This window comes from Vibrio sp. 1751, assembly GCF_033339895.1.
In the GTDB taxonomy this organism is placed as follows: domain Bacteria; phylum Pseudomonadota; class Gammaproteobacteria; order Enterobacterales; family Vibrionaceae; genus Vibrio; species Vibrio alginolyticus.
The window spans coordinates 1-43688 of sequence record NZ_JAWOVM010000034.1; the positions used below are offsets into that span (position 1 = coordinate 1).

At 44.6% G+C, this 43688-nt stretch carries 36 protein-coding genes; 16 read left to right on the top strand and 20 right to left on the bottom strand.

Going from position 1 to position 43688, the window contains the following annotated elements; genetic code table 11:
• The first annotated feature begins 804 nt into the window (after nt 1–804).
• The 4 genes from R7041_RS12520 (at nt 805) to phaC (ending at nt 5000) form a co-directional block, all read left to right on the top strand.
• A complete protein-coding gene (locus R7041_RS12520; protein ID WP_005373555.1) occupies nt 805–1545 on the top strand; it encodes an SDR family oxidoreductase in 741 nt (246 codons plus the stop codon).
• Nucleotides 1546–1557: 12 nt separating this feature from the next.
• Entirely contained in the window at nt 1558–2766 is a 1209-nt protein-coding gene (locus tag R7041_RS12525; protein WP_054574713.1) for an acetyl-CoA C-acetyltransferase, read from the top strand.
• 44 nt (nt 2767–2810) lie between these two features.
• On the top strand, nt 2811–3158 hold the full coding sequence (locus R7041_RS12530; RefSeq protein ID WP_005373550.1) for a phasin family protein: 348 nt from the start codon (nt 2811–2813) through the stop codon (nt 3156–3158).
• Nucleotides 3159–3224: 66 nt separating this feature from the next.
• Nucleotides 3225–5000, top strand: a complete 1776-nt coding sequence (phaC, locus tag R7041_RS12535; protein ID WP_017819891.1) for a class I poly(R)-hydroxyalkanoic acid synthase — start codon at nt 3225–3227, stop codon at nt 4998–5000.
• 170 nt (nt 5001–5170) lie between these two features.
• On the opposite strand, the gene R7041_RS12540 is transcribed toward phaC, so the two are convergent.
• The 6 genes from R7041_RS12540 to napF all read right to left on the bottom strand — a co-directional run bounded on the left by R7041_RS12540 (nt 5171) and on the right by napF (nt 9785).
• A complete protein-coding gene (locus tag R7041_RS12540) occupies nt 5171–5305 on the bottom strand; it encodes a TIGR02808 family protein (protein ID WP_005373546.1) in 135 nt (44 codons plus the stop codon).
• An 11-nt stretch (nt 5306–5316) separates the two neighbouring features.
• Nucleotides 5317–5895, bottom strand: coding sequence for a NapC/NirT family cytochrome c (locus R7041_RS12545; RefSeq protein WP_005373542.1), 579 nt, complete (start codon nt 5893–5895; stop codon nt 5317–5319).
• Nucleotides 5896–5923: 28 nt separating this feature from the next.
• Complete coding sequence (locus R7041_RS12550; RefSeq protein WP_005389061.1) at nt 5924–6379, bottom strand: nitrate reductase cytochrome c-type subunit; 456 nt, start codon at nt 6377–6379, stop codon at nt 5924–5926.
• Nucleotides 6380–6457: 78 nt separating this feature from the next.
• Nucleotides 6458–8947 (bottom strand): periplasmic nitrate reductase subunit alpha, encoded by a 2490-nt coding sequence (gene napA / locus R7041_RS12555; protein ID WP_206949619.1) that lies wholly within the window; start codon nt 8945–8947, stop codon nt 6458–6460.
• Complete coding sequence (locus R7041_RS12560) at nt 8944–9252, bottom strand: chaperone NapD (protein ID WP_005373535.1); 309 nt, start codon at nt 9250–9252, stop codon at nt 8944–8946. The genes napA and R7041_RS12560 overlap by 4 nt, the downstream gene beginning before the upstream one ends.
• Before the next feature lie 47 nt (nt 9253–9299).
• A complete protein-coding gene (gene napF, locus R7041_RS12565) occupies nt 9300–9785 on the bottom strand; it encodes a ferredoxin-type protein NapF (protein ID WP_080276949.1) in 486 nt (161 codons plus the stop codon).
• A 247-nt stretch (nt 9786–10032) separates the two neighbouring features.
• Here napF and narQ point away from each other — a divergent pair, with 247 nt between their 5' ends.
• Both narQ and R7041_RS12575 read left to right on the top strand, forming a co-directional pair.
• Entirely contained in the window at nt 10033–11769 is a 1737-nt protein-coding gene (gene narQ, locus R7041_RS12570) for a nitrate/nitrite two-component system sensor histidine kinase NarQ (protein WP_025767926.1), read from the top strand.
• A gap of 4 nt (nt 11770–11773) precedes the next feature.
• Nucleotides 11774–12388, top strand: a complete 615-nt coding sequence (locus R7041_RS12575; RefSeq protein ID WP_031777156.1) for a response regulator — start codon at nt 11774–11776, stop codon at nt 12386–12388.
• A gap of 90 nt (nt 12389–12478) precedes the next feature.
• Here R7041_RS12575 and R7041_RS12580 read toward each other — a convergent pair whose 3' ends face one another.
• Nucleotides 12479–12652, bottom strand: a complete 174-nt coding sequence (locus R7041_RS12580; protein ID WP_005373524.1) for a hypothetical protein — start codon at nt 12650–12652, stop codon at nt 12479–12481.
• A 261-nt stretch (nt 12653–12913) separates the two neighbouring features.
• Here R7041_RS12580 and R7041_RS12585 point away from each other — a divergent pair, with 261 nt between their 5' ends.
• Entirely contained in the window at nt 12914–13777 is an 864-nt protein-coding gene (locus tag R7041_RS12585; RefSeq protein WP_053349259.1) for a DUF6279 family lipoprotein, read from the top strand.
• 170 nt (nt 13778–13947) lie between these two features.
• The gene (pepT, locus tag R7041_RS12590; RefSeq protein ID WP_053349258.1) at nt 13948–15177 is read left to right on the top strand and encodes a peptidase T; all 1230 of its coding nucleotides are present in this window, start codon (nt 13948–13950) and stop codon (nt 15175–15177) included.
• Between the two features lie 82 nt (nt 15178–15259).
• On the opposite strand, the gene R7041_RS12595 is transcribed toward pepT, so the two are convergent.
• The gene (locus tag R7041_RS12595) at nt 15260–15724 is read right to left on the bottom strand and encodes a dCMP deaminase family protein (RefSeq protein ID WP_005373515.1); all 465 of its coding nucleotides are present in this window, start codon (nt 15722–15724) and stop codon (nt 15260–15262) included.
• Between the two features lie 419 nt (nt 15725–16143).
• Between R7041_RS12595 and vmeY the strand changes: the two genes are divergently transcribed.
• Both vmeY and vmeZ read left to right on the top strand, forming a co-directional pair.
• On the top strand, nt 16144–17271 hold the full coding sequence (gene vmeY / locus R7041_RS12600; RefSeq protein WP_064369359.1) for a multidrug efflux RND transporter periplasmic adaptor subunit VmeY: 1128 nt from the start codon (nt 16144–16146) through the stop codon (nt 17269–17271).
• Between the two features lie 8 nt (nt 17272–17279).
• On the top strand, nt 17280–20432 hold the full coding sequence (gene vmeZ / locus R7041_RS12605; protein ID WP_206949620.1) for a multidrug efflux RND transporter permease subunit VmeZ: 3153 nt from the start codon (nt 17280–17282) through the stop codon (nt 20430–20432).
• Nucleotides 20433–20520: 88 nt separating this feature from the next.
• Here vmeZ and R7041_RS12610 read toward each other — a convergent pair whose 3' ends face one another.
• Both R7041_RS12610 and arfB read right to left on the bottom strand, forming a co-directional pair.
• Nucleotides 20521–22290, bottom strand: coding sequence for a methyl-accepting chemotaxis protein (locus tag R7041_RS12610; protein ID WP_025767924.1), 1770 nt, complete (start codon nt 22288–22290; stop codon nt 20521–20523).
• Nucleotides 22291–22390: 100 nt separating this feature from the next.
• Nucleotides 22391–22804 (bottom strand): alternative ribosome rescue aminoacyl-tRNA hydrolase ArfB, encoded by a 414-nt coding sequence (arfB, locus tag R7041_RS12615; RefSeq protein ID WP_017635196.1) that lies wholly within the window; start codon nt 22802–22804, stop codon nt 22391–22393.
• Between the two features lie 76 nt (nt 22805–22880).
• Here arfB and R7041_RS12620 point away from each other — a divergent pair, with 76 nt between their 5' ends.
• On the top strand, nt 22881–23483 hold the full coding sequence (locus R7041_RS12620; protein WP_206949621.1) for a beta-phosphoglucomutase family hydrolase: 603 nt from the start codon (nt 22881–22883) through the stop codon (nt 23481–23483).
• An 88-nt stretch (nt 23484–23571) separates the two neighbouring features.
• Here R7041_RS12620 and R7041_RS12625 read toward each other — a convergent pair whose 3' ends face one another.
• Nucleotides 23572–24564: an OmpA family protein gene (locus tag R7041_RS12625; protein ID WP_017819897.1), complete on the bottom strand. Its 993-nt coding sequence runs from the start codon at nt 24562–24564 to the stop codon at nt 23572–23574.
• Nucleotides 24565–25023: 459 nt separating this feature from the next.
• On the opposite strand from R7041_RS12625, the gene aroG reads away from it, so the two are divergent.
• From aroG to R7041_RS12640, 3 genes are all read left to right on the top strand, one after another.
• Nucleotides 25024–26076: a 3-deoxy-7-phosphoheptulonate synthase AroG gene (gene aroG / locus R7041_RS12630; RefSeq protein ID WP_017635200.1), complete on the top strand. Its 1053-nt coding sequence runs from the start codon at nt 25024–25026 to the stop codon at nt 26074–26076.
• Nucleotides 26077–26235: 159 nt separating this feature from the next.
• Nucleotides 26236–27408, top strand: coding sequence for an MFS transporter (locus tag R7041_RS12635; protein WP_021035943.1), 1173 nt, complete (start codon nt 26236–26238; stop codon nt 27406–27408).
• A 209-nt stretch (nt 27409–27617) separates the two neighbouring features.
• On the top strand, nt 27618–29180 hold the full coding sequence (locus tag R7041_RS12640) for a methyl-accepting chemotaxis protein (RefSeq protein ID WP_017819900.1): 1563 nt from the start codon (nt 27618–27620) through the stop codon (nt 29178–29180).
• Nucleotides 29181–29321: 141 nt separating this feature from the next.
• Here R7041_RS12640 and tkt read toward each other — a convergent pair whose 3' ends face one another.
• Both tkt and tal read right to left on the bottom strand, forming a co-directional pair.
• A complete protein-coding gene (gene tkt, locus R7041_RS12645; protein WP_042522667.1) occupies nt 29322–31313 on the bottom strand; it encodes a transketolase in 1992 nt (663 codons plus the stop codon).
• A gap of 125 nt (nt 31314–31438) precedes the next feature.
• The gene (gene tal / locus R7041_RS12650) at nt 31439–32389 is read right to left on the bottom strand and encodes a transaldolase (RefSeq protein ID WP_005373488.1); all 951 of its coding nucleotides are present in this window, start codon (nt 32387–32389) and stop codon (nt 31439–31441) included.
• A gap of 466 nt (nt 32390–32855) precedes the next feature.
• Here tal and R7041_RS12655 point away from each other — a divergent pair, with 466 nt between their 5' ends.
• A complete protein-coding gene (locus R7041_RS12655; RefSeq protein WP_005387670.1) occupies nt 32856–33857 on the top strand; it encodes a sugar-binding transcriptional regulator in 1002 nt (333 codons plus the stop codon).
• A gap of 165 nt (nt 33858–34022) precedes the next feature.
• On the opposite strand, the gene R7041_RS12660 is transcribed toward R7041_RS12655, so the two are convergent.
• The 5 genes from R7041_RS12660 to moeA form a co-directional block, all read right to left on the bottom strand.
• Nucleotides 34023–34853 (bottom strand): sulfurtransferase, encoded by an 831-nt coding sequence (locus R7041_RS12660; protein WP_053307244.1) that lies wholly within the window; start codon nt 34851–34853, stop codon nt 34023–34025.
• Between the two features lie 129 nt (nt 34854–34982).
• Nucleotides 34983–35477 (bottom strand): hypothetical protein, encoded by a 495-nt coding sequence (locus R7041_RS12665; protein WP_169697139.1) that lies wholly within the window; start codon nt 35475–35477, stop codon nt 34983–34985.
• 12 nt (nt 35478–35489) lie between these two features.
• The gene (locus R7041_RS12670) at nt 35490–37595 is read right to left on the bottom strand and encodes an LruC domain-containing protein (RefSeq protein ID WP_258512689.1); all 2106 of its coding nucleotides are present in this window, start codon (nt 37593–37595) and stop codon (nt 35490–35492) included.
• 176 nt (nt 37596–37771) lie between these two features.
• Nucleotides 37772–38521 (bottom strand): molybdopterin-synthase adenylyltransferase MoeB, encoded by a 750-nt coding sequence (moeB, locus tag R7041_RS12675; RefSeq protein WP_025767919.1) that lies wholly within the window; start codon nt 38519–38521, stop codon nt 37772–37774.
• Nucleotides 38522–38530: 9 nt separating this feature from the next.
• Entirely contained in the window at nt 38531–39766 is a 1236-nt protein-coding gene (gene moeA, locus R7041_RS12680; protein ID WP_033906385.1) for a molybdopterin molybdotransferase MoeA, read from the bottom strand.
• 287 nt (nt 39767–40053) lie between these two features.
• On the opposite strand from moeA, the gene folE reads away from it, so the two are divergent.
• Nucleotides 40054–40707 (top strand): GTP cyclohydrolase I FolE, encoded by a 654-nt coding sequence (folE, locus tag R7041_RS12685; protein ID WP_005373478.1) that lies wholly within the window; start codon nt 40054–40056, stop codon nt 40705–40707.
• Between the two features lie 45 nt (nt 40708–40752).
• On the opposite strand, the gene R7041_RS12690 is transcribed toward folE, so the two are convergent.
• A complete protein-coding gene (locus R7041_RS12690; RefSeq protein WP_064369354.1) occupies nt 40753–41700 on the bottom strand; it encodes a TDT family transporter in 948 nt (315 codons plus the stop codon).
• Between the two features lie 261 nt (nt 41701–41961).
• Nucleotides 41962–43365 carry a H(+)/Cl(-) exchange transporter ClcA gene (gene clcA / locus R7041_RS12695; RefSeq protein WP_005373473.1) on the bottom strand — a complete coding sequence of 468 codons (1404 nt, stop codon included), beginning with the start codon at nt 43363–43365 and terminating at the stop codon, nt 41962–41964.
• Nucleotides 43366–43688 lie beyond the last annotated feature (323 nt).

Below are 43688 nucleotides of genomic sequence, written 5' to 3' on the forward strand. Positions count from 1 at the left end.
TGAAACTCAGTATATTGTATAAAAGTCGGTCAACTTTAGGAGGTTTGGTTTCTCGTCTGAATTACGCAACAAAGCCATTTAGTGATTAAAGAGAAGCCACAAAGATAGTGCAAAGTGGAAAAGGATGCTACTACAAAGCGAACGATTACTTTCACTAGTAGCTAGTTGATGTTCTTCGAATATATAAATTTAAAATGAAATTATATTTTAATCTATGCGTCATAATAGTGCGTATTGCACCAGTATGAGACAAGCTCTTATATCATTTTTAGATTAAATATATTTAATTTATTATATTTTATCGGTATTAATCATCACTGTATTAAAATAATCGAATTGATAACTAAATTATCATTAAATGCAGTAATTAAATGATATGTTTGATAATTATTTTTACTGATAATTGAATTATTATTCTAATCTCAAGTTTGTTGTAATCATATAGGCTTAAAATTCAGATCTTAAATCATGACATAATGTAACGTCTACCATTCTGTATGTAAGTGCATGATATTTAATAATTATGTTTCTATTTCTGTTGGTGTGGCTTTTGTGGAAGTGTGATTTAAAACAATGACTTATGTAAAATTAACCATTTTATAACATTTCACGGGTAATGAGATCTAAATCAATCTTATGCAATTGGGTGAGTTTTTTATTTGAAATGTAATATTTCTAGGTTAACTTAAAATAAAGGCAGCACGGGATTGGTTGTCAAAAGAATAAATAAACACGTCAGTTGGTGAACTATTTCATCAGTGTATTAAGTTTGCTTTTTAAATGCCGTTAAGAATGGAGTCTTCAATGAAGAAAGTCGCTTTGATCACTGGATCAAAAGGCGGAATTGGTTCTGCTATTTCCTCTCAATTAGTCAATGACGGTTACCGTGTAATCGCTACTTATTTCACAGGTAACTACGAATGTGCGCTGGAGTGGTTCAACAGCAAAGGGTTTACGAAAGATCAGGTTCGCCTTTTTGAGTTGGATGTAACAAACACGACAGAGTGTGCAGAGAAATTGGCGCAATTGCTTGGGGAGGAAGGAACCATTGATGTTGTTGTCAACAACGCAGGAATCACACGTGATGGCGTGTTTAAAAAGATGACTGCGCAAGCTTGGAATGATGTCATCAATACTAACCTCAATAGTTTATTCAACGTTACGCAACCCCTCTTTGCTGCAATGTGCGAAAAAGGCGGTGGTCGTGTCATCAATATCTCTTCAGTCAATGGTCTTAAAGGGCAGTTTGGTCAAGCAAACTACTCGGCGGCGAAAGCTGGGATGATCGGTTTCTCTAAAGCCTTAGCATACGAAGGTGCTCGCTCGGGTGTGACAGTTAATGTTATCGCTCCGGGTTACACGGGTACGCCAATGGTTGAGCAAATGAAGCCAGAAGTGCTGGAATCCATCACGAACCAAATTCCAATGAAACGTCTTGCGACACCAGAAGAAATTGCAGCATCAGTGAGCTTCTTGGTCAGCGATGCGGGCGCCTACATCACCGGAGAGACTTTGTCGGTGAACGGCGGCCTATACATGCACTAAGGAGAGAAGATGATGGAAAAAGTATTTATCGTAGCGGCGAAGCGTACTCCAATTGGTGCTTTTGGTGGCAGCCTGAAAAATACTTCTGCTGGCGATCTGGCAGCAGTAGCGATTAAAGGCGCGTTGGAAGCGGCAAAGTTGCCTGGCGACAAGGTTGACGAAGTGATTGTTGGCAACGTTGTTGGTGCAGGTCAAGGAATGGGTGTTGGCCGCCAAGCGGCACTGTTTGCGGGGGTTCCTGAATCTGTTCCTGCATATGGCGTAAACATGGTTTGCGGTAGTGGCATGAAAACGGTCATGGATGCCGTGTCCCATATCCGTAGTGGCGATGCTGAGATCGTTGTTGCAGCGGGTGTTGAAGTCATGTCGCAGATTCCGTTTGCTGCACCAAGCAGCATTCGTGATGGCAACAAAATGGGCAATCTGGAGCTAAAAGATCTGCTCGTAGCGGACGGTTTAACCGATGTTTACAACCAATATCACATGGGTGTGACGGCAGAAAACGTAGCAAAACAAATCGGCTTAACTCGCCAGCAGCAAGACGAATACGCGCTGTCTAGCCAACAGAAAGCGGTAGCCGCTATCGAAGCTGGCAAATTTCAAGACGAAATTGTGCCAGTGGAAGTAAAGCAACGCCGTGAAACCGTGATGTTTGATACGGATGAATACCCAAAAGCGAACGCGACAATGGAAGCCTTAAGCAAGCTACGTCCTGCTTTTGACCGCGAAGGCACTGTGACTGCGGGTAATGCATCAGGTATTAACGATGGCGCGAGTGCGATTATCGTTGCATCTGAAAGCGCAGTTAAAGCGCATGGATTAACGCCGCTTGCTGAGATCGTAAGCTATGCGCAATCGGGTCTTGATCCGAAGATCATGGGCCTAGGTCCTGTTGAGTCGGTCAATAAAGCACTCGAAAAAGCAGAACTCAGTGTACACGACATCGACGTTTACGAGTTAAACGAAGCATTTGCAGCGCAAGCACTTGGCGTGATTCATCAGTTGGCGGAAACAAACCAAGTTCCAGTTAACGCGATTCAAGATAAAGCGAACTTTAACGGTGGTGCTATCGCGCTAGGACACCCGCTTGGTGCTTCTGGCAACCGAATCTTAGTCACGCTGGTTCACGAGCTTCATAAGCAAAATGGTCAATATGGCGTTGCTTCACTTTGTGTGGGCGGCGGCATGGGCACGGCTGTGGTTGTAAAGACAGTTAAGTAATTATTTAAACGGACATTTTTAATTCTTTCTCTAGGAGACAAACCATGTACACAGATTTCTTCAAAACATTTAGCGATCAAACTGAAAAAAATCTAGAACCTTACTTGAAGTTCAACAAGCTAGTGACAAAAAACGTAGAAGTGTTGACCGAGCTTCAATTGAACGCCATTCGCACATACAGTGAAGTGGGTCTAAACCAGATGAAAGCAGCGACAGAAATCAAAGACGTAACGTCATTGACTGCTTTCAACAGTCAGCAACTAAGCGTACTTACTAAACTTTCTCAACAAATGATGGATGACAGCAACAAGCTTCAAGCGATTGCAAAAGAGTTCAAAGAAGACGTTGAGAAAATGACTTCGGAAAATCTAAAGACTGTTACTCCAGCGTAATTTGTCCGATTCTCGCCGCCCCTAGATTTGGGCGGCGTTGTTTTTTCCGAATATAGGAGTAAGACTATGTTTCAACACTTCTTTTCGGACTATCTTGTGAAGCTTCAGGAAACCAATCATCAGTGGTGGCATGATTTCGAAGTGAACAAGGCAGTCGTGAACTCTCCTTTAAACAAGGCCATGCAAGAAGTGAACTTTGAGGATACTGCCAAACTGTTCGAACAAGCTGCGAATCAGCCTGCTGCGATTTTAAAGCTGCAAGCACAGTGGTGGGAACAGCAGCTGCAAATTTGGCAGAATGTTGCATTGGCAGGGAACCAAGCACAAATCGTCGAAGCTGAAAAAGGGGATAAGCGTTTCTCAAACGAAGCGTGGCAAAATGAAGCCATGTATAGCTTCATCAAACAATCCTACCTTTTATTTAGTAAGACCTATCTGGACACCATCGAGTCTTTGGAAGGCTTAGATGAAAAGACGAAAGAACGTATTATTTTTTTCTCTCGCCAAGCCATTAACGCCCTTTCTCCTTCCAACTTCATCGCCACTAACCCAGAGCTTTTGAAGCTGACACTTGAGCAAAACGGTCAAAACTTACTGGCAGGCTTAGAGCAGTTGAAAGAAGACGTTGAGTCGAGCGCAGACATTTTAAAAATTCGTATGACGAATAACAATGCATTCCGCGTGGGCGATGACGTTGCGACGACACAGGGCAATGTGGTTTTTCAAAACGAATTGTTTGAGTTGATTCAATATCGACCTCTAACAGAGAAAGTGAATGCGACGCCGCTGCTCATCGTCCCACCTTTCATCAATAAATACTACATCCTTGATTTAACAGCAAAGAACTCAATGGTTCGATGGTTGTTAGAGCAGGGGCATAGTGTATTTATGATGTCTTGGCGCAATCCAGGCAAGGCACAAGCGCACATAGAGTTTGGTGACTACGTGACAGAAGGCGTAGTGAAAGCCGTCGCTGCAATTGAAGATATAACAGGACAAGAGCAAATCAATGCTGCTGGTTATTGTATCGGTGGTACTGTTTTAGCAAGCACGGTTGCCTACTACGCTGCAAAACGTATGAAGAAGCGCATTAAGTCTGCCACTTTCTTCACCACGTTGCTCGACTTCTCTCAACCAGGTGAAGTCGGCGCGTATATCAATGACACCATTGTTAGTGCAATTGAAGCGCAAAATAACGCAAAAGGGTATATGGACGGCCGTTCCTTAAGCGTGACGTTTAGTTTACTGCGTGAAAACAGCTTGTACTGGAACTACTACGTCGACAATTACTTGAAGGGTAACAGTCCGGTTGATTTCGACTTGTTGTACTGGAATAGCGATAGCACCAACGTCAGCGCTGCATCTCACAATTTCTTGCTTCGCGAGCTCTATTTAGAGAACAAGCTGGTGCAAGATAAAGGCGTCAAAATTGGTGGAGTATGGATTGATCTAAATAAGATCAAAATTCCTAGCTATTTTGTGTCAACGAAAGAAGACCACATTGCGTTATGGCAGGGAACTTACCGTGGTGCGCTGAACACGGGTGGTAACAAAACGTTTGTCCTCGGTGAATCTGGTCATATTGCGGGCATCGTGAACCCTCCAGCTAAAAATAAGTATGGTTATTGGTTGAACGATAATTTGGATGACTCTGCTGATGAGTGGTTGAATAACGCGGAACACAAAGAGGGATCGTGGTGGACACACTGGAACGAGTGGTTACTCCAATTCAACCCTAAAGAGCAAGTTGAGCCTTTCCCTATTGGCTCAGAAAACCATCCGGTTATTGATGAGGCGCCAGGACAATACGTCAAACAGGTTCTGCCAGTAAAAGAATCTTAAACGACTCCCTATAGCAGTAAATCTTAGCGGCCTTTATGGTCGCTTTTTTTATGTATGATTGCTTGTTTATTGTTGGCAAGTACCATTGATTAATAAATAAAAAGCGCCGAGCATTTGCTCGGCGCTCAGTGTCAACAAATAGGCTAGTTGACGAGTAGAGATGCGTTACGTTACACCTCTTTATCCTTACCAAATGACAGCAGCCAGAGAGAGATTGCTGCTACCGCCACAAAGCCGGAAAGAATAATCACTGGCATAGCACTGTAGCCAAGGATATGCCAAATTACAGATTCTAATGTACTCATGGTAAGTCTCCTTAGTGCCAGCCTTCAACGCCGCTCATGTCTGGTAGTTTGTGCGCAATACCTTTGTGACAGTCTACACATGTTTTCTCGCCTGAAGCTAGAGCGGTGGAGTGTTGTTCTGCCGCACGTGATCCTTGCTGAGAGTAATCCATGAAATCAAACTCATGACAGTTACGACATTCAAGAGAGTCATTCTTTTTCATACGTGCCCACTCTCGTTCTGCGAGGTGTCCACGACGCTCTTGGAACTTCTCTGGCGTATCGATCGTCTTCGTTACGAAGTGTGCAAATAGCTCTTTAGATGCCTGTACTTTACGAACGATCTTATCCGTCCATTCATGAGGAACGTGACAGTCTGAACAAATCGCACGAACACCAGAACGGTTGGAGTAGTGAATTGTTTCTTGAATTTCAGCAACGATCGGCGCGTGACAGCCAGAACAGAATTCTTCTGTGTTGGTTGCTTCCATACCTGTGTTGAATGCGCCCCAAAATAGAAGGCCACCAGCGAAGCCTAGAAATAAAACCACACCAGCGGCAGCTTTACTCGGGCTCGACAGTCTCTTCCAAAACGCTTTAAGTATTTTCATAAGTAACCTCTTAGTACTCGCGTTTCAATTACTGAAGCGAATCGACTGCCTTAAACTCGTTTTCCACTAGTGGTTTTGCATCCGTTTGTGGAACGTGACATTGCAAACAGAAGTAACGACGAGGAGACATATCTGCCAGTACCGCATCTTCTCTGTTTACATAGTGCGTTACGCTAATTTTAGTCGCACCTGACTCTTTTGCATTTTTCCAGCTATGGCATGCAAGACACTTGTTAGCATTTAACGAAATTTCGTAGTGACGAATGCTGTGTGGGATCAACGGTGGTTGATAAACATAGCTGTCTTCAACAATTTGATCTTTAGGGAAGTCTTTGAACTCGTCTGCTGGACGCGTATCTTCCAATTGAGACATTCCACGTAAAGATTCTAGACCTCCAATACCACCTGGATTATCCAACTCAGCTTGCGCAATGCCTGTCACTAACGCACCTACAGATAAAACTGCGACAAGTAATTTTTTCATCATTTCATCTCCGCCTTTATGGCTTAAATTCTTTATTAGGCCGCCATAATGACGGCCGTAGCATTCAGTATCTGAAGGTTAAGCAATCTTAGTGATTTTGACTGGGCACTTCTTAAAGTCTGTCTGTTTAGACAGTGGATCAGTCGCATCTAGGATAAGCTTGTTAATCAAAATACGTGCATCAAAGAACGGTACGAATACCAAACCTTTTGGCGGACGGTTACGACCGCGAGTTTCAACACGAACGCGTACTTCACCGCGTTTGTTTGCCATGAGTACTTCTTCACCACGACGAACATTGCGTGCTTTTGCGTCTTCTGGGTGCATGTAACACACTGCGTCTGGTACTGCTTTGTATAATTCAGGTACACGACGAGTCATGGTGCCTGTGTGCCAATGCTCAAGAACACGACCAGTACATAACCACATATCAAATTCATCGTTCGGTACTTCTGGTGGCGCTTCGTATGGCGCGGAAATGATCTTCGCTTTGCCATCAGCATTGCCGTAGAAATCCCAACCAGAACCTTCTTTCGCGTATGGGTCTGAACCTTCTTTAAAGCGCCACTGTGTTTCCTTACCATCAACAACAGGCCAACGTAGACCACGTACTTGGTGGTAGCGGTCGTATGGAGCCAAATCATGACCGTGACCACGGCCAAATGTTGCGTATTCCTCAAACAGACCTTTTTGAACATAGAAACCGAAGTGGTGAGCATCGTCATTCATTTCACGAGCTTCTTCGATAGGGAATTTGTCGACGTTACCATTGCGGTAAAGTACGTCGTACATTGTTTTACCACGGTATTGAGGCGCTTTCGCTAGAAGCTCTTCAGGCCACACTTCTTCCATTTTGAAGCGTTTCGAGAACTCCATTAGCTGCCACAGGTCGGATTTTGCTTGACCGACTGTGCCCACTTGTTGGTACCAAGCTTGGGTACGACGCTCTGCGTTACCGTAAGCACCTTCTTTTTCAATCCACATTGCGGTAGGAAGAATAAGGTCTGCTGCTTGTGCTGTTGCTGTCGGGTATGGGTCAGACACAACGATGAAGTTTTCTGGATTGCGGTAACCTGGAAGACGCTCTGTGTTGATGTTTGGACCGGCTTGCATGTTGTTGTTACATTGAACCCAGTAACAGTTCAGAACGCCGTCATTCAGCATACGGTCTTGCAATACGGCGTGGAAGCCAGGTTTTGGTGGAATCGTACCTTCTGGCAGTTTCCAGATGTCTTCTGCAATCTTACGGTGTTTAGGGTTAGCAACCACCATGTCCGCTGGTAGGCGGTGAGCAAACGTACCAACCTCACGAGCGGTACCACATGCTGATGGTTGGCCCGTTAGTGAGAATGGGCTGTTCCCCGGAGTCGAGATCTTACCGGTTAGTAGGTGGATGTTGTAAACCAAGTTATTCATCCATACACCACGAGTATGCTGGTTCATACCCATCGTCCATAGAGACATCACTTTCGTATTTGGATCCGCGTATTGCTTCGCAAGCTCGATAAGCTTCTCTTTCTCAACACCAGAGATTTCAGATGCTTTCTCTACTGTGTATGGCGCTACTGATTTCTTGTACTCTTCGAATGAGATAGAAGTGAGTTTGCCAGAGTTCGGGTTCTTCGCTGCTTTTTGTAGCGGATCATCGTCACGTAGACCGTAGCCGATGTCAGTGTCTGCTTGAGTGAAGTTCGTGTGTTTGTTCACGAAGTCCCAGTTTACTGCATCGTTTTCGATGATGTAGTTTGCGATGAAGTTAGCAATTGCAAGGTCAGACTGAGGATTGAAAATGTAGCCGTGGTCTGCCAACTCAAATGAACGATGGTAGTAAGTAGAAAGCACGTTCACTTTAACGTGAGGGTGGCTTAGGCGGCGGTCAGTAATGCGAGTCCATAGAACCGGGTGCATTTCTGCCATGTTTGAGCCCCAAAGAACGAAAGCGTCTGCGTTCTCGAAGTCATCGTAACAACCCATTGGCTCATCGATACCGAATGCGCGCATGAAACCTACAACGGCAGAAGCCATACAGTGACGAGCGTTTGGATCAATGTTGTTTGATCGGAAGCCTGCTTTCATTAACTTTGACGCAGCGTAGCCTTCCATTACTGTCCATTGGCCTGAGCCAAACATACCTACGCTTGTTGGGCCTTTTTTCTCGAGGGAAGCTTTCCATTTCTCAGCCATGATGTCGAAAGCGTCATCCCAAGAGATAGGTGTAAATTCACCATCTTTGTGGAATTTGCCATCTTTCATTCGTAGCATCGGTTGAGTTAGACGGTCTTGACCGTACATGATCTTAGAAAGGAAGTAACCTTTGATGCAGTTCAGACCTTTGTTTACTGGTGCTTCTGGGTCACCCTGTGTTGCTACCACTTTGCCGTTTTGAGTGCCAACAAGAACAGAACAGCCTGTACCACAGAAACGACAAGGTGCTTTGTCCCATGTGATTTTGGTTTGATCAGAGCTTGCAATCAGGTTGGCTGCAGATGCTGGTAGTGTCACACCTGCGACAGCAGCAGCTGATGCAGCCGCGTTTGCTTTCACAAACGCACGTCTTGTCATTTTCATACTTCACCCTCGATTTGGGAATGTTGTGTTCCAGTGTCTTCTTCATCCGTTTCTTCAAGCCCAGTTTCGATTTGGTGATAAACCAATACCGTGCTTAAGACGTTCGGTAAATTATTAATGGCATCGATAGTGTCTGTGATGAAACCTTGGTTCTCAGTTTCAAGTACGACGATAATCTTGCCTTCAGGACTGTCACCATAGATTTCCGCATTTTCGTGTGCTTCTATCTTTTGTTTGATTTCGTCCAAATGTTCCGGCAGCACATGTACTACCAAACTTGAAATATGCACTTCATTTAGTGACATATAGCTCTCTCATTTATTTTTATTGCCTTTGGCCGACGACATTCGGCTTAGGCTGTTATATTGCTCACATTGATGGATGAAGTCGGGCACACTGAAACACAGGCGCCGCAGCCGTTACACTCATCAAGGTCTAAATTGGGTTGTGCTACTTTCCCCAGTTCTAATTTGAACTGAATTGCCATCGGGTCGCACATATCCCCACAGCTTCGGCATTCGACATTTTGTTTTGCTAAGCAGTTATCGTTGATACTTGCTTTTGCTTGCCAAGGTTGTTCTGTTTCTGGCAAGAAAAGGGGCTCAGGACAGGCGTTTGCACATTGATAGCAAAATGTGCATTCATCGATGGAAAAATCGACCGAGGGGAATCCGCCATCACTTTTGGTTATAATCTTTGTTTCACAGGCCTCAATGCATTTACCGCAGCGAGTGCAATCGTCCGTAAACTGTTGCGGTTTAGTTAACCAAGGCAAACGTACGGCGTTGTCGGGGTGCGCTTTTCTTGCAAAGAGTCTTCTTCTGGAAAGGTCTACCACTTAGTCACCTCGAAACTTGGAACCCAAACTAAGCATAGTCCACAATTTTCATTAATAAACTGTCATTTAAACTAACGAAATTGTAGTTTTTGACATATTTGTATAAATACCTCTTAGGGGGTAAATGGTATGCAATATTGTTTTGGATCAATAAATTCCGTCGCAGGTGATCACATATTGATAAAGTTGAAAGGTAATGGGTTCATTGCACGTAAAAATAGGATTGTTAATGGGCGAGGAACTCAGATTGTTTAAAAATGTGAAAAAGTCGGTGACGCGCACGATTGCGTCCGCGATGCTTCTTATTTTGCTGCTCTCAGTCGCTACGACTGGTTTTGCAATTTTTACGTTAGCGTCCAGTTTGAACGATGCTGAAGCCGTCAATGTTGCTGGCTCGATGCGAATGCAAAGCTACCGTCTGGCGAATGATATTCAGGTTAAATCTGTTGACTATTCTTCACATATTGACGCATTTGAACATTCGATATATTCACCTTCAATGAAAGCGCTTCAGCATTGGTCTGTGCCAGAAGACATCACTCACGATTACTACCGTCTTATTATCAGATGGCATGAACTCAAGGCGGTGCTTAGAGGAGACAACCCGGCAGAATATCAACTCCTAGTGGCAGGTTTTGTTGAACAAATCGATGAGTTTGTATTTAAGCTGCAAAGCTTTTCGGAGCAAAAACTGATTAACTTAGCCTGGATCGGCGGGTTAGGGTTGGGTGGCATTCTTTGTGTCAGTATGTTTGTCGTTCATTTTGTGCGCCTCGAAGTTGTTCGGCCTCTGCGTGCTTTAGTTTTTGCTAGCGAGCAAATTAAAAATCGCTCATTTAATATATCGCTCAATGTATCCAGCGATAATGAAATGGGAATACTGACTCGAACCTTTAATCGGATGGCGACAGACCTTGGTAAGTTGTACCGAGGATTAGAACAAGCGGTTGATGAGAAAACACGTAAATTGCAGCATGCCAACCAGTCTTTAGAGGTGCTGTATGACTCGTCAAAAGAACTCACGGCGTCGCGTATTAATCAAGACAATTTCCAGGCGATTTTGCAGCATATCGTCAGTCTTGAGGGCATTAAAGCGGTCAAACTTGAAATCGAGCAGCTGGGAGAACCGAGCTGGATATTGATGGAAGGAGAAGAATGCTGCCAAGATTGTGATGAAGATTGCCACGGTAAAGCCCTGATGCTAGATGGTGAGCACTTGGGCTATTTATATTGGAAAGCAGGGTTACCTTGTCCGAACGAGGCTCTTATTGACAACTTCGTGCAGATTTTATCACGCGCCGTGTATTACAATCGGGCGCAGCGCCAAGCAGAACAAATTCTGCTGATGGAAGAGCGAGCCACTATTGCTCGGGAGTTGCATGATTCATTGGCTCAAGCACTCTCTTACTTAAAAATTCAGGTCGCTTTGTTGAAGAGAAGCGTAAAGAACTTGCCTGACGAAAAGGCGATCGCGCAGGCTAATCAAGTTATTGCCGAGCTAGATACGGGCTTATCTGCCGCTTATACGCAGTTACGCGAGTTACTGACGACGTTTCGTCTTACGATTAAAGAGGGCAGTTTTGGCCAAGCATTGCAAGACATGGTTGAAACGCTCAGTGAACAAACTGCTGCGGACATTACGCTAAAAAATAGACTTTCATCAACTGAACTGGATGCACATCAGCAGGTTCATTTACTACAGTTGATAAGAGAAGCGGCAATTAATGCTATCAAACATGCGCAAGCAGATAATATTCACATTCAATGTCTCGATAATGATGGAAAAGTCACAGTAACCGTTAGCGACGATGGAATAGGCTTTGAACATCAAGACGAAAAATTAAATCATTACGGTATGAGTATCATGCAAGAGCGGGCCGCTAGACTGCATGCCGATCTTCACATCGAAGCATCGATAAACAAAGGTTGTACCGTAAAATTAGAATTCCAACATAGTAAGGAAGTAAACAGTGACAGTGTGTAAAGTAATGCTGGTGGATGATCATCCACTCATGCGAAGAGGTATCCACCAGCTTTTAAGCTTTGAGCCTGAGTTTGAGGTTATTGCAGAAGCAAGTAATGGCGCGGATGCAGTAGCGAAAGCGCATGAGCTGGAACTGGATCTTGTACTTCTTGATCTTAATATGAAAGGCATGTCTGGCCTTGATACTTTGCAAGCACTGCGTGCAGATGGCTGTGAAGCCAGAATTGTCATTCTAACCGTTTCGGATAGCCCAGCAGATATAGAAGCAATAGTTCGAAGTGGTGCCGATGGCTATTTATTGAAAGACACTGAGCCCGATGAGTTGGTTGAGTTGCTAAAACAAGCGCACCAAGGGGACAAGGCATACAGCCAAGAAGTTTCTAAGTATTTGAGTGAACGTTCAGAGCAAGAGGACGTGTTTGATACACTGACCGATCGTGAATCGCAGATCTTAAGAGAGGTGGCAAGAGGTTTCCGCAACAAGCAAATTGCCGATCGTCTTTTTATCTCTGAGTCTACGGTTAAAGTACATATGAAGAGTTTACTTAAAAAGCTACAAGTTCCTTCTCGTACTGCAGCAACCGTCCTTTATCTTGAGCGCTTTGGCGACATCAAATAACATTGTTGGATTTGAATCTGTAATAATAAATAAAATCAACCAGTTATATTGATTCTGACGAATAAAAAAACCGCCTGTTAGGCGGTTTTTTTACTTGTCTGGGCGAATAGAGTACAAGTCACTGTTGTGCTTACCACACTCCAAATAGTACTGATAAGCCACTTTTTTGCTTTCAGCAATGACTCTCATGCAGTGCATTTTCCCCTGTTCAAAATATCGAATCTCATATTCTACACTGGTATCAAGTTGCTCAGCGGCTGCCATACTTCGCCTCCATAAACCATCCAAAAAACATCCATGCAAATTATATGCCGTTATAGGGAGCGTCGTTCGGTACGTTTTTTAGCCGATAATTGCGCTCTAACTCACTTTTTTGCGGATAGCTGTGATCAAAAAGTTAATTTCAAACTCTATATATTATTAAGGTGGCAATCAATATTTGTCACACTGGTGTAAGTTTGCCGCAATACTAAGTGATACAGGTTGAGTATAGAACTTAATCAACAGAAAAGGGAATACGAATAAGTGACTAAATTAAAGGATGTATCTAATAAGGCGCTTCGTTATGGCCTTCTATTTTGCTTCGTATTTCTGCTTGCCGGTTGTGCGAAAAAGTTTTTATACAGCAATATCGATTGGTTCGTGCTCGATTACTTAGAGGACTATGTCTCGTTGCAAGGGGAACAAGAAGTCCTGGTGGAAGAGCGCTTATTATTGTTGGCAGACTGGCACAAGAAAGAGGAGTTACCAATATATATCGAACATTTAAAAGACCTTGAGAGATTAAAAGCGAGCGATATCACCTTAAATTACTTACAACAAAATCGAGATAGAATGCGAGCGCATTACGATAGAGTGGTCAGCAAAGCAGCACCAGATCTTTTTGCGTTAAGTTTGCAATTAACGAAAGAGCAAGAACGCGAGTTTTTGAGTAATGTACAAGAACATTATCAAGAGCGAAACACAAAATATGCCGATAAGACAGAAGACGAAGTGCGTGAAATTATTCTGGATAACACTGAAGAGTGGATGGAAGAATGGCTGGGGAATCTATCAGGAAATCAGCGTCAACTAGCTCAAACATTTTCTCAGCAAGTTATTTTAAACAGCCCTTTATGGAGAGATTATCGAGCCACGGTATATCAAGAGCTCGAATACTTGTTCGACAACAAATCTAATGTTGTGACTTATCAAGATATATTTATGCGACTCTTGTTCGAGCCAGAGAGTTATTATAGTGAGCAGCTTTCTCTGAATATTGATTCTAACTTTGCATTGGTTGATCAACTGACATTAGATGTTTCTCGTTCGATGACCGATAAGCAATGGCGTCATTTTCGTGAAAAGGTTAAAGAGTGGCGAGTACTGGCTGAGGAACTTTTAGATTAAATTCATGCTTCAATGAGCGAAAGCAAAGCGCAAAAGCCTTTCTTATCAAAAAATGATTCAAAGCAAATTCTTATTGAGCTAAGAGCGTAACATAGCGTGAGGTTTGATGAGGCAACGTCAGCTTATCAATGCGTGATAAGGCCTCATCGTACAAAACAATGAGAATAAATATGAAACATTTAGTTGAAAGATTTCTTCGATACGTCACGTTTGATACCCAATCCAATCCACATGTGACGCTTTGCCCAAGTTCACCTGGTCAGCTTGTGTTTGCTGAGTTACTTAAAAATGAGATGATCGAGCTTGGTTTAAGTGACGTGACTTTGGATAAAAATGGCTACTTGATGGCTAAACTGCCAGCCAATGTTGATTATGAGGTTCCTCCTATCGGCTTCATTGCCCATATGGATACCGCGCCGGATGCATCTGGCAAAAACGTAAAGCCGCAATTCATCGAAGATTACCAGGGTGGCGATATTGCATTAGGGTTGGGGGATGAAGTGTTATCTCCCGTGCAATACCCAGATTTACATCACCTACATGGCCACAATCTTATTACTACCGATGGCACTACATTACTTGGCGCGGATAACAAAGCCGGTATCGCAGAGATTCTTTCCGCGGTAGCTCTGCTACTGGAAAACCCAGACATTCCACACGGCGACATTTGTATCGGCTTTACTCCGGATGAAGAAATCGGTCGTGGTGCAGATTTGTTTGATGTTAAAAAATTTGGCGCGAAATGGGCATACACTATAGATGGTGGCCCGCAAGGTGAATTGGAATACGAAAACTTTAATGCAGCAAACGCTGATGTAATTTTTCATGGTGTTAGCGTTCATCCAGGTACTGCAAAAGGCAAAATGGTCAATGCGATGAACTTGGCTGCGAAATTTCAAGTTCAAATGCCCCAAGATCAAACTCCGGAAACAACCGAAGGTTACGAAGGGTTCTTCCATCTAAAATCGGCAGAAATGGGCGTTGCACGAAGCGAGCTAGGTTACATTATTAGAGACTTTGACCGTCAAAGACTTGAGGATCGAAAAGCCTTTATGCAGAAACTCGTCGATGAAATGAACACGGGTTTACGCCATGGTTCTGTAGAGCTAAAAATAAAAGACAGCTATTACAATATGAGAGAAATGGTTGAGCCTTACCCTCATATCATTGAGCTGGCAAAGCAAGCGATGGAAGCGTGTGATGTGGAACCGATTATAAAACCTATTCGTGGTGGTACAGATGGTGCTCGTTTATCTTTTATGGGTTTGCCGTGCCCGAATATCTTCACCGGTGGTTTTAACTTCCACGGAATTCATGAGTTTATTTCTGTTGAAATGATGGAAAAATCAGTACTCGTTATTGTCAAAATTGCTGAGCTCACAGCGAAAAAACACAGTTAAAAGACTACGTCGAGACCTCTTGCAGATTTAATAACAAAATAGCCCAGATCTTCCTGGGCTATTTAAATATTAAGATGGAATACTAGCGCACGTCTTTGTCTTCAATTTCAATGTCTTCTAGTGGTAACCAGTCGACTTTCACACCCGCTTGATCGAACATATCTTGACTGACTTGGATTTTATCTCCCCAGCGAGATAAAAAGTCTTCAGACTGCTCAGGGCAGTGTACGTGTGAGATCCCTGTTTGAATGATCTTTGCCGCGCAGTTAGGGCAAGGAAAATGCGTTACCCAAATATCACATCCGTCTAAGTCACGTTTTGAGAACAAAATTGCGTTCTCTTCCGCGTGCAGTGTTTTAAGGTATTTCAACTCGCGCTCATCGGTGTCGACACTGTCAGAAACACCATGCGGATAGCCATTAAATCCAACAGATACAATGCGATTCTGTTTAGTAATAACGGCACCGACTTGTGTTGATGGGTCCTTACTCCAAGACGCCACTAGTTCTGCCATCTGGTAAAAGCGTTTCGCCCATTTAGAAATCATAGTCATCCTCTCTGTCGAAGGCGTTGAATTAATTGAATGATAACCCATTTATATTAAAAAAATAGTCAAAATCGGGGTCTTGAGTATGAAGGCGTCACTTTTTACCTTTTTAGCCACAAAACGTTCTTATCTTGAGCACTGAATCTCACTTTACGCCCGAATACAATACTCCCGTTAGTGTTTCCAAGCACACGCTAAAATTCGCGATCTCCTAAGGCGTATATTAAATAGTTATGATTGAGTTGTATGTATATTGCTCATTGAATACCACTGTTAACTAAATTACTTTATTTTCCTTTTGTTTCTCATGTTTACATTTAGAAACACCTTGGGCGCTTTTCAGTGAAGTTTTCAGTGGCAGCAAGGAGTAAGGTTGATAGGAATTCAACAATATCCTGTTCTATAAAGACGGTAAATACATGCAAAAGAAACCACTTGTCGCACTAATGGCGGCTACAGCAATCCTCGCTGGATGCGGGGAAGCTAATAATGCCCAAACGAAAGGTCAAGCGCCTCTCGTAGTGACTCAGGATGTCACGGTTATCGACTACCAACCGAGCAAGTCTTATATCGGTCGCATTGAAGCAGTAGAAGATACCAATATTACCGCGCAGATTTCTGGCTACTTAAAAGCTCGTCACTTTGAAGAGGGGCAAATGGTAGAAAAAGGGCAGCTCCTTTACTCTATCGAGCCATCTTCTTTTGAAGCCCAAGTCGCGAGTGCTAAAGCCGCACTTGCACAAGCTAAAGCGGCGCTAAAAAAAGCCGAATTAGATCATACTCGAGGTAAAAACTTGTTGCCTCGCGGTAGTATCTCTCAATCTGAGTTTGATGCTTTAACAGCTGCACTTCTTGGTGCGAGAGCAGAGCTAGAAGCGGCAAATGCTCAACTTAAACTTGCTGAAGTTAACCTTTCCTATACTCAAATCCGAGCACCTTTTAGCGGGCGTATTAGTGATACCAAAGTGAGTACGGGTGATCTGGTTTCTCCGTCATCTGGCGTGCTGACAACTCTGGTGAGTTTAGATCCAGTTCATACCTCATTTAGTGTGAGTGAGCGTGAGCGTTTAGCTATGGGTATGGATCAAGTAAAAGGTGATGGCTCGGCTGAATCAAACCGCGTTGAAGTTCAGCTTGAACTGGAAAATGGACAGTTTTTTGAGCATCTCGGTAAGCTTGATTTCTTAGGTAATCGTATTGACACCAAAACGGGTACGATTGCTATGCGCGCGCTCGTTCCAAACCCAGAACAGAAGTTACTTCCGGGTCAGCACATCAAAGTGAACTTGAGAGATAAGAATACGAAGGACGTTATTGTTATTCCACGACGTGCCGTTCAAACTGACTTAGAAGGTGACTTTGTGATGGTGATGGCTGAGGGAAATGTCGCAGAGCGTCGTAACGTAGAGCTTGGCCCTCAGGTTGAACAAGGTATTATCATTCGAGAAGGGCTCGATCAGGAAGATACAGTTATTACACAAGGCCTACAACGTGTGCGTAATGGTGTAGAAGTGCGCCTTCAAGCACCTGCTGAAGATAAGCAGTAGGGGGCACTATGTTAAGTCGTTTCTTTATTCAGAGACCTAAATTCGCGCTGGTTATTTCGATCATATTAACGCTAGCCGGCGCGATCTCACTGGCGATTTTGCCAGTGGCGGAGTACCCACAGATAAGTCCGCCATCAGTCAGCGTTTCGGCATACTACACCGGTGCGAGTGCGGAAGTTGTCGAGCAGGCCATTGCTGACCCCATAGAGACCTCAGTCAACGGCGTTGAGGATATGATATACATGTCTTCAAAGAGCGCGAACGATGGCTCTTACAGCCTAAACGTCACGTTTGATGTCGGCACCGATCCAGATATGGCGCAAGTTAACGTGCAAAACCGCGTGTCACAGATTGAGTCAAAACTGCCTCAAGAAGTTCGCATGGTTGGTGTGACGGTGAAAAAGCGTTCACCTGACTTGCTGATGGTGCTTAACTTCTATTCACCTGATGGCAAATACGATGATCAGTTCTTGATTAACTACATTAACTTGAATGTAAAAGATCAGTTGGCTCGTGCGAAAGGTATCAGTGAAGTTAACGTGATTGGTGGTGGCGAATACGCAATGCGTGTTTGGTTAGATCCTGAAAAAATGGCCAACCTTAAGCTAACCACGTCAGACGTATACGCCGCTTTGGCTGAACAGAACGTTCAAGTTGCGGCAGGGCGTGTAGGTGCAGCACCATACAACAATCCGCAAGAAGTTCAGTTTAACCTTGTGACCAAAGGTCGCTTGGAAAGCGTGAGCGAGTTTGAGAACGTTGTCCTTCGAGCTAATCCCAATGGATCTACGGTTTATCTGAAAGATGTTGCTCGCGTTGAACTAGGCAAAAAGTTCTACGATGGTAACGGTAAGTTCCGTGGCCAGGACGCGTCAATCGTTGCGTTGTCTCTTCAATCGGATGCGAATGCGTTAGAAAGTGGTCAGGCCGTCATGGAGCTCCTTGAAGGCTTGAGCAAAAACTTCCCAGAGGGAATGGAATACGAGACCAGCTACGATACAACCGTGTTCGTATCTGAATCGATCAAAGGGGTAGTAAAAACACTGATTGAAGCGATTCTATTGGTGATTGCTGTAACTTACTTGTTCTTGGGTAGTGCGCGTGCAACGTTGATTCCTGTTGTCGCGATCCCCGTTTCTCTGATTGGTACGTTTGCCATCATGCAGGCAACGGGCTTCACCATTAATACGGTTACTTTGTTTGGCTTGATCCTTGCGATTGGTATCGTGGTGGACGATGCGATTCTGGTTATCGAAAACGTCGATACTACCATGGCGAAAGACCCAACCATTTCACCGCGTAAAGCGACGTTGCTAGCGATGAAAGAAGTAACGGGACCAATCATCACGTCGACCTTGGTTCTACTTGCGGTATTCATACCCGTCGCCATGCTGCCAGGTATCACCGGTATCATGTATCGCCAGTTCGCTTTGACCATCTGTATTTCGGTTGTGATTTCATCCATCAATGCATTGACGCTGTCTCCAGCACTTTGTTCCCTGGTATTGAAGCAGGGTGGGGGCAATACCGCTAACTGGTTCCAGGCTTTCAACCGAGGCTTAGAGCGCATCACTACGCGTTATGGCCAGATCGCTGGTTTCTTGGTGAAGAAGTCTTTACTGCTCGTGACGTTCTTTATAGTTGCTATCGCAGCGGTCACTTTCTTTGCGAAAACCACCTCTACAGCGTTTGTTCCTCAAGAAGATAAAGGCATTTTGCTGGTTAACGTACAGCTACCAGATTCAGCCTCTTTATCACGTACTGAAGAAGTCACCAATGATTTAATGAAAATGATCGGTGAAGAACCTGGTGTGGATGGTGTGACGGTTGCGAACGGTTACTCGTTTATGACAGGCGCAGCAGCATCAAACGGTGCTTCTGTATTTATCAAATTGCATGATTGGGATACTCGTAACTCGCTGCAAGGAGAGCACTCTGCTAATGCTATCGCGGCACGTATTAACGGGCGAGCGGCGACAGAGTTACCTCAAGCGGTTGTTTTTGCGATGGGACCACCGGCGGTTCCTGGTATGGGCGCTGCGTCTGGTTTTGAGTTTGTGCTTGAAGACACGCTAGGTCGAAGTCGTACCGATTTGTCGATGGTCATGGGAGAAATTATCCAAGCGGCTAACCAAGCGCCTGAAATTGCCTACACGTTTAGCACGTTCCGCGCGAATGTTCCGCACTACTACGTTGATATCGATCGTGAGAAAGCGCAGCAATTAGGTATTTCGCTGTCGTCTATTTTCCAAACCTTGCAAGGCAACTTAGGTTCGCTTTATGTGAATGACTTCACCATGTTTGGTAAGAACTTCCGCGTAACCATGCAAGCTGATAGCCAGCACCGTAGCAGCATGGAAGATCTAGAGCGTTTCCATGTTCGTTCTTCGAACGGTGATATGGTTCCGTTAAGTACGCTAGTGAGCTACGAGCAAGTGTTTGAGCCTGATGTGGCATGGCGTTACAACATGTACCGCAGTGCTATCATTCAAGGCCAACCAGCACCGGGTTACTCTAGTGGTGATGCGATTGCCGCAATGGAACGCGTTGCTGCTGAAGTTCTTCCACAAGGGTACACGTATGAATGGACAGGTATGGCTTATCAGGAAGTGCTCGCGGGTAACCAAGCCATTTATGCGTTTGCGCTGGCTTTGATCTTCATTTACTTGTTTATGGTGGCTCAGTATGAGAGTTGGAGTATTCCACTGGCTATTATTTTGGTGGTCCCAGTAGCAACGTTAGGTTCCTTCCTTGCGTTGAATCTAACTGGCACGCCGCTTAACTTGTATGCCCAAATTGGTCTTGTCTTGCTCATAGCCTTGGCGGCGAAAAACGCAATTTTGATTGTGGAGTTCGCCAAGCAAGAGCGTGAAGAAAAAGATGCTGATATCGATAGTGCAGCGGTTAAAGGAGGCACGTTACGTTTCCGCGCTGTGAATATGACATCTTGGTCATTTATCCTGGGTATCTTCCCGCTTATCTTTGCCGCTGGCGCGGGGCACGTGAGTCAAAACTCACTCGGCGTGTCGCTGATTGGTGGTCTATTGTGTGTGCTTCTAGCAGGTACATTCTTGATCCCAGGCTTCTACGCTCTGGTGCAAATACAGCGTGAGAAAGTTCATGGCGGCAACACCAAGCTGGTTCCTCTTGATGATGAATAATCACATCCGAAGTGCGCAGTAACCACGAAGTGACAATTGAAAAAAGCCCGAAGCAATGATTGCCTCGGGCTTTCTATTTTGAAAAGGGTTATTTTAGCGCAGTTTTGAATTGTGCAACGGCTTCATCCATATCATGAGCTTGAGCAGAGACAGAGTTCACTTCATGCAAGCATTCCTGAGCGGATTGCATGTTATTCTCAGATATTGCGTTTAGCTCGGTGATTGAACCGCTAACTTGGTTCATAACGATACCTTGTTCTTCAATTGCTGAAGCTATGCGCTCCGAATTACCTTGAATTGAATGCATGTCAGTGATGATCTGCTGCAGGCTAGAATCCAGTTTTTCAGAAGCATTAAGTGTTTGTTGCCCTTGATCGTTACATTGATCAATATCAGCAACAACTGTCGACATTTGAGTTTGAATATCTGCAACGACCCGCGTGATTTCCTCTGTGGATTGATGAGTTCGGCTAGCTAGGGCGCGTACTTCATCGGCAACAACTGCAAACCCGCGGCCTTGTTCGCCTGCTCGCGCGGCTTCAATTGCTGCGTTGAGAGCTAGTAGGTTGGTTTGCTCTGCTATTTCTTGGATGATGTTCACGGCACCACCAATTTTATCTACATGCTGATTCAGCGAGCCAATCGACTGCTGGCTGTTTGATAAAATCGTGGTTAGTTGACCGATGTTGGTTACCGTCGCCTCAACAACTCCTCGACCTTGTTCGGCATTATTCGCTGCCTGATGTACGCCTTCTACCGCAACTGATGTGCTTTCAGAGATTTCACCTATTGTGGCAACCATTTGCTGAACTGCCGTCGCCATTGATGCAGTGTGGTCAGTTTGAGTGTGGAATTGCTCCATAACGCCTTCTAACTCACGATGCATATTATCGGTACTTGCAGTGAGTTGCGCCGATTTTTCTTGGGTACTACTAATTAGATGCTCAAGCTTATCCAATAGGTCATTGAGGTGATGACTGATATCAAATAGCTCGTCTTGACCTTTCAAATCAGATCGAAGTCCCATGTTGTTCGTTTCGCTGATACTTCGAATGGTGCCAAGTAAGCTATTCACTCGCGTATTGATTGAACGTGAAATTTGCCAAATCAATGCGAAAATAACGACTAAGATCAGAGCTGTAATGACCTGCTTGATGGTCGACATTTGTTCATCACGTTGTGCGGCAGCAGAGCTAAGGGCTGTGGAAAAGGTTTCAAATTGCTCTTCTACGGCATGGGATAATGCGCGAGTTTCACCGAGTAGGCCTTTGTCATAAGCAACCCCAACAACTTGCTTTTGGGCCGCCAATTGCTTACCTGTTTTGATAAGCTCCGGAGCATATTGCCCCTCAAGCAAGTCACTATTGAATAGTCCTGCTTTTACCGCAGAGTCAAAACGGACTAATGCCAATAACTGCTGGTGGTCTGAACGTTGTTTAGCTTCTAATAGTGCTTGTTCGTAACCGGCGAGAAGCCCACTCTTTGAATCAAGCCCGTATCGTTGGTAAGCGCTGACCAGATTCTGAAAGCCCCTTTGGTATGCGAGCAAGTCTTGCTTAAATTGTTGACTGGAAGGTAATTCATTACTCTTGAGTATGTTCGCAAGCTCTTTTTCTGTGTCTATAAACTTGTCAACATTGGCGTCAAACTTATTTAGATATTTGTCATTACTACGCAGTAGGAAATCTTTTTCATTTCTGCGTAAGTTGAGTAAGCGTATTTCTAGATCACCAACGAGTTTGATGGCGTGATTAAGATCATTGCTCTTATTTTCAAAATGGGATGACGTACCCAAAAGGGCCACGATGCCTAAAATGGCGATAACTCCGAGGAAGTAGAGTTTTTGCCTAATAGTCATATTGTTGTTTCCTGAATAAGTAACTAAAAAGAGAAATCCAATGAGATTTCCAAGGGCTAGCAAACGTTGTTCAACTAACATGTCGAGAAAACGACATGCACTAATAAAGCACTTTTTTGCGTTGCTGTTTTTTCGCTCCGTGCTTGTTTTTTGTATCAAGTCGTCGGCGTTGAGAAGCGCGGGTTGGTTTCGTTTTAATACGCTTCTTCTCCTGTAAAGCGGCAGCTTTTATCAATGCTTGAAGCCGATTTAGGGCGTCTTCCTTATTTTGTTCTTGTGTCCGAAATTGTTGCGCTTTGATGATGATCACGCCATCTTTACTTATACGACTATCAGAAAGTGCAAGTAATCGCTCTTTGTAAAAGTCAGGTAAGCTTGAATGCCGGATATCAAAGCGCAGGTGTATAGCGGACGCTACCTTGTTAACGTTCTGGCCACCATTTCCTTGAGCTCTAATTGGGGATAATTGAATTTCCCACTCTTGAATTGTGACGGAGTTCGAAATTTTGAGCATGATAAGTAAATGCCGGTAAGGACGATTGAAAGAGCTGATAAATTAACATTACAGATGCACAAATAGAAGAAAAGACATGAGCACGATTGATTTTAGACCCTATGAGGGATTCATATTTGATATGGATGGTACTCTAATCGATACCATGCCAGCCCACTTGGCAGCTTGGCAAGCAACTGCTGAGCGTTTTGATTTTCCGTTTTGCCAGGAATGGTTTCACAGTTTGGGAGGGATGCCGAGCTTTAAAATTGTTGAGGAACTAAATCGTGTGCATGAGCTTTCGTTAGATCCTAAAACTGTCGCGACATTTAAAATGGAAACATTCGCTGCTATGGAGCTTCATGGTGACGTTATTCCTTGCACGAACATCGTGTTAGAGGAATATTTAGGCCATAAGAAAATTGCAGTCGGGACTGGCAGCCAACGAGAAAGTGCCATGCGCTTATTAAGTCATGCAGGTTTATTAGACAAGTTAGATGTTGTAGTAACCGCGAGTGATATAGAGAACCATAAACCCTTTCCAGATACCTTTTTGGTGGCCGCGGAACAACTCGACTTGGAGGCGTCACAGTGTCTTGTGTTCGAGGATACTGAGTTGGGGAAGCGAGCGGCGCATGCAGCTGGTATGGATTGCGTTATGGTGCAAGATAATGAGTTGATCTTTTTCCCAAAACCATAGTGGCAATATCCCTTAATATGAGATCAAAATGGGGTGCAAATGCACCCCATTAATTTTTACCACATCATCGATCATGAATCATAGATGCTTATTCTGGTTGAACTAGCTCTTGGTATTCAAATGAAGGTACCACAACTTCTACGCGACGGTTTTTCTCACGACCTTCGCGAGTGCTGTTGTCAGCAACTGGGTTTTCTTCACCCATACCTTTAACTGTCAAACGATCTGAACCAATGCCAGCTGCGGTTAGGTAATCAGCAACAGATTGAGCACGACGCTCAGACAGTTTTTGGTTGTATGCCGCAGGGCCTGAGCTATCCGTGTAACCAGTAATCTCTACTTGAGCTTGAGGATATTCGTTCAAGAATGAAACAAAGTTGTCCAGACGTTCAGAAACGGACTCTGTTAACTTAGCACTATCGAATTCAAACGTACCTGTACCGTACTCTTCTTTGTGCACCTTGCTCATCATCACTGGTTCTGGATCTGGCTCGATCACTTCTTCCGTTACAACTGCTGCAACAACTGGAGCTGCTGCGAATTTGTAGTTAACACCGATACCAAAGAAGTTAGCATCCATGTCGTCCCACACGTCGTCAGACATGTCTTGGTAACGTTGGTATTCAGCGCGAACACTCCAGTTTCTATCGATCGAGTATTCAGCACCCAAAGAACCTGTTGGGACAAAGTCTGTTTCGTCATCAGACATCATGTAAGCACCACCGATCTTAGCAAACAGATTCCAAGAGTCGTTTAAGTGCCAGTTGAATTTAGGTGCAAGTGTTAAAGCCGTTAGATTGCCGTCAATCGTATTAACCGTGTTAGCCCCTGACATCGAGTTAGCTTTGTAGTCGCCTAAGAAGTCTACGCCGTACTCTAGCCCAATGATATCGGTAAAGTCATAACCGATATGTAGTCCTGCACCAAACGCTTCATCATCACAAGGGCTATTTAGATAGCAAGCGTCGTCAAGTGTAGTCATGCCCACTTTGCCCCCGATGTACATTTCAGCTTGAGCAGAGTTTAAAAGCGCGCTACTACCAGCTACCACTGCTGCTACTGCAATTGCTACTTTGTTCATAATGTTTCCTTGTATTGATTGCATATTAACTTCTACTTCGTTTTATCAAAAAATTAGAAAAAACCAGCGTTTATAAGAAATTAGTTTAATATTCTAATCATTTCATATCAAGCAACAATATATTTGAACTTGATCAACATTTACTACCCAAAAATACCTCACAAACTTCTGATATTTCTTACATTGTAGTAAAGATTTTTTGGTGCATAAGAAAATTGATGATTATTTTGAACTTTTTTTCGTAAACTTTACTTTACATTGTGCGCAGTAGTTAACAGGTGGCTTTTATTTGCATTTATTTGCAAAAACTGATTGCAAGTCTACGCCTAAGCCGATAAGTTACTTAAACGCTAGACAGAAAATGACCACAGCCCTTGATGCTGCTCGCTTTGTGAACAATGTTGCAATGAGTTCAGTTGGTAAAAATGGGGTCGGAAATAAAACCAGGAAGTAGAAGTAATGTTTCAAACTGATGATGTAAGAATAAATAGAGTAAAAGAGTTATTGCCACCTGTTGCAGTATTAGAGAAGTTCCCAGCGACTGAAACCGCTTCTTCGACCACTTTTGATTGCCGTAACGCCATTCACAATATTCTTGAAGGAAAAGACGATCGATTACTCGTGATCGTTGGCCCGTGTTCTATTCACGATCCGGCTGCCGCGGTTGAGTACGGTAAAAAGCTAAAAGTATTACGTGATGAACTGGGCGAGCAGCTTGAGGTTGTTATGCGAGTTTATTTTGAAAAGCCGCGTACGACCGTTGGTTGGAAAGGCCTTATCAATGACCCTTACTTAAATGACACCTATAAGCTAAATGATGGTCTACGTATCGGACGTAAACTTCTTCTTGATCTAACCGATATGGGCTTGCCAACGGCAAGTGAATTCTTAGATATGATCACACCTCAGTACGTGGCGGATTTGATCAGTTGGGGCGCTATCGGTGCTCGTACGACAGAATCTCAGGTTCACCGCGAGCTAGCTTCTGGTCTTTCTTGTCCTGTAGGTTTCAAAAACGGTACAGACGGGAATATTAAAATAGCGAGCGACGCGATTCGTTCTGCAAGCGCTTCCCATCACTTCCTTTCAGTAACAAAATACGGTCATTCCGCGATCGTAGAAACCGCTGGTAATCCAGACTGCCATATTATTCTACGTGGCGGTAAAGAACCAAACTACAGTGCAGCACATGTAGCTCAAATTAAAGATGAGCTGGACACCGCAGGTCTGCCGAAAAAAGTGATGATTGATTTTAGCCATGCTAACAGCTCGAAGCAGTTCAAGCGTCAAATGCTGGTGTCTGATGATGTATCCGAACAAATCTCTGCTGGCGAAGAAGCCATTTTTGGTGTGATGATCGAGTCTCATTTAGTTGAAGGTCGCCAAGACTTAGTGGATGGCAAAGCAGCCACTTATGGTCAGTCGATTACTGATGCATGTATTGGTTGGGAAGATACGGAAACGGTACTTCGTCAGCTTTCTGATGCAGTAAAAGCGCGCCGCAACAAGTAAGCTCAACAGAAAAACTTTTTAAAAGCGAAAAGTGAATAGTGAAGAGCCAGAGGTACTATGCCTCTGGCTCTTTTTGTTGAGAATTACTCTCATATCTTTCTATTGTTTCTGCTTTCCTATATGTTATCTGTATACGTTGTAACCAAAAGGAATTTGGAATTGAATCGTAATGTATGGCTTCTATCCCTCTGCCAAGCCTTATTAATGACAGGGAATATTTTACTCATATCTGTTATTGCCCTTATTGGCAAAACACTTGCGCCGTCATCAAGTTTTATCACATTACCAGTTGCACTGCAGTTTTTGGGACTGATGGCCGCGACAATTCCTGCGTCGCTAATTATGGGCAAGTTAGGGCGTCGCCTTGGTTTTAGCCTTGGTAATGTCATTGGCATTTTGGGTGCTAGTCTAGCGACGTATGCATTAAGTCAACAAAACTTCTATCTGTTCTGCATGTCTACGTTTTTGCTTGGTGTTGGTATAGGTTTCGGTACTCTATACAGGTTTGCTGCCATTGAAGTGTGTGAAGAGTCGGCAAGGCATAGGGCGATTTCGATATCTATGGCGGGTGGGGTGTTAGCGGCGATCCTTGGGCCTAATCTGGCCGTGTACTCGCAGCAGTGGTCAGATGATGGCTTATACATTAGTGCATTTGCTGTGCTTGTCGTGCTTTATATAACCGCGTTGGTTGTGCTACAAACCATTCGTTTTCCACCTGCACACACGCAGGCGCTACACGCTAAGGCGGATAAGCTGAGACTGATTATTCGTCGACCTAATTTCATGCTGGCAGTTATCGCGGCAATGGTTGCGTACGCGGTGATGAACATTTTAATGACAGCAACTCCTTTAGCGATGATTGGTTGTGGCTTTGATTTTGATAAAGCGGCGGGAGTGATCGAATGGCACGTGTTGGGTATGTTTGCACCTGCGTTTGTCACGGGCCGTCTGATAGAGCGGTTTGGCGCTAAGAATATGATTTTGGCGGGTGGATTGCTATTTGTTGCTTGTATTGGAATTAATATACATGGAGTGTCTATCTGGCATTTTAGTCTTGCTTTAATCCTGTTAGGAATAGGGTGGAACTTTATGTTTATCGCAGCAACCGGGCTGTTTAGTCAAAGTTATGAAGCGAAAAACAGAAGCAAGGCTCAAGCGTTTAATGAATTCTTCGTGTTCAGTTGTGTCACCATCACCGCATTACTATCTGGTTGGCTTGAGTCTACCGTAGGTTGGCAGAATCTTAATTTGTATGTTCTTCCATTTGTGTTACTCGTTATCGCGATGTTTGCGTTAAAAACGAATAAAAAGCCAGAATCACAAACCGCTTAATTGAGGCTTAATATATAACCCGGCCGATCGTGTCGGGTTTGTTTATTAGCTCAAATCAACAATCTCTTCTTTATCTTTTTATCGATAATGTGAATTCCCACAATAAAAATGTCGATTTGATAAGACTTTTTATCTAACTTTTTGTAATAAAAATAAAAATCCTGTATATATCTTGCCGAAAATCAATAAAAACTAAAGAAGTTTCGTCTATGTCAGCCAATATTTCTCATAAAGCTCAAGAAACTCTCGTGAGGGAGTCTGAGGAACTCGTCTCAACAACGAACTTACAAGGTGTTATTACATATTGTAATGAAGCCTTTTGCCGCGTTGCTGAATACACTCACGAAGAACTTGTCGGTCAGAACCACAATATAGTTCGTCATAATGATATGCCTAAAGCCGCTTTCGGTGATATGTGGGCACGCCTTAAACAAGGTAAAGCCTGGCGTGGAATGGTTAAGAATGCCACTAAGTCTGGCGGTTACTATTGGGTTGATGCTTATGTCACCCCTATCTACGAAGACAACCATGTTGTTGGGTATCAATCAGTGCGCGTGAAACCAAAGCGAGAGTGGGTTGATATTGCGACAAAAGCCTACAAAAGCATGCGTGCTGCAGAGAAGTCTGGTCGAACTTGGTCGTTGAAAATCAATGAAACCATTCGCTATGCGATTCTACTTGGTGCACTAACCGCACCTGCAACCGCATATGCGTTGTCTGTTGAAGGGCCGTTGGCTTGGCTTGCAAGTGCGTTACCTGCAAGTGTTCTGGCTCTGTTATTCCGCCAAGAGTTAATTGATACACCTCAGCAACTTAAAAAGTTACAAAAGCAATATGACAGCGTAAGTCGCTTGATCTATTCCGGTAACACGGCATTTTCGATTGCCGATTTCCATATCAAAATGCTATCCGCAAGAATTCGAACCGTGTTAGGAAGGATGACTGACTCCGCATTGCCTTTGCAGCATTGCGCCGAAGAGCTTAGTCAAACAACGGCAGAAGTCTCGGCTGCATTAAATCAGCAAAATACCGATATTCATCGTGTGCGAGATGCTACCCAAGAGGTGGAGTCGTCGGCAAATTCGGTTTCTTCGAGTACTAATGATGCCCATATGTTGATTGATGATACATTGAAGTCATGCTTGATGGCGAAGGAGACCATCGATCAAACGCACACCAATCTAGCGAAGTTAAGCCTTCAAGCTGAAAAAGCGACGGAAACGACGTATCAACTGAGTGATCAGGCGCAGAAGGTGAACCATTTGATGGAAGAGATTGGTGGGATCGCAGAGCAAACCAATTTACTGGCACTCAACGCGGCGATTGAAGCGGCAAGAGCAGGGGAGCAAGGTCGTGGTTTTGCTGTTGTAGCTGATGAGGTCCGCGCGCTTTCTGGGCGAACATCCAATGCAACTGAACAAATCCAAGCCTCTATCTCCACTATGTTGGCAACGATTCAAAGTTGGCAGAAAGATATTCTGGCAAACAAAGAGCAAACCGATGCCTGTTCTCAAGTAGCAGAACAAAGTGCGTTACGTTTGTCTGAAGTTGAACAGATGATGCAAACCATGAGTGGGCTGATGGTTGATGTAGCAGAAGCGGCGAATAACCAGTTAAAGCTATCTAGTGATGTAAACCAGCACATTCATTCTATCGCTTCGACCGCAGAACAAAACTTGGCAGCAACACATTCAGTTGAGCAAAATAGCCGACAGTTGAAAGACCAAGTACAAGATTTCTATCAGCTCGCACTTCGATTTGAAGACAAATAGTCGTAACGAAAGTTGTGATGTTTATGTCCTGGCTGCGTTTATGCGAATAGGAGCCAGATAAAAGAAAGCCCCGCCATTGCTGGTGGGGCTTTTCAGTTTTCACATTCGCAATAGAGAAAACTGATTATCTTTTTACTGCAATTACGCGAGTAGCTCTTTTGCTGTGTTCACTACGTTTTCAGTCGTGAAACCAAACATTTTGAATAGTTCGCCGGCTGGTGCAGATTCACCGAATGAAGTCATACCAATGATGCGACCGTCGAAGCCTACGTACTTGTACCAGAAGTCAGCAATACCTGCTTCAATTGCGATACGCGCTGTTACGTCTGATGGCAGTACAGCTTCACGGTAAGCGGCGTCTTGTTTGTCGAATGCGTCTGTTGATGGCATTGAAACAACGCGTACTTTCTTACCTTCAGCAGTTAGCTGTGCTGCTGCTTCTACTGCTAGTTCAACTTCAGAACCTGTTGCGATAAGGATTAGCTCTGGCTTGCCTTCGCAATCTTTCAGAATGTAAGCACCTTTCGCGATGTCTGCTACTTGTTCTGCTGTGCGCTCTTGTTGCGCAAGGTTTTGACGAGAGAAGATAAGTGCTGTCGGTGCATCTTTACGTTCAATCGCTAGTTTCCAAGCTACAGCGGACTCAACTTGGTCACATGGACGCCATGTGCTCATGTTTGGTGTTAGGCGTAGCGATGCCATTTGCTCAACTGGTTGGTGAGTTGGACCATCTTCGCCAAGACCGATAGAGTCATGCGTGTACACTTGGATGTTCTGAATTTTCATCAGCGCAGCCATACGCATTGCGTTACGTGCGTACTCCATGAACATTAGGAATGTTGCGCCGTAAGGAACGAAACCACCGTGTAGCGCGATACCGTTCATGATCGCTGTCATACCGAATTCACGTACGCCGTAGTGGATGTAGTTACCAGAGAAGTCGCTTGCTTCTAGAGACTTAGAACCAGACCACATTGTTAGGTTAGAAGGTGCTAGGTCAGCAGAGCCACCCATGAACTCTGGTAGTAGAGCACCAAATGCTTCTAGAGCATTTTGAGACGCTTTACGTGATGCAATGTTTGCTGGGTTAGCTTGAAGATCAGCAATGATTTGGCTTGCTTTCTCTTCCCACTGTGCAGGAAGCTCACCGTTTACGCGGCGTTTAAATTCAGCTGCCAGCTCAGGGTACGCTGCTTCATAAGCTGCAAATTTCTCGTTCCACGCTGCTTCCTTAGCTGCGCCTGTTTCTTTCGCTGACCATTCTGCGTAGACTTCTTGCGGAATTTCAAAAGGACCGTGCTCCCAACCTAGTTCTTTGCGTGTTGCTGCGATTTCTTCTGCACCTAATGGCGCACCGTGACAATCGTGTGAACCAGATTTGTTTGGTGAACCAAAACCGATGATAGTCTTAGTACAGATAAGTGTAGGACGTGGATCCGCTTTCGCTGCTTCAATTGCTGCGTTGATTGCGTCAGCATCGTGACCGTCTACTGCTGGAATTACGTGCCAGCCGTAAGCTTCGAAACGTTTAGGTGTATCGTCAGAGAACCAACCTTCAACGTGACCGTCGATAGAGATGCCGTTGTCATCCCAGAATGCGATCAGCTTGCCTAGACCAAGAGTACCTGCAAGAGAACATGCCTCGTGCGAAATACCTTCCATCAGACAGCCGTCGCCCATGAACACGTAAGTGAAGTGGTCAACGATGTCGTGGCCTTCTTTGTTGAATTGCGCTGCTAGCGCTTTTTCAGCTAGAGCCATACCAACCGCGTTAGTGATGCCTTGACCTAGCGGACCCGTTGTGGTCTCGATACCTGGCGCGTAACCATACTCTGGGTGACCAGGAGTTTTAGAGTGAAGCTGACGGAAGTTTTTCAGATCGTCGATAGACAACTCGTAACCTGCAAGGTGCAGTAGAGAGTAAATCAGCATTGAGCCGTGGCCGTTAGACAGTACGAAACGGTCGCGGTCTGCCCACTCAGGGTTTGATGGGTTGTGGTTTAGATGAGAGCGCCAAAGAACTTCAGCGATGTCAGCCATACCCATAGGTGCACCTGGGTGACCAGAGTTAGCTTGTTGAACACCATCCATGCTTAGCGCACGGATTGCATTTGCTAGATGTTTACGATCCATAGTGATTACTTCTCGATATTTGATTTAAATAGAGGGAACTCGCCGAAACAAGTTCAAATAGAATTTTTTGAAAATAGTGTTGATGGTAAAAGCGAGTAGACGGGCTACTCGCTTTTGGTAAGCAATTAAAGCTTAGCTTCGATCATCGCTTCTAGTTTGCCTTGGTCAACGGCGAAGTTGCGGATACCTTCAGCCAGCTTCTCAACAGCCATTGGGTCTTGGTTATGTTCCCATAGGAACTCAGCGTGAGTCATTGGTGCTGGACGCTCAGCTGCGCCTTTAGAATCAACTAGTTTCTCAACTACTTCACCTTCAGCTGCTTCTAGTTCTGCAAGTAGAGCAGGAGCGATAGTTAGACGGTCACAACCAGCTAGTTCTAAGATCTCACCGATGTTACGGAAGCTTGCGCCCATAACTACAGTTTTGTAGCCGTATTCTTTGTAGTAGTTGTAGATCTTAGTTACAGATAGTACGCCTGGATCTTCTTGAGCTTCGAAGTCACGGCCTTCTTTCGCTTTGTACCAGTCCATGATACGACCAACGAATGGCGAGATTAGGAATACACCCGCTTCTGCACAAGCACGTGCTTGAGCGAACGAGAATAGAAGCGTTAGGTTACAGTTGATGCCTTCTTTTTCTAGGATCTCAGCTGCGCGAATGCCTTCCCAAGTTGAAGCCAGTTTGATAAGGATACGGTCGTTAGTGATGCCAGCATCGTTGTACATTTTCACTAGTTGACGAGCTTTCGCTACGCTGCCTTCCATATCGTAAGATAGACGAGCGTCTACTTCTGTAGAGATACGACCTGGGATAGTTTTTAGGATTTCTTTACCGATGTTTACTGCAAGCATGTCACAAGTATCTTGAACTTGTTGAGCTTTGTCGTTGCTCTGTGCTTTAGCGTATTCGATTGAAGCATCGATTAGAGGTGCGTACTCTGCGATTTGAGCGGCTTTAAGGATAAGAGAAGGGTTAGTTGTTGCGTCTTCTGGCTGATACTTTTTAATTGCATCAATTTCGCCAGTGTCTGCTACTACAGTCGTTAGTTTACGAAGTTGCTCTAACTTGTTGCTCATAATCGATCATCCTATTTAAATGGGCTTAAGCGTGATTTTTGTTATCACAGCTTGTGCATTTGCAAGCGAGTTAGCTAACCGTCTCATCGCATTTAATGAGACATCTGCTCAGCCAACTACGGAAAATTTCGTTACCGAACAAATGCTATGAACATTTGATCGATAGCTGAGTAAATGATGTGTCCATATTTATCCTATCTATGCTGAAAGTCAATCGCTGAAATGGACTTATAGTGAACTTCATCAACGTTTTTTTACTGTGTGTTTAGTGGTTAACCCAAATAAACGTTTGCCCTTATTGTTCAAAGCTTGAGCGTTGTCCAAGAGGGTAAAAAATTGTAGTGAGAAAATGTTATTGCGATGAGCAAATGTAGCGTTTAAATTGATAAAGAACATATGCTAAGTCAATGAGCATATGTTCACTTATTGCATACAATATCGATCCTCTTAAAGGGCGAGAGAAACCATGAGCAGTTCTAATCAAGATATTTCCATTGAAAACACGGATTTGTTGACAGAGATTTCCGTCGCGTATTATCAAGACGGTGCGACTCAGGAAGAGATATCGAGAAAATTTGCCATATCACGCGCAAAGGTCGGGCGAATGCTCAAGCAGGCGCGTGATGAAGGCATTGTTGAAATTACCGTTAAATACCATCCGGTGTTCAGCGCCAAGATCGAACAACGTTTGATCGAGCGATTCGGCGTTAAGCGCGCGCTTGTTGCTCTTGATCAACCGAATGAAGAAGCGCAACGACTACAGGTATCGGGATTGGTGTCCAATTATCTCACTAGCACGCTCAAAAACGGCATGGTGGTGACGGTCGGACAAGGGCGCAACGTATCGTCCGTCGCTCACCATATAGGTGTTATTACGCCGCGTGACTGTAAATTTGTGTGTGGCATTGGTGGTATTCACCCGCGTGGCGGTATGTATAACGCCGACCATATTTGTCGTCAGTTGGCGAAGAAGTATGGGGGAACCTCTGAAACCCTTTATGCGCCGGCATACGCAGAAAATAGAGAACAGAAGTTGGCCTTCATGCAAAATGCAACCGTGAAACAAACGCTCGACCTAGCGCGTAAAGCCGATGTCGCTTTGGTTGGTATTGGTGACATGAGCGAAAACAGTTACATGGTCGACTTAGGTTGGTTTACGCCTGATGAAGTGGTTCAGTCGAGACTTCAACAAGGTGTGGTAGGGGATTTTGCAGGTTATGACTTCTTTGATATTCACGGTAATGTAGCGAACACGGTAATGAGTGACCGAGTAATTGGACTTGGTATTGAAGAGTTTCGGCCGATCTCGGAAGTTATTGCGATCGCAGCTGAGAACAGCAAGCCACTCGCTCTACTCGGAGCATTAAGAACTGGAGCGATAGACGTGATCGCCACGAGCGTTAGCAACGCATTAACCGTGCTCAACTTAGATGAGCAAATGCACGGTAACGCGACATCTGAACGCTAACGGAAATAGTCGGCTTTTGATGTAGTCAGGCTATGAGGAGGGACAAATCACTCATAGCCAGTTTCTATTTCGAAATGACAAGTTTGGTTTAGAAGCTGCGTTTAGTTTATTGGAACACATCATCTTTAGATAAACGTAAGATACTTTGTTAAACAGACACTTGTCTTAACGCTCGATAGGTAGAGAGTGGTCAGCACCCCATTCGGTCCAAGAACCGTCGTACACCGACAGATTGTCTAGACCAATTTGATACGCCGCGAGTAATAAAATGCATGCGGTTACACCGGAACCGCAACTAAAAATAATCGAATTGTCACTATCTATCGTTAGTGCGCTAAATATCTGTTGCAACTCTGAGTTTGGTTTAATGTGACCGTTGGTCAAGAGTTCTTGAAACGGTAAGCAAACCGAATTTGGAATGTGCCCACTACGTAGACCTTCTCGTGGCTCAGGCACTTCACCAAGGAAGCGAGCTTTGGCTCTGGCATCGATGATGTTGGCACTTTTATTGGTTGAATGAGCAAGAACATCTTGTGCACTCAAAAAGGCATTTTGGTTGAGCTTGCCCGCAAAGTTGCCTTCTTCGCTTGGTTGCGATAGGGCACTTTCGGCAGGGAGTCCTGCTTCAATCCAAGCTGGAAGACCGCCGTTTAAGACTCGAACATTATCATGTCCCATAGCTTTGAACATCCACCAAGCTCTTGGCGCGGCTAAAGTGCCAGAGTTGTCGTAAACCACAATCAAATCTTCGTTGTTCAAACCGAGTTGTAGCGCACTTTGGTTGAAGCCTTCTTCTGTTGGCATCATATGCGGCAGGGAAGAACCGGGTAAGCAAAAGTCATTGTCGTAATCAAAGCGTAAAGTATTTGGAATCCACTTATCTTGAATCTTTTTGCCTTCAGAAGGGATTTGAAACGCAATACTAGCGTCGAGGAGCTTGACGTTAGGTTGGCCGAGAAGGCTATTGAGTTCATCAGTACTAATCAGTGCTTGCATTGTCTTTAGTTTGCTAGGTGGATAATCTTACTGTTTTACAACAAAAAAATCGCATGTTCAAAAGAACGATGCGATTTTTAAGTTAAAGATTGAAGATTTGTTCTGAAAGACAGCTTTCGATTTACCCAGTTACATGGTCCAAGTGTTGTCTCCAGAAGTAATCACTTTCTGAATTGGGTCACTACCGTCATAGAACCAAATTTCAACAAGTAGGCTACCTTGGCTATCAGAAACATTAAAGTCGACATTTGCTGTACCATTGTTGAGTGGAACCGATGCGACTTTGCTTGGGTATTTTGCATCGTAGTTACCTGAACTGTTCTCGACAAACTCTTTGTACACGCTTAGGTGTGCACGTTGTGAAGAAAAACCACTGATGTCTACATTGAGCGTACCTTCCGTCACTGGGTTGTAGCTAAAGCCATCCGGTACTACTAGGTCCAGCATGGTTGCATTTTCTACAGTTACGGTAGTCTCTTCTACGGTTGTTTCTTCCTGTTGGGTTGTGTCTTCCTCTGCAATGGTGGTTTGGGTTGGTGAAGGTGGTGTACTGTTACCACCTCCGCCGCCACCGCCACAAGCTGTTAGTGCTAATCCCATGATGATTGTGATAAGTGCTTTCATAATGTTATCTCCCTATGGAATGTAGCATTTGTTAGGTGTTGGAGCGGTGTGCCAATCTGTGCTTAGTTCGCCACCAGACTCAGCCCAAGTTTGGAATTGAGGGTATGCATCGACCATGTCTACACGCTCTAGCGGCCAATCCCAATCTTCTACTATCAACAGTGCCCAAGGTAAGTTGTTTGCTGTTTTGAAGTACACACCTTGTGCTGGGTCACTTGCATCGACGCCGACACCGAAGAGGTTTTGGTCATCAAACTGTTCAGTTGGTGCTTGGTCTGCTAAGTGAACTTCCCATTTACGACCTGGCTGGAAAGTAATCCCGTCGCCATGGTAAGTCCCCGGTGTTGCGAAGATGAACGGGTCGTATGGCATGGCTTGAATGGCTGAACGGTCAGATCCTTCAGTGAAGTACACATTCAAGGTAAAGGTGAGTGAAACGTTATCATCACAGCCAGACTCGGTACGGAAGTAGCTACAGCTGCTCGCCGCGTGTGTGCTTAAGTCTTCACTGATGATGAAAATGGCTTCATCAGAAATACTTTCCAAGCCATTAGATGCTTGCTCTACACCATTGAAGGATAGCGTCGTTAATCCATTTTCAATCGAGCTTCTCAATACACCCGGTAGTCGGATTGCGAAGCCATTTTTGTAGCTTGCGCCGTAAGCCGCTAGGTCACCTGTAATCTGAATATTCTCAACATGACCAGCAAGACTGGTTTCAGTGATGCGGAATTTCACGACCACATCGTTCATATCGTAGTCTGCGGTGTATGGCCAGTTATCTTCGTAAGCGACGGTGGCGTAATCTTCTGCACTCGGGAAATATTCCACTGAGTAGCCATTACCAGTGATGGTAATTGGGTAATCTTCCACCTCACCAGATGTCGAACCACCATCGTAGTTTAATCCGGTTTGTTGGCTAAAGCGGAATCGGCTCCAGCTAGACCCTTCCGTTGCAGCGGTTGAAACGACAAACGGTAGGGGATTATTACCCGCAGACAGTAGTTGGTCAGTAAAGACTTGTTCGCCTTCATCATTAAAGTCACCATCGCGGTTCCAGTCAAACCATGCTGATAGGTAGCCAGAAGTGGAAGCCGTCACATTCACAATTGAACTTAAGCCTGGGTCAAGTGCGGATACAAAACCAACACCATCTTCATCAGCGGTGCCAACAGAGTTGTCGTTTGCTTGACCGTCGGCATCACCATCTGGCGCGACAGAACCAAGCCAAGTTACACCGTCCACCTCGTGGCGAGGACCATTTGACGCAAGTGTTGTGTGGTAGCTGTCTGGAGCATCACCAAAATCGATTGGCTCGTCTTCGTCAATCACTGGAGCATTTGCACAACGTGCGCCATCATTTTGGCTTGAGCTTGGACCGTTAGACACAAACTCAACCGCAGGAACGATACCTGCTGCGATATTGGCTGCGTTACCTTCCGAAAGGTCAACGCGATAGATTTTGCCATCTTGGTTACGTGACACGTAGTAGTTTCCGTTTACATCGAAGTAGCCAGCACCAAATGTGCCTTTCTCACCTGTGTCGCCTATCGCAGTCGTATTACCATTCGATGGGTTGAACTGGTACAGCACTCCAGAGTTATTGTCGATGCCGTAAAGGGAACCGTCGCCTGGATGGAATGCAAAGTCGGTTAGGTTCACAGTCGCTGTTGAACTAATTTTCACGATGCTCAATGTCGCATTTGGATCAGAATCGAGCGGAGAAAGGTCAATGGAGAAAAGTCCTTTGCCTTTGCGGTACAAGTAGTAGACGTGGTTGTAAACGTCACCTACGTAAAAGGTGTGGTCGGTTGGAAGACCCGAAACATTAAGCGTCTCTGCTTGGAAGTCTTGACCAAGACGAACAATCTTTTTGTTTGTGGTGTCGTAGCCGTAGATATAACGGTCAGTGAAGTTAAAGCCTACACCGTTGATGCCCGAAGCCAAACCTGTGTCGTCCTCTAAAAGAGTCGTAGAGCCTGTAACCAAATTGACGCCATAGATTTGAACCGGGGTTGATTGGAATAGGTATGCTTGGCTTGGGCACGTATCAAATGGCGCCGCTTGTGTATAAGCGCTCACTATTAGAGACCCAAGTAGTAGTGATGTCCTTTTCATAATTCGCCCTCTCATTGGTTCGTGATATATGCAATGAAAGGAATGTGCCAACTTTTAAATTGTTGAATTTTATGAAGTTAAAATTTGTAAGAAGAAGGGTTTTAAATCTGATTGTCAAAATGAGAAAAAAGCCCAACATCGAGTTGGGCTTTTTGGGAATGATTAGAGGTTTAGAACTAACTACAAACCGGACAGGTTGGCATTTTCATCAGATTCATTTCTCGCCAAGACATGCTGAGCGCGTCCAAAATCAGAATTTTGCCTTTCTTTGGTTGGCCGTAATCAGCAATCACTTTGATCGCTTCCATCGCTTGTACTGCGCCAACAATACCCACAACAGGCGCCATGACTCCGGCTTCGACACAACTTAACGCACCGCTGCCGAAGAGGGCACTTAAGCACTGGTAACATGGTTGTGCTGGATCATCGTAAGTAAACACACTCACTTGGCCCTCCATACGAATGGCCGCGCCTGAAATTAGCGGTGTTTTGGTCGCAAAACATAGGCGGTTAAGTTGATTGCGCGTATCGACGTTATCTGATGCATCGACAACAATAGTGTGCTGCTTAATCAGACTCTCTAACGCGGTATCATCAAGACGTTTTGCGATGGTATCTACAATAATGTGCGGGTTAAACTCACGCAGTGCATCGGCCGCCGAGTCTACCTTCTTACGACCAATATCCGCATCGTGGTGTAGCACTTGGCGCTGAAGGTTAGACAACTCGACGATATCATCATCAATCAGTGTGATTTTACCGACACCAGCAGTGGCCAAATATTGGCTTGATGCGCAGCCTAAACCACCAGCACCAAGCATCAATACTGATGCTTGTTTGAGTGCTTCTTGTCCTTCAAAGTCAAACTGACGAAGAATGATTTGGCGGTTGTAACGCAGCATTTCCTGATCGGAAAGAATATCCACAACGACTTCCTAGTAAAGGGTTGAGTTGAATAGTTGAATCTGAACCGTTTCGCCCACTTCAACTCGGCCGCGTTCACGTTCCAAGACAACAAAACAGTTCGCTAGGCTCATTGAGCGGAATGCGCCAGAGCTTTGGTTGCCCGTTGTTTCAACGACAAACTTGCCATCTTCCAATGTGTAGATACCACGTTGATAATCGGTACGACCTGGCGCTTTCTTAAATGCAGTTTTGGTTGTTGCTGGAATAGACTCGGGTGCTTTCCATTCTGTATGGCCTGCAAGTTTTGCCAGCATTGGTTGAACAAGCACGTACATAGTAAGAACTGCAGAAACCGGGTTACCTGGTAGACCACAGAACCAAGCTGTACTTAGCTTACCAAACGCGAAAGGTTTACCCGGCTTGATTGCTAGCTTCCAGAAACCGATCTCACCAAGTTCTTCAAGAATGTCTTTGGTGTAATCCGCTTCGCCGACGCTAACTCCACCAGATGTAACAACCACATCAGCCAATGTTTGCGCTTGTTCAAAGGTCGCTTTCAGAGTCTCTGGGCAATCTGGAATAATGCCAAGATCAACGGCTTCACAACCGAAGTTTTCAATAAGCGGTTTAATACCGTAACGGTTGCTGTCGTAGATCTGACCTTCGTCTAATGATTCGCCCAGTGGTTTAAGCTCATCGCCAGTAGAGAAGAAAGCAACTTTTGGCTTACGTACTACTGTCACATGGCTCACACCAAGAGACGCAATCATCGGAATATCGCGAGGTGTTAAACGTGCACCTTTTGCCAATACGATGTCGCCTTGCTTGATGTCGTCACCTGTTGGGCGGATGTTGTTTTGCGGCTTCACGTCAGTTTGATTGAACTGAATGCCAGCATCCGTCACTTCTGTGTTTTCTTGCATGATAACGGTATCACAACCCTGTGGGATTTTTGCGCCAGTCATGATGCGAACACAGGTACCTTGAGGCCATTCACCTTCAAAAGGTTGTCCTGCAAATGATTTACCTGCCAGAGGCAATACAGAAGATGACTCAAGATCTTGAATGCGAATAGCGTAGCCATCCATTGCTGAGTTATCGAATGGCGGTACGTGGATAGGAGACAAGATATCTTCTGCCAGTACAAAACCGAGTGCTTCAGCAAGTGGAAGAGAAAGCGTTGTTTGGATAGGTTTGATTCGCGATAACATTTTGTCCATCGCTTCTTCAATTGGCATCAAGCCAGGTGCGTCGCAGCAGCCCATTGAGAAAATCCTGTGTTCTTTTGTTTTGTGGCAACTTTACCATAAAAGGGGACTGAGTAAGAATGTCCACCTATAAAATATGGGTGTAATTATTCAAAAATCCGAGTATCCTTGTCAGCCATCCAAAAGGGGTAAAAAACCTGCGGAGCTCAAGAAAATCAGCTCAGTACCTTCATCTGATGTGACTTGGTGTAAAGACACGAACTGAGCAACTCAAAGCGAAAAGTATGAATGCAATTTTGATTGGGTTTGTACGAAGGCTGAAGTAAAACAAAAGAGGAAGTGGAATGTCAGGTCTTAGCGAGTCAGCGAAGTTAGTAAAAGAAGCGCTAGAGCAACGCGGTTTGGAAACGCCAATGCGTCCAAACAACGTAAGTCGTGAAGAGAAGAAAGAGAAGATCGAACACCACATGCGTGAGATCTTAGGTTTGCTTCAACTTGACCTCACTGATGATAGCCTAGAAGAAACCCCTCACCGCATTGCTAAGATGTACGTTGACGAAATCTTCTCTGGTCTGGATTACTCCAACTTTCCTAAAATCACGGTGATTGAGAACAAGATGAACGTGAGCGAGATGGTTCGCGTGAAGGACATCACAGTGACCAGTACTTGTGAACACCACCTTGTGACCATCGATGGCAAGGCTGCTGTGGCTTACATTCCACGTGGCAAGATCATTGGCCTGTCAAAGATCAACCGTATCGTTCGCTTCTTTGCCCAGCGTCCACAAGTTCAAGAGCGTATGACTCAGCAAATTCTTGTTGCACTTCAAACGTTGCTTGAGTCCGATGATGTGGCAGTGACGATTGACGCAACACACTACTGCGTGAAATCTCGCGGTGTGATGGATGCAACCAGCGAAACCACGACAACAGCATTGGGCGGTATCTTCAAAAGCAACCCAGCAACGCGTGCCGAGTTTCTGCACGGTTTACGTTAGGTAACCAAGCACTATTCTAAGAGGATGGCAAACGCCATCCTTTTTTTATGCTTGTTTAGAAAATGACTTCATGATTTCTGGCCAATACATTTTGACGTAACCTGCCGATACCCAAACAACCAATACAGTCGCGATACTGAGCTCTAGAAAACCAAAGTCGTGCAGCCAGTGCCAGTGAGGGTGCGATTCGGCAAAAAAAGAGGTTAAGCGATGCATTGCGATAGCGCTGATCACGGAAGGAAAGGTTACTGCCGCGATAGAAGGTTGAAACTTCAAGCGAAGTAAGCGGAAGTAACATAAGTAGATCAATAAAGTCATAGTGATGGCGATCCCTGCCAATGCGCCTGTTAGTATCGGATCAGGTAAGGGAAAGTTCACCAAGTATGCTGCTAATGACAAGTTTACCGGCGCGGCCATAATCGCGAGGGTCGGTCTTGCTCGCCTTGGTAGAGAGCCGAAAAACACTAAACGATACAACACGAGTGGCAGCATGAAGAAATAAATGCCGATGCACATCATCGCTAATGTTTCGGAGAATAAGTTGTGACCTAGTTGAGAACCGGCTAGTGAACTACTGATTAGCCCCACCGGATAAAGAAACCAACTCGGTACGATATTGGACATTTTGAAATTCATTAGCTGAAAGCTAAAAAACAGCACCATCATAGTAAAATGCAGCAAAAGCGCCATAAACCAAAGTGGATAAGCGATGATAGGTGCTACAGCGGCAAGATAATCTGCAAGGATCAGTAACGCCATACTCATTGGTGCCATTAAACTACCACTCAGCGGGTGACGAATGTCGACCATGAATAATCGTGGATTCGCGGCATATTTTATGAGTACAGGGGCGAGTAAAAGTGCGCCGAGTGACGCCAAAAATGGGCGTGTCGGTTCACCAATCTCAGGAACATAGAGTGCCCAAGCTTGCCCTAAACCCATCATACCTAGTGCCAACGCGGCTTGAGACGGCGGGACACTATAAAACTGCACAAGTCTTCTCCAGTTCAAATCTACTCCATTTGATTTTTGCCTGAATGAAACGAAACATGACGATTTGGATGAAATGCTCTATTTAAGTAGCGAATACTAACAAGTATGGAGAGGGGTTTCTCATGAAAGGTGGTGAGCAAATATCAGAGAATGATAATTTTGTGAGTTTGGTATCGAATATTTGGGAAAAGATGTAAAAATGCAGAGTTTATCGCTCCAAACCCTTCGATAGTCTGGAGCGAAGTGATAACAAAGAGAATGTTATGTTGATTGATTCTCCGGTAGATCCTGTTGGCGTAACTTTTCGTTTTTGATTGTGCGATGCAGCAGCTGGCTGTAAATAGGTTGTCCACCCAACAATTGAGCAATAATCACAGCGCCCAAACAAGTAATGATCAATGGCAGGATTAAGTAGTAGTTATTCGTCATTTCAATCACTAACAGAATACCTGTAATCGGTGCACGTACCGTTGCTGCAAACAGGGCACCCATGCCCGCAATCGCAAATACACCAGGCTCGATATCAAGCGCAGGGAGTAAGACATCAGCACTTGCTCCGAACGCATAGCCAAATAAGGTTCCCAGAGCAAGCATAGGTGCAAAGATGCCTCCCGGCGCACCAGAACCAAAACAGAGCAGGGTTGTAATTACGCGACCAAAGAAAAGCAAAACTAAAATAGATACCGAGTAGTTACCGTTAGTAATGTCAGGAATAAGGCCGATACCACCACCAGTTAGTTGGGGTACGTACAAAAGAAGCAAACCAAACACGCCTCCCAGTAGCGAACCCACAATCAAGTAGCGCTTACGATCGTTTTTGTGAATTGCGACAAAACTGTCTTGTGCCACGGTAATCAGTTTATTGAAGATCACGCCAAACACGCCAAACAATGCGCCAAGCAATAAAAACAGCCATAGGGTTTGAAGCTCTGGCGACTGGTATTGCGGCATAGTGATAACGGCGTCTTGCCCGTTGATGGCGCGAAACACTATGTTCGCCATAATGGCAGAAATGATCACTGCGCGAATTGAGATCAAAGAGTAGCGAAACTGAGGTCGCATTTCCTCCACAACGAACATAATGCCTGCGAGTGGGGCATTAAAGGCCGCAGCCAAACCGCCAGCAGCACCAGAAGCGAGCAGGGAGTGGCGGGTATCGTCATCCTTTACCCGGAATATATCGGTCACCATTCGACCAACAGCACCACCCATTTGAACGGTTGGGCCTTCACGACCAAGCACCATACCAGAGCCAAGTGCGCCCATGCCGCCGAAGAATTTTACTGGTAGCACGCGCCACCAGCGCACTGGACGAATATTATCCATTGCCCCTTCGATTTCAGGAATACCAGAGCCTGCCGCTTCTGGCGCAAAGCGGTGCACAAGAAAATAGCCAATAAAAGCTAAAAGTGCGCTAATGAGAACCGCTGCCAGCCACAATGGTAGAACATTACCAATTTCGCTTCTTAACCATTCTGTTCGTGTTTCAGAAACGAAATGAACGGCAAGCTCGAAATACGTACCGACAAAACCAGCCAACGTACCCACAATGGCGGCCATAATGAGAACAGAAAATGGTGTTGACCCTCGAGAGACAAACTGGTTAATCGCATCTTTCGGTACGTGCGCCAACACAGATTTCACAATTCTCTCGCGTTTGGTCATTAACAAGCTCTCCTGTTGCTGGGGGAAGGGACGAAAGAAAGTATACGCTTCGCAGAGTCTAGACCTAATCAATAAAGATGCAATTTAGCTTTTCACTATTGAGTGTTCGAAGTGTCGCGATATTATTCATTCACTCAGATTGTGCTATTGCTCTCATAATTTAGGATAAAAAACTTGTTTTTTGAGAAAAATGAACCATGCTTTAATTGTAAAGCAACATGACTGCTTCAGAAGGAGGGATGTGAGGTTTTACACACAATTTGGATGGATTCAAACCCTACGGTAAGTCCTCGTTTTATGTTCGGGATGCATCAATAGACATC

Excerpts from the sequence above, each read along its gene's own strand:
- R7041_RS12520 (WP_005373555.1), top strand. The coding sequence starts at position 805 with ATGAAGAAAGTCGCTTTGATCACTGGATCAAAAGGCGGAATTGGTTCT.
- R7041_RS12525 (WP_054574713.1), top strand. The coding sequence starts at position 1,558 with ATGGAAAAAGTATTTATCGTAGCGGCGAAGCGTACTCCAATTGGTGCT.
- R7041_RS12530 (WP_005373550.1), top strand. The coding sequence starts at position 2,811 with ATGTACACAGATTTCTTCAAAACATTTAGCGATCAAACTGAAAAAAAT.
- phaC (WP_017819891.1), top strand. The coding sequence starts at position 3,225 with ATGTTTCAACACTTCTTTTCGGACTATCTTGTGAAGCTTCAGGAAACC.
- R7041_RS12540 (WP_005373546.1), bottom strand. The coding sequence starts at position 5,305 with ATGAGTACATTAGAATCTGTAATTTGGCATATCCTTGGCTACAGTGCT.
- R7041_RS12545 (WP_005373542.1), bottom strand. The coding sequence starts at position 5,895 with ATGAAAATACTTAAAGCGTTTTGGAAGAGACTGTCGAGCCCGAGTAAA.
- R7041_RS12550 (WP_005389061.1), bottom strand. The coding sequence starts at position 6,379 with ATGAAAAAATTACTTGTCGCAGTTTTATCTGTAGGTGCGTTAGTGACA.
- napA (WP_206949619.1), bottom strand. The coding sequence starts at position 8,947 with ATGAAAATGACAAGACGTGCGTTTGTGAAAGCAAACGCGGCTGCATCA.
- R7041_RS12560 (WP_005373535.1), bottom strand. The coding sequence starts at position 9,252 with ATGTCACTAAATGAAGTGCATATTTCAAGTTTGGTAGTACATGTGCTG.
- R7041_RS12575 (WP_031777156.1), top strand. The coding sequence starts at position 11,774 with ATGCTGGTGGATGATCATCCACTCATGCGAAGAGGTATCCACCAGCTT.
- R7041_RS12580 (WP_005373524.1), bottom strand. The coding sequence starts at position 12,652 with ATGGCAGCCGCTGAGCAACTTGATACCAGTGTAGAATATGAGATTCGA.
- pepT (WP_053349258.1), top strand. The coding sequence starts at position 13,948 with ATGAAACATTTAGTTGAAAGATTTCTTCGATACGTCACGTTTGATACC.
- R7041_RS12595 (WP_005373515.1), bottom strand. The coding sequence starts at position 15,724 with ATGATTTCTAAATGGGCGAAACGCTTTTACCAGATGGCAGAACTAGTG.
- vmeY (WP_064369359.1), top strand. The coding sequence starts at position 16,144 with ATGCAAAAGAAACCACTTGTCGCACTAATGGCGGCTACAGCAATCCTC.
- vmeZ (WP_206949620.1), top strand. The coding sequence starts at position 17,280 with ATGTTAAGTCGTTTCTTTATTCAGAGACCTAAATTCGCGCTGGTTATT.
- R7041_RS12610 (WP_025767924.1), bottom strand. The coding sequence starts at position 22,290 with ATGACTATTAGGCAAAAACTCTACTTCCTCGGAGTTATCGCCATTTTA.
- arfB (WP_017635196.1), bottom strand. The coding sequence starts at position 22,804 with ATGCTCAAAATTTCGAACTCCGTCACAATTCAAGAGTGGGAAATTCAA.
- R7041_RS12620 (WP_206949621.1), top strand. The coding sequence starts at position 22,881 with ATGAGCACGATTGATTTTAGACCCTATGAGGGATTCATATTTGATATG.
- R7041_RS12625 (WP_017819897.1), bottom strand. The coding sequence starts at position 24,564 with ATGAACAAAGTAGCAATTGCAGTAGCAGCAGTGGTAGCTGGTAGTAGC.
- aroG (WP_017635200.1), top strand. The coding sequence starts at position 25,024 with ATGTTTCAAACTGATGATGTAAGAATAAATAGAGTAAAAGAGTTATTG.
- R7041_RS12640 (WP_017819900.1), top strand. The coding sequence starts at position 27,618 with ATGTCAGCCAATATTTCTCATAAAGCTCAAGAAACTCTCGTGAGGGAG.
- tkt (WP_042522667.1), bottom strand. The coding sequence starts at position 31,313 with ATGGATCGTAAACATCTAGCAAATGCAATCCGTGCGCTAAGCATGGAT.
- tal (WP_005373488.1), bottom strand. The coding sequence starts at position 32,389 with ATGAGCAACAAGTTAGAGCAACTTCGTAAACTAACGACTGTAGTAGCA.
- R7041_RS12655 (WP_005387670.1), top strand. The coding sequence starts at position 32,856 with ATGAGCAGTTCTAATCAAGATATTTCCATTGAAAACACGGATTTGTTG.
- R7041_RS12660 (WP_053307244.1), bottom strand. The coding sequence starts at position 34,853 with ATGCAAGCACTGATTAGTACTGATGAACTCAATAGCCTTCTCGGCCAA.
- R7041_RS12665 (WP_169697139.1), bottom strand. The coding sequence starts at position 35,477 with ATGAAAGCACTTATCACAATCATCATGGGATTAGCACTAACAGCTTGT.
- R7041_RS12670 (WP_258512689.1), bottom strand. The coding sequence starts at position 37,595 with ATGAAAAGGACATCACTACTACTTGGGTCTCTAATAGTGAGCGCTTAT.
- moeA (WP_033906385.1), bottom strand. The coding sequence starts at position 39,766 with ATGGGCTGCTGCGACGCACCTGGCTTGATGCCAATTGAAGAAGCGATG.
- folE (WP_005373478.1), top strand. The coding sequence starts at position 40,054 with ATGTCAGGTCTTAGCGAGTCAGCGAAGTTAGTAAAAGAAGCGCTAGAG.
- clcA (WP_005373473.1), bottom strand. The coding sequence starts at position 43,365 with ATGACCAAACGCGAGAGAATTGTGAAATCTGTGTTGGCGCACGTACCG.